Annotated in this window: 51 protein-coding genes and 1 pseudogene (1 of these 52 running past the window's edge); 26 read left to right on the top strand and 26 right to left on the bottom strand. The window is 70.5% G+C overall.

What is annotated here, in order from left to right; all coding sequences use genetic code 11:
• The 3 genes from EJK15_RS72650 to EJK15_RS07885 form a co-directional block, all read right to left on the bottom strand.
• Positions 1-212: hypothetical protein (locus EJK15_RS72650; protein WP_206060714.1), on the bottom strand; the 212-nt coding region annotated here is incomplete at its 3' end.
• A gap of 169 nt (positions 213-381) precedes the next feature.
• A complete protein-coding gene (locus EJK15_RS07880; protein ID WP_138709716.1) occupies positions 382-1,890 on the bottom strand; it encodes a hypothetical protein in 1,509 nt (502 codons plus the stop codon).
• A 183-nt stretch (positions 1,891-2,073) separates the two neighbouring features.
• The gene (locus tag EJK15_RS07885; RefSeq protein WP_138709717.1) at positions 2,074-2,634 is read right to left on the bottom strand and encodes a YbhB/YbcL family Raf kinase inhibitor-like protein; all 561 of its coding nucleotides are present in this window, start codon (positions 2,632-2,634) and stop codon (positions 2,074-2,076) included.
• A 658-nt stretch (positions 2,635-3,292) separates the two neighbouring features.
• Here EJK15_RS07885 and EJK15_RS07890 point away from each other — a divergent pair.
• Positions 3,293-3,814, top strand: a complete 522-nt coding sequence (locus tag EJK15_RS07890; RefSeq protein ID WP_138709718.1) for a PH domain-containing protein — start codon at positions 3,293-3,295, stop codon at positions 3,812-3,814.
• Complete coding sequence (locus tag EJK15_RS07895) at positions 3,811-5,436, top strand: PH domain-containing protein (protein WP_240776823.1); 1,626 nt, start codon at positions 3,811-3,813, stop codon at positions 5,434-5,436. The genes EJK15_RS07890 and EJK15_RS07895 overlap by 4 nt, the downstream gene beginning before the upstream one ends.
• 234 nt (positions 5,437-5,670) lie before the next feature.
• On the opposite strand, the gene sepH is transcribed toward EJK15_RS07895, so the two are convergent.
• Complete coding sequence (gene sepH / locus EJK15_RS74265; protein WP_240776824.1) at positions 5,671-8,178, bottom strand: septation protein SepH; 2,508 nt, start codon at positions 8,176-8,178, stop codon at positions 5,671-5,673.
• Positions 8,179-8,338: 160 nt separating this feature from the next.
• The gene (locus EJK15_RS07905; RefSeq protein ID WP_138709719.1) at positions 8,339-9,286 is read right to left on the bottom strand and encodes a S8 family serine peptidase; all 948 of its coding nucleotides are present in this window, start codon (positions 9,284-9,286) and stop codon (positions 8,339-8,341) included.
• A 112-nt stretch (positions 9,287-9,398) separates the two neighbouring features.
• On the opposite strand from EJK15_RS07905, the gene EJK15_RS70305 reads away from it, so the two are divergent.
• On the top strand, positions 9,399-10,181 hold the full coding sequence (locus EJK15_RS70305; RefSeq protein ID WP_171074171.1) for a hypothetical protein: 783 nt from the start codon (positions 9,399-9,401) through the stop codon (positions 10,179-10,181).
• On the opposite strand, the gene EJK15_RS07915 is transcribed toward EJK15_RS70305, so the two are convergent.
• Genes EJK15_RS07915 through EJK15_RS07925 form a run of 3 tightly spaced genes read right to left on the bottom strand, consistent with a single transcriptional unit; the run spans position 10,178 to position 13,478 of the window.
• Entirely contained in the window at positions 10,178-11,455 is a 1,278-nt protein-coding gene (locus EJK15_RS07915; RefSeq protein WP_138709720.1) for a D-arabinono-1,4-lactone oxidase, read from the bottom strand. The two genes, EJK15_RS70305 and EJK15_RS07915, sit on opposite strands and share 4 nt — an antisense overlap.
• 43 nt (positions 11,456-11,498) lie before the next feature.
• A complete protein-coding gene (locus tag EJK15_RS07920) occupies positions 11,499-12,221 on the bottom strand; it encodes a polysaccharide deacetylase family protein (RefSeq protein ID WP_138709721.1) in 723 nt (240 codons plus the stop codon).
• Positions 12,222-12,275: 54 nt separating this feature from the next.
• The gene (locus tag EJK15_RS07925; RefSeq protein WP_138709722.1) at positions 12,276-13,478 is read right to left on the bottom strand and encodes an MFS transporter; all 1,203 of its coding nucleotides are present in this window, start codon (positions 13,476-13,478) and stop codon (positions 12,276-12,278) included.
• 95 nt (positions 13,479-13,573) lie between these two features.
• Here EJK15_RS07925 and EJK15_RS07930 point away from each other — a divergent pair, with 95 nt between their 5' ends.
• The gene (locus EJK15_RS07930) at positions 13,574-14,776 is read left to right on the top strand and encodes a lytic transglycosylase domain-containing protein (RefSeq protein ID WP_138709723.1); all 1,203 of its coding nucleotides are present in this window, start codon (positions 13,574-13,576) and stop codon (positions 14,774-14,776) included.
• Here the strand turns inward: EJK15_RS07930 and EJK15_RS07935 are convergent.
• Entirely contained in the window at positions 14,767-15,717 is a 951-nt protein-coding gene (locus tag EJK15_RS07935) for a ferrochelatase (protein WP_138709724.1), read from the bottom strand. The two genes, EJK15_RS07930 and EJK15_RS07935, sit on opposite strands and share 10 nt — an antisense overlap.
• Before the next feature lie 213 nt (positions 15,718-15,930).
• On the opposite strand from EJK15_RS07935, the gene EJK15_RS07940 reads away from it, so the two are divergent.
• Positions 15,931-17,907, top strand: a complete 1,977-nt coding sequence (locus EJK15_RS07940) for a S9 family peptidase (protein WP_240776825.1) — start codon at positions 15,931-15,933, stop codon at positions 17,905-17,907.
• On the top strand, positions 17,907-18,695 hold the full coding sequence (locus EJK15_RS07945) for an inositol monophosphatase family protein (protein WP_138709725.1): 789 nt from the start codon (positions 17,907-17,909) through the stop codon (positions 18,693-18,695). Before EJK15_RS07940 ends, EJK15_RS07945 begins: the two co-directional genes overlap by 1 nt.
• Before the next feature lie 47 nt (positions 18,696-18,742).
• Here EJK15_RS07945 and EJK15_RS70310 read toward each other — a convergent pair whose 3' ends face one another.
• On the bottom strand, positions 18,743-18,907 hold the full coding sequence (locus EJK15_RS70310; protein WP_171074172.1) for a hypothetical protein: 165 nt from the start codon (positions 18,905-18,907) through the stop codon (positions 18,743-18,745).
• Positions 18,908-19,142: 235 nt separating this feature from the next.
• On the opposite strand from EJK15_RS70310, the gene EJK15_RS07950 reads away from it, so the two are divergent.
• The 4 genes from EJK15_RS07950 to EJK15_RS07965 all read left to right on the top strand — a co-directional run bounded on the left by EJK15_RS07950 (position 19,143) and on the right by EJK15_RS07965 (position 22,574).
• Positions 19,143-19,796, top strand: a complete 654-nt coding sequence (locus EJK15_RS07950) for a response regulator transcription factor (protein ID WP_138709726.1) — start codon at positions 19,143-19,145, stop codon at positions 19,794-19,796.
• A 38-nt stretch (positions 19,797-19,834) separates the two neighbouring features.
• Positions 19,835-21,085 carry a sensor histidine kinase gene (locus EJK15_RS07955; RefSeq protein WP_138709727.1) on the top strand — a complete coding sequence of 417 codons (1,251 nt, stop codon included), beginning with the start codon at positions 19,835-19,837 and terminating at the stop codon, positions 21,083-21,085.
• Positions 21,086-21,395: 310 nt separating this feature from the next.
• Positions 21,396-21,695 carry a DUF4193 domain-containing protein gene (locus EJK15_RS07960; RefSeq protein WP_138709728.1) on the top strand — a complete coding sequence of 100 codons (300 nt, stop codon included), beginning with the start codon at positions 21,396-21,398 and terminating at the stop codon, positions 21,693-21,695.
• Between the two features lie 81 nt (positions 21,696-21,776).
• Complete coding sequence (locus tag EJK15_RS07965) at positions 21,777-22,574, top strand: hypothetical protein (protein WP_240776826.1); 798 nt, start codon at positions 21,777-21,779, stop codon at positions 22,572-22,574.
• Here the strand turns inward: EJK15_RS07965 and EJK15_RS07970 are convergent.
• The 3 genes from EJK15_RS07970 to paaI are packed head-to-tail and all read right to left on the bottom strand — an operon-like array spanning position 22,563 to position 24,840.
• Positions 22,563-23,153, bottom strand: coding sequence for a TetR/AcrR family transcriptional regulator (locus EJK15_RS07970; RefSeq protein WP_138709729.1), 591 nt, complete (start codon positions 23,151-23,153; stop codon positions 22,563-22,565). The two genes, EJK15_RS07965 and EJK15_RS07970, sit on opposite strands and share 12 nt — an antisense overlap.
• 26 nt (positions 23,154-23,179) lie before the next feature.
• The gene (paaK, locus tag EJK15_RS07975; RefSeq protein WP_138709730.1) at positions 23,180-24,475 is read right to left on the bottom strand and encodes a phenylacetate--CoA ligase PaaK; all 1,296 of its coding nucleotides are present in this window, start codon (positions 24,473-24,475) and stop codon (positions 23,180-23,182) included.
• Positions 24,472-24,840 carry a hydroxyphenylacetyl-CoA thioesterase PaaI gene (gene paaI, locus EJK15_RS07980; RefSeq protein ID WP_138709804.1) on the bottom strand — a complete coding sequence of 123 codons (369 nt, stop codon included), beginning with the start codon at positions 24,838-24,840 and terminating at the stop codon, positions 24,472-24,474. The genes paaK and paaI overlap by 4 nt, the downstream gene beginning before the upstream one ends.
• 99 nt (positions 24,841-24,939) lie before the next feature.
• Between paaI and paaN the strand changes: the two genes are divergently transcribed.
• From paaN to EJK15_RS08000, 4 genes are all read left to right on the top strand, one after another.
• On the top strand, positions 24,940-26,598 hold the full coding sequence (gene paaN, locus EJK15_RS07985) for a phenylacetic acid degradation protein PaaN (protein WP_138709731.1): 1,659 nt from the start codon (positions 24,940-24,942) through the stop codon (positions 26,596-26,598).
• A gap of 122 nt (positions 26,599-26,720) precedes the next feature.
• Positions 26,721-27,668, top strand: a complete 948-nt coding sequence (locus tag EJK15_RS07990; RefSeq protein ID WP_138709732.1) for an MBL fold metallo-hydrolase — start codon at positions 26,721-26,723, stop codon at positions 27,666-27,668.
• Positions 27,665-29,203: an FAD-dependent monooxygenase gene (locus tag EJK15_RS07995; protein WP_138709733.1), complete on the top strand. Its 1,539-nt coding sequence runs from the start codon at positions 27,665-27,667 to the stop codon at positions 29,201-29,203. The genes EJK15_RS07990 and EJK15_RS07995 overlap by 4 nt, the downstream gene beginning before the upstream one ends.
• Before the next feature lie 22 nt (positions 29,204-29,225).
• Positions 29,226-30,659, top strand: a complete 1,434-nt coding sequence (locus tag EJK15_RS08000) for an alpha,alpha-trehalose-phosphate synthase (UDP-forming) (protein ID WP_138709734.1) — start codon at positions 29,226-29,228, stop codon at positions 30,657-30,659.
• Here the strand turns inward: EJK15_RS08000 and EJK15_RS08005 are convergent.
• Positions 30,592-30,876, bottom strand: coding sequence for a DUF4235 domain-containing protein (locus EJK15_RS08005; RefSeq protein ID WP_138709735.1), 285 nt, complete (start codon positions 30,874-30,876; stop codon positions 30,592-30,594). The genes EJK15_RS08000 and EJK15_RS08005 overlap by 68 nt on opposite strands.
• A gap of 109 nt (positions 30,877-30,985) precedes the next feature.
• On the opposite strand from EJK15_RS08005, the gene valS reads away from it, so the two are divergent.
• On the top strand, positions 30,986-33,490 hold the full coding sequence (gene valS / locus EJK15_RS08010) for a valine--tRNA ligase (RefSeq protein ID WP_138709805.1): 2,505 nt from the start codon (positions 30,986-30,988) through the stop codon (positions 33,488-33,490).
• A gap of 78 nt (positions 33,491-33,568) precedes the next feature.
• On the opposite strand, the gene EJK15_RS08015 is transcribed toward valS, so the two are convergent.
• The gene (locus EJK15_RS08015) at positions 33,569-34,087 is read right to left on the bottom strand and encodes an ArsR/SmtB family transcription factor (RefSeq protein ID WP_138709736.1); all 519 of its coding nucleotides are present in this window, start codon (positions 34,085-34,087) and stop codon (positions 33,569-33,571) included.
• Positions 34,088-34,143: 56 nt separating this feature from the next.
• Between EJK15_RS08015 and EJK15_RS08020 the strand changes: the two genes are divergently transcribed.
• Positions 34,144-35,367, top strand: coding sequence for an MFS transporter (locus tag EJK15_RS08020; RefSeq protein WP_240776827.1), 1,224 nt, complete (start codon positions 34,144-34,146; stop codon positions 35,365-35,367).
• Here EJK15_RS08020 and EJK15_RS08025 read toward each other — a convergent pair.
• Positions 35,364-35,723, bottom strand: coding sequence for a nuclear transport factor 2 family protein (locus EJK15_RS08025; protein ID WP_138709738.1), 360 nt, complete (start codon positions 35,721-35,723; stop codon positions 35,364-35,366). The genes EJK15_RS08020 and EJK15_RS08025 overlap by 4 nt on opposite strands.
• Before the next feature lie 73 nt (positions 35,724-35,796).
• Positions 35,797-37,926, bottom strand: coding sequence for a DUF6351 family protein (locus EJK15_RS08030; protein WP_138709739.1), 2,130 nt, complete (start codon positions 37,924-37,926; stop codon positions 35,797-35,799).
• 114 nt (positions 37,927-38,040) lie between these two features.
• Here EJK15_RS08030 and EJK15_RS08035 point away from each other — a divergent pair, with 114 nt between their 5' ends.
• The 7 genes from EJK15_RS08035 to EJK15_RS08065 all read left to right on the top strand — a co-directional run bounded on the left by EJK15_RS08035 (position 38,041) and on the right by EJK15_RS08065 (position 42,688).
• Entirely contained in the window at positions 38,041-39,258 is a 1,218-nt protein-coding gene (locus EJK15_RS08035) for an AI-2E family transporter (protein WP_138709740.1), read from the top strand.
• 11 nt (positions 39,259-39,269) lie between these two features.
• Positions 39,270-39,824, top strand: coding sequence for a PaaI family thioesterase (locus EJK15_RS08040; protein WP_138709741.1), 555 nt, complete (start codon positions 39,270-39,272; stop codon positions 39,822-39,824).
• Positions 39,821-40,261 (top strand): dUTP diphosphatase, encoded by a 441-nt coding sequence (dut, locus tag EJK15_RS08045; protein ID WP_138709742.1) that lies wholly within the window; start codon positions 39,821-39,823, stop codon positions 40,259-40,261. Before EJK15_RS08040 ends, dut begins: the two co-directional genes overlap by 4 nt.
• A gap of 81 nt (positions 40,262-40,342) precedes the next feature.
• Positions 40,343-40,990, top strand: coding sequence for a DUF3710 domain-containing protein (locus tag EJK15_RS08050; RefSeq protein WP_240776828.1), 648 nt, complete (start codon positions 40,343-40,345; stop codon positions 40,988-40,990).
• A 208-nt stretch (positions 40,991-41,198) separates the two neighbouring features.
• The gene (locus EJK15_RS78435; RefSeq protein WP_225289212.1) at positions 41,199-41,405 is read left to right on the top strand and encodes an OB-fold nucleic acid binding domain-containing protein; all 207 of its coding nucleotides are present in this window, start codon (positions 41,199-41,201) and stop codon (positions 41,403-41,405) included.
• A gap of 4 nt (positions 41,406-41,409) precedes the next feature.
• The gene (locus EJK15_RS08060; RefSeq protein ID WP_240776829.1) at positions 41,410-42,081 is read left to right on the top strand and encodes a DUF3159 domain-containing protein; all 672 of its coding nucleotides are present in this window, start codon (positions 41,410-41,412) and stop codon (positions 42,079-42,081) included.
• A 403-nt stretch (positions 42,082-42,484) separates the two neighbouring features.
• A complete protein-coding gene (locus EJK15_RS08065) occupies positions 42,485-42,688 on the top strand; it encodes a cold-shock protein (RefSeq protein WP_138709743.1) in 204 nt (67 codons plus the stop codon).
• Positions 42,689-42,953: 265 nt separating this feature from the next.
• Here the strand turns inward: EJK15_RS08065 and EJK15_RS08070 are convergent, their stop codons facing one another.
• The gene (locus EJK15_RS08070) at positions 42,954-43,613 is read right to left on the bottom strand and encodes a potassium channel family protein (protein WP_138709744.1); all 660 of its coding nucleotides are present in this window, start codon (positions 43,611-43,613) and stop codon (positions 42,954-42,956) included.
• Positions 43,613-44,278, bottom strand: a complete 666-nt coding sequence (locus EJK15_RS08075) for a potassium channel family protein (protein WP_138709745.1) — start codon at positions 44,276-44,278, stop codon at positions 43,613-43,615. The genes EJK15_RS08070 and EJK15_RS08075 overlap by 1 nt, the downstream gene beginning before the upstream one ends.
• Before the next feature lie 101 nt (positions 44,279-44,379).
• Between EJK15_RS08075 and EJK15_RS08080 the strand changes: the two genes are divergently transcribed.
• Positions 44,380-46,422 (top strand): APC family permease, encoded by a 2,043-nt coding sequence (locus EJK15_RS08080; protein ID WP_138709746.1) that lies wholly within the window; start codon positions 44,380-44,382, stop codon positions 46,420-46,422.
• Here EJK15_RS08080 and EJK15_RS08085 read toward each other — a convergent pair.
• Positions 46,406-48,052 carry an alpha/beta hydrolase gene (locus EJK15_RS08085; RefSeq protein ID WP_138709747.1) on the bottom strand — a complete coding sequence of 549 codons (1,647 nt, stop codon included), beginning with the start codon at positions 48,050-48,052 and terminating at the stop codon, positions 46,406-46,408. The genes EJK15_RS08080 and EJK15_RS08085 overlap by 17 nt on opposite strands.
• A 58-nt stretch (positions 48,053-48,110) precedes the next feature.
• Between EJK15_RS08085 and EJK15_RS08090 the strand changes: the two genes are divergently transcribed.
• The gene (locus EJK15_RS08090) at positions 48,111-49,361 is read left to right on the top strand and encodes a TRAM domain-containing protein (protein ID WP_171074173.1); all 1,251 of its coding nucleotides are present in this window, start codon (positions 48,111-48,113) and stop codon (positions 49,359-49,361) included.
• 269 nt (positions 49,362-49,630) lie between these two features.
• On the opposite strand, the gene EJK15_RS08100 is transcribed toward EJK15_RS08090, so the two are convergent.
• Positions 49,631-50,350, bottom strand: coding sequence for an SDR family NAD(P)-dependent oxidoreductase (locus EJK15_RS08100; RefSeq protein ID WP_206060718.1), 720 nt, complete (start codon positions 50,348-50,350; stop codon positions 49,631-49,633).
• Between the two features lie 452 nt (positions 50,351-50,802).
• Between EJK15_RS08100 and EJK15_RS08105 the strand changes: the two are divergent.
• A pseudogene (locus EJK15_RS08105) lies at positions 50,803-50,991 on the top strand (cytochrome bc1 complex cytochrome b subunit); the annotation flags it as partial.
• 221 nt (positions 50,992-51,212) lie between these two features.
• Here EJK15_RS08105 and EJK15_RS08110 read toward each other — a convergent pair.
• The 5 genes from EJK15_RS08110 to EJK15_RS08130 form a co-directional block, all read right to left on the bottom strand.
• Positions 51,213-51,449: a DUF6289 family protein gene (locus EJK15_RS08110; protein WP_138709749.1), complete on the bottom strand. Its 237-nt coding sequence runs from the start codon at positions 51,447-51,449 to the stop codon at positions 51,213-51,215.
• Positions 51,450-51,660: 211 nt separating this feature from the next.
• Positions 51,661-52,386 (bottom strand): dienelactone hydrolase family protein, encoded by a 726-nt coding sequence (locus EJK15_RS08115; protein ID WP_240776830.1) that lies wholly within the window; start codon positions 52,384-52,386, stop codon positions 51,661-51,663.
• A 248-nt stretch (positions 52,387-52,634) separates the two neighbouring features.
• Positions 52,635-55,697, bottom strand: a complete 3,063-nt coding sequence (locus EJK15_RS08120) for a BTAD domain-containing putative transcriptional regulator (protein WP_171074174.1) — start codon at positions 55,695-55,697, stop codon at positions 52,635-52,637.
• Between the two features lie 372 nt (positions 55,698-56,069).
• Positions 56,070-56,669, bottom strand: coding sequence for a response regulator transcription factor (locus EJK15_RS08125; RefSeq protein WP_138709752.1), 600 nt, complete (start codon positions 56,667-56,669; stop codon positions 56,070-56,072).
• Between the two features lie 16 nt (positions 56,670-56,685).
• Positions 56,686-57,032, bottom strand: the final stretch of a protein-coding gene (locus EJK15_RS08130; RefSeq protein WP_138709753.1) for a sensor histidine kinase. 772 nt of this gene lie beyond the right edge of the window; 347 of the gene's 1,119 nt are visible here — the last part of the coding sequence; its start codon lies beyond the right edge, outside the window; its stop codon occupies positions 56,686-56,688.

Consider the following 57,032-nt stretch of genomic DNA (forward strand, 5'->3'; position numbering starts at 1 on the left):
TACCGGTCATGCACCCGAGCCGACGGTGTCCCACAGCCGCGGCAGGCCACCCCCTCCGAGCCCGTACGGGCCGCGATCCTCAGGCGGTCACCCAGATCCTCCACCTGGTCAAGGACCAGGCCCCTCAGGTGCGGGAACAGCATGTACAGCAGACCGACTTCCCTGCCGATGAGCTCGTGCAGCACAATGGCACCCCTACGGCCGTTCTTCATGATCAGATCTTGGCGATCCAGATCGTGGCAGAACGGCCGTTCTCACGCGCAACGCGTTACGCGATCGCTACCACCCTCCATGCAGCCCCGGCCTCACTCGCGCCTGGAAGTCGCACTCCGTGACCGCTCCCCGGCAAATGCACCAGACCCACATAAATGGCGGCTGGTATCAGCGGTAGTAGTCGTGCGGGAAATCCTGCTCCGACGAACGCCGGTGGCCGCCGCGGTTGTCATTGCCGCCCTGGGGCGGCTGCGGCTGGTCGCTGAACATGTCACCGCCGTAGCCCGGCCAGGTCGCTTGCGTGCCGTTCGCGGGCGGCGGCACGGGCCATGCGGCGGCGGGGCTGGTGGTGATGTCGCCCGTCTCGTACGCGAACGTGGTTGACGGCATCGGCGGCGTCGGTGTCGACAGCACGTCGTCGTAGGCCGCCGCCGAGACCGCCCTGCTGGGCGTCGTCGGGATGCCGGTGGCGGGGGAGGGGCCGGTGAGCGGGTCGGAGTCGTCGGCCACGGCCCAGCCGGCGCGCACCTCGTACGAGGCGGGATAGGACGAGCGCCCGGCGGGCTGCTCGAACGCCGGCCACGAGCCCGCCGTTTCGAAGGAGGCGGCCGGGGCGGAGTCGTCCAGTATGTCGGGCGAGGCCATGGCCGGCCAGGAGCCGGAGGCGGTGGGCACGGGCGGGCTGTTCCACGTGGTGTCGAGCGGGTCGGCCCCGCCGTTGTAGGCGGGGAACGGGTCGCTCGTCGGGGCGCCGTGGATGGGGGCGGGGTGTGCGACTGGGAACGAGCCGCTGGACGTGGGGCCCGTGGCGGGGAACGAGCCGCTGCCGCCGGCGGGAGAGGCAGGGAAGGAGCCGCTGCCGTTCGCGGGGTACGAGCCGCTGGACGCGGGGTACGAGCCGTTGCCGTTCGAGGACGGCTGCGGGCGGGGGGACGGCACCGGCTCGGGCCGCGTGGGGGGCGCAGGCTGGGTGCCCATGCCGAGAATGCTCATCACGTCGCCCGTCGGGGCCGCGAACGTCATGGTGCGCTGGTCCGCCAGCTCGCTCTGCGAGGGGGCGGGACGCTTGGCGGGCTCGACCAGATCGGCGAGGTTGGCCGTCGCGGCGGCCGCGGGAACCTGGCGCTGCGGAAGCGGGGCCTGGACGGTGGCCGCGTTGGGGTCGGCGGCCACGGGCTGGGGTTTGGCCTTGCGCTCGCTCCGCCGCTCGGCGGGACGCTCCGGCCGGCTCGGGCCTTCGGCGGCGCGCTGCGGCTGCCGCTCGCGGTCGTCCGGGCGGGCGGCGGCCTTCCTGGCCGCCACGGTGCCGCCGGCGCCGAAGCCGCCCTGCTCCGCGTCGCTGCGGATGTTCGCCCAGAACTCCTCGTCCTCGTCGTCCGAGGACGGGTTGCCCCACTCATCGACGCCACGCCTGCCACGCTGGCCGGTACGCACCGGCTTCGGCTGCTTCACCTCGTCAATGGGGCTGAAGTCGGGACTGAAATTGTTCATCCGCGGTTCGTGCGCCGCGAACTCGTCCGTGGAACGAGCGTGGGTCATCTCCTCCTTCTCGGCCATCGCCTTCAGCCGTTCCGGAGGGAGCGAACTCTCCCGGCGACTCATCGAACGCATGCCCAGTGCCACGACGACGAGCACGAGGAGCACGACAGCGACCAAGCTCACTACAACCGCGGTCATTGCACCACCCTCAAAGCCATGGCCTCCCTCTGGCGCCGGTGAGATCGCGCGGCCATCGACGCGACCTGCCCCTTTTGATCACCAGTGCCTAACGATTGGATCTGATTGTGTCGGACCACTATGAGCGTTGTCACACCCTAAGTGCAGAATTGGTAACCACTACTACCTGCCGTGTCCGGGCTCTCACTCGATGTCAACCGCAGTGAGGCGGCCGCGGGCTATGGTCTGGTCCGCGATCTCCTTGAGGATCATGGGAAGGGAGTCATCCTTCTTGACCTTGCCGTTCAGCGTGTAGACGGTGAAGCGGTAGCTGCCCGGGTCGCACGGAGGCTCGTAGCCCACTTTTCCGCTGGTCACCTTCGCCTGCCCGGACCCTTCCGGAGGGTCGGCGGCGGCGTTCGGCCCCAGCTCGGTCGTGGTGGCGGGGATGTTGTAGAGCACCCACTGCACGGCCGAATCGGATGGAGTATGTGAATCGACCACGATCGCGATCGACTTCGCCTCGGACAGCGGCTGGCTCGACCAGCGTAGCGGCGGGCTTTCCTGCCCGGCCTTGCAGGAGTATTCGCGCGGCAGCGGCTGGCCGTCGCGCAGCTCCGGGCTCGAGACGTTGATCTCCGCGATGTCCTTGGCTTGGGATTTACCGATCAGGCTGCCGCAACCCGACAGCGCGAACGCCGCAATCACCACCGTCACACTGACAGTGATGCGTCGCACGCGTGATGCCGTGTTACACAGCCCCATGCCGGACGATGCTACGCGGGTATCGGCGATGCGCAGACCGTTTCCCGATGGTCGGTCGTCGGTAAAGGATCCGAAATGGGTTGGAATGGAGGCATTCGGGCAGTGAAGTTGGCCACATCCGTCACTTCAGCCCCCGCCTGAGGGGTCGAATCGGGTCGTATCGGGGGCCCTTGCCGACCTGCTGGGGCCCCGCGACGGGTCGCGGGGCTGGATCCGTACGGTGGCACGACAATACGGCCATTGGTTTCGGTCGCCGCCCACCGGCAAAAATCAGGTGCGGCGGATCGCCGCGAGCTGTATCGGGTGGGATCCGGGCGGGCAAATGCGCCCGGGGCGGCTGAAGTCGCTGCGGAGCGGCTGCCATGAGCAGGGGGCCGGCGTGTGCCGGCGGACGGCGGCTGCCACGTTGCGTGAGGCGCTCGCGCTGTGGTGCGGTCTCGCGCTGGCCCGGCCTGGATTGGCACGAACGTGGCGCCGCCGAAGTGGCCAAGCTCGACAGCCTGCGGCCGGCCGCCATTGAGCATGGCACCGGGGCCGGGGCCGGGCGGGCAGACACGCCGCGGCCATGTGGATCTTTACCACCCCGCCGGCGGGCATGTGGATCTTTACCGCCCCCGCCGGCAGATCGCCCGCCGGGTTCGCGCCCTAAGCTGGCCTTGTGACCACAACAGGCCCGCTACGCGATCCGGCGAACCGCGTCTCGCCCAAGGCCGTACGCCTGTGGCTGCTCGAGGCGCTGGTCGCGTTCGTGTTCTTCCTGGGCGGCTCGATCCTGGTGTCGCGGTGGGTCGGCGGAAGCGGGTGGCCGTGGGTGCCGGACTGGTTCGCCGGCAACTCCTGGCTGCTGCCTGTGGCGGTCGTCGTGCTGCTCCTCCCGTTCCTGGCGGCCGAGCCGTTCGTACGGTACGCCGTGCATCGCTGGGAGCTCTCAGGTGACGTCGTCTACGCCAGGTCGGGGTTCCTGACCAGGGAGTGGGTGTTCGTGCCCGTGAGCCGCATCCAGACGGTCGACAAGGGGCAAGGGTGGTTCGAGCGGATGCTCGGACTGGCCACTCTGGAGATCCGCACCGCGTCCCATGCGGGCTCGTCCACGATCAAGGGTCTCGACTACCGCGTGGCGGCGGGGCTCGCCGAGCAGCTCGCGCACCGGGCCGAAGAGCTCAGGGACGACGCGACATGACCGACCCCCTGCCGCCCGGGGACGGCTCCTCACCCGAGCAGCCGCCCTCGCCGGAGCAGCCGCCAGGGCCTGCGCCGCTCCCCGCCCGGGCGCCGCTGCGGCTGAGCCCGAAGGTGCTGCTCATCGATCCGGTACGCATGCTGCCCTCGCTGCTCCTGCCCCTCCTCGGCGTGCTGTTCGTGGGCGGTTTCTCGGCCAGGTCGTACGGCTGGGCGACGCTCGGCGTCGTCGGCACCGTGGTGTTCGCGATCGTTCGGTGGGCCACCTTCACGTACGAGATCGTCGGTGACCGCCTGGAGACGAAACGGTCGCTGATCAGCCGTTCCGTCCGTACCATCCCGCTGGAGCGGATCCGCGGCGTCGACGTGTCCACCCCGCCCATGCACCGGCTGCTCCGCCTGTCCGTACTCAAGATCGACACGGGTGCGAGCGGCGGCGGCAACGAGGAGGCCGAGCTCGACGGGGTCACGCTGGCGGAGGCCGAACGGCTCAAGGCGCTCCTCCTGCGGCGCGCGGCCCGCCCGGAGGACCACGTCCCGCACGCCGCGGCGGCCGGGCCCGCCGAGCGGCCGATCATCAGCGTGCCGCGCAGGTGGCTGCTGTACGGGCCGCTGTCCGGCGCGTACCTGCTCACCCCCTTCGCGCTCGCCGGCGGCGCCGTGGGGCTGGCGTTCCAGTGGGGGGACGAGCTGGGGTTCGGGCGGGATGCCGCCTGGTCCGCGGGGCAATGGCTCTGGGACCGCCCCTACCTGCTGCTCGTCGTGGCCGTGCTGCTCGTCATCGCGATGCCCATCCTCGGCGGGCTCATGTACGCGGTCTTCAACTGGGACTTCAAGCTCAAGCGGCGCGACGGCTACCTGGTGGCGGAGCGCGGGCTGATCAACCGGCGCAGCGTGTCGCTGGAGTCGGAGCGGGTGCGCGGCTACGAGATCGTGGACGGACTCGCCGAGCGGTGGGCGGGGGTCGTCCGCGTGTGGGCCATCGTGACGGGGCTCGGCGACTCGCAGACGCGGGGGCAACTGCTGCCCGATGTGCCGCGCCCGGTCGCCATCGAGGTGGCCGCGAACGCGATCGGCCCCTATACGGCCGCCCTGCGCCGCCACCCACCCGTGGCCCGCAACCGCCGCCTGTTCCGCGCCATCTTCCCGTGGGCCCTGATCGTGCTGGTCAGCGCCGTGGCGATCGGGGCGACGGGCATGATGCTGTGGTGGATCCTCCTGGCGCTGGCGCTGCTGCTGGCCGGTGCGGGGATCCCCTTGGGGCTCGACAGGTACGCGTCGCTGGGGCACGGCTACGACGGGATGCGGGTGGCCGTACGGTCGGGCTCGCTGCGCCGCTCCCAGGCTGTCGTCGAACGGCGGGCGGTGGTGGGCTGGCGGCTGCGGCAGACGTGGTTCCAGCGGCGCGCCGGGGTGCTCACGCTGATCGCCGGCGTTGGGGCGGGCAAGGGCGGATACGAGGCGCTCGACGTCTCGGAGGCTCAGGGGGCGGCATTTCCCGCCGAGGTGACACCGGAGTGGCTCGCACCCTTCATGAGACCGCCCGCCACGGAGTCGCACGTCGTGAAGCCACCCGCTGCGGAGCCGCCGGCTGCGGAGCCTCGGACGCCGCCCGCGGAGTGAATTGCGGGCCGTCGATGCCGCGCCGCATTGTGTCGTTGAATCCTCCGACGGCGCACTCTTCCAGCAGGCGCTCGCGGATGCCTCAGGACGAGGGCGGTGCCGGTGTGAGGGCGCTGTGTTGGCCGGGACGTTGCGGCGGGATGCCGGCGACGGCGCGATGGACAGGTGCTGGGTGTGGCAGCACGCCGGAGATCCCGGTCTGGATGTACGCCGAGGCTGGTCCGTGGTGGTGGGTCAGTCCTGGCGGCGGGCGCCGAACATGATCTCGTCCCAGGTCGGGACCGAAGCGCGGCGGCCCCTCGAGCCCTTGCGCGCCGGGCGGGCAACCGGAGCGGGGGGCGGGGACGGCACCGGTACGGCGTCCTCCTCCTTGGCCTCGTCCTTGCCTGCCCGCGCCGCCGGCACCTTGGGCTCGGCGGGGGCGGGCTTCGGCTTGGGCGTCGGAGCCTTGGTCCCCTTCACCGCCTGCTTGGGCTCGCTCGGCTCAGCCTCAAGCTTCGCACTCTTGGGCTCAGCCTCTGGTGCGTCCTGCGCTGCCTCGGCATCCGCCACCTTCGGCTTCTCGGCCTCCACGACCTTGGCCGCCGTCTTGGTCTCCGCGACCTTGGCGGTCTCGGTCTCCGCGACCTTGGCCGTCTCGGCTTCTGCGACCTTGGCCGCTGTGGACTCTGCCACCTTGGGAGTCTCGGGCTCTGCGGCCTTGGAGGTCGTAGGCGCTGCAGCCTCGGGCGCCTGAGCCTGCGCGACTGCCTGCGTCTCCGTGACCTGGGCTTCCGTCGCCTGGGGCTGGGTCGGGGCGGCTGCCGCCGTGGGCGCCGTCGCGTCCGCCGGTTGGCTGGGGGTCTCGGCCGTGGCGCTCGTCGCAGGGGCAGAGGCGTCCGCCGACGTAGCCGCGTCCGCACCGGGAGACGTGGCGGCGGAAGACGTGGTGGCGGAAGACGTGGTGGGAGAAGCGGCGGTGCCGGCCTCAGCGGTCGCGGCCGTCGAGGCGGCCGACTCGGTGGCGGCCGCAACCTCGGAGGGCGCCGCCGCGACCGGCTGGGCAGCCGCGACCGGCTGGGCCGCGGAGGCAGTCTCCGTGGCGAGGGCCGGCTCGGCAACGGAGGTCGGCTCGGCGACGGAGGCTGGCTCGGCAACGGAGGTCGGCTCGGTGACGGAGGCTGGCTCGGCGACGGCGGTCGACTGAGCGGCTGGCGTCGGCTGCGTGGCCGCTTCCGGCGTGGAGAGCGGCTCGGCTGTGGGCGTCGCCTGGGTGACCGCCCCAGGTTGTGCGGCCGTTTCCGGAGTGGCGGTCTGCGCAGCGGCGGTTTGCGTACCAAGCTGAGCGGTGGCGACCGGCTGCACCTGGGCGGCCTCAGGCTGCTGCGGCGCTGTTCGCTCCTGCGGCCTGCTCTGCTGCTGCGGCCCTTGCTCCTGCGGCGCGGCTTGCTCCTGAGGGGCCGCTTGCTCCTGCGTGGGACGCTGCGGCGGAGCCTGGGCGTCCGTGGGGCTCTGTGCCTGCGGCAGGACCCGTTCCTGTGACTGACGGCTCTGCTCCTGCGCCGAGTGGTGCTGGCGCCCGGACGCCTGCTCGCCGGCCGATGTGTGCTCCTGGGCGGTGCGCGGTTCCTCGGCGGTGGGCTGAGAGGACGTGCGGGAGTCCGAAGGGGCGGCGGGGGCGTAGATGGACTCGCTGTCGCGCTCGGTCGAACGGCCGGAGCCGAAGTCGGGCAGCCACGGCGAAGACCCGCCGCGACGGGCGGAGGTCTCGCCGGGACGGGCGTAGCCGGGCTCGCGGGCGGGCGGCTCGGGCCGGGAAGGCTCGCGGGACGGTGGGTCCTGGCGGAGGGCGGACTCACGGGACGGTGGGTCCTGGCGGGTGCCGGGGTCTGCCTGGGGCGGCGTGCCGAAGGAGGCATCCCGGCCCGTGTCGGGGGCCGGGTCGCGCGGGGGAGCGGCGCGGTCGAACGGGGCCTCGCGCGACGGTACGTCCGGGCCGCGCGTGTAGCCGCTCTCCGCCGACCGGGGCGGCGGGTTGTAGCCGACCGCAGGCTCCTCGGGCTCACGCCGCACCGACGCGGGGAACGGCAGCGCGTCGGAGGCCAGCGGCGGCACCGGCTGCAGCTTGGCCACCCGCGGCGCGAACGGCGTCACCGTCGTGTCCTCCACGACGGGCGGCGCGGGGTCGAAGTCGGCCGCGGACAGGTGCAGGGCCTCGTCGTCGTGGGGCGTCACGTGGCGCTTGCGCGGGTCGAAGAGCCATTCGGCGTGCCGCGTGTGACCGTTCCACACGTAGCCGAGCTTGACCCGCCACAGGCCGTCGTCGCGCTTGGCCGAGTCCCAGTCGATCTCGTCGGTGGGCACACCACGCCTGGTCAGCCGCTCCGCGACGAGATCGCCGAGGGTCGGTCCGGGGGCCGACTCGCCCGGCATGCGGACGGCCACCCGCTGTGCCTGCTGTGCGACGTACTCCCGCTCCTGCAGCACCGGCCCCTCGAACCAGCGCACACGCTCGACTGGAATGCCGGCGGTCGCGGCGATCTCCTCCGCGGTCTCTCCGGCGCGAATGCGGGCCTGGATCTCCTTGGGGCGCAACGGACTCTCCACTTCGATCTCGTACTGGCCGAGACGGGAGAAGTTGCCGCGGACGGCAGCACGGAGCCGGTCGTCCACGGGAAGCGTGAAGCGCGTACCTCGTCCGGCTGTAGCCAGCACGAGGTAGGTGCCGTCCTCACTCACCGCGACGAGTCGGAGCTCCTGCATGCGAGTCCCTTCGTCAGCGTCGCCATTCTTCCCCCGGACCCTTGAGTCTCTCGCGTGTGCCGGTTGCCTGCCAGCACCGTACCCGGCATGTCCGAACATCGCCTTCCTGGGATAGCCCCGGGGCGATGTGACGCCGGTCACATTTGTCTGATCCATCCCTCTAGAGCCCGCCGTTGTGCATGAGGAGGTTAGAGGCCCTCGACGGGTTCTGGCGAATCACGCCGCTGGTCGTGGTGCAGTTGAGCAGAGACGTCAGGATGGTCGGATTCGCGCCGGGATGGCGCTCCAGATGGCCGGCGGCGGCCCCCGCGACGTGCGGGGTGAGAGCGGTGTAGGCCGCCCCGCCCGGCATGCTCCGGCAGACGCCGGAGTCGGCCGCCCCGACCACGAACACGCCCGACCGCACCAGGGCGCGGACGGCGGTGTCGAGCGCGGAGGAGCCGGCGCCGTCGATGGAGAGGCTGGCGACGGACGGGCCGCGTGCGTGCCTGCGGATCCAGTCGAGGCCCGCCAGCACGTCGGCCAGCGCGCCGGGGCCGTCGCAGCCGAGCACGCGTACCGAGGCGATCCCGGCCTTGGGTGCCGCGGCGTGGACGCGGCCGGCGACCTGCGTGCCGTGGCCGGTGCAGTCACGCCCGGCGCCGCCGGTGGCGTCGAAGGCGCGCCAGGCCTGGTCCCCGAATTCGGCCCGGCCGGCGTCGACGCCGCTGTCCACGACGTACACGGTGGTGCCGGCGCCGGTGGCCGGGCCGGTGAGCGGGCGGGCGGGTCTCCTGACGGGCATGGGGTGGATCTGCCGGTCGGGCTCGATCGTGCGGACGCGGGGGTCGGTGCGGAGCTCGGCCAGTTCGGCGGCGGTGAGGAAGGTGGCGAATCCGGGCAGCGCCGCGGTGTAGAAGCGGCGCACCCGCCACCTCACCTCGCCGACGAGATTGCGGGCGGCCGCCGGGCCGTGGGCGATGACGATGTAGGGACGAGTAGGTTCGGTGGCTGCGGGGCGCAGGGCGAGTCCTGAGGCGGGCGTCATGGCCAGCGGGACGGCCGTCGTGGCTGCTGTCGCCACGGCCGCGGCGAGATACACGGAGGCCAGGCCGAGTCGTCGGGGCACGAGTTACAAGGGTGCCTGTCGCGCATCTCACAGGAACAACGGGACACGCCTTCACGTCTATTCACGGGACAGTTCTTTACCGAACGCATGACAAGAGGGGACGATCCGGGGGATGGGCGCTGAACAGCGGAGGTTCGAGCTGAGCGTGCCGCAGATCGTGGGCAGCGCCCTGGCCGCGGTGACCGCCGCCGTCGCGGCCTCCTATCTGGGCGTGGCCGGCACGGTGATCGGCGCGGCCGTTTTCAGCGTCGCGAGCACGATCGGCTCCGCCGTCTACACGCACTATCTCAAGCGCACGGGAGAGCGGGTCAAGCAGCATACGCTGGTCGGGCGGCGCGACGATTCCGGCGAGGCGCCCGCAGGCAGCGAACCCGCGGAGCCCACGGGGAGTGAGTCCGGCGAGGGCGGGCCGACGCTGGTCATGCCCGCAGTCGAAGAGCCTCGCAGGCGGTTGCCGTGGGTCAAGGTGGGCGCGGCCGCGGCGCTGGTGTTCGCGATGAGCATGGGCGGCATCCTCGTCTATCAGGCCGTCGCCCAGCAGACGGTGCACGAGCAGATCACCGGCAAGACCCCCAAGAAGGCGGACACGGAGGACAAGGCGCCGGCGGAGCGGACCGTGGTGGAGAGCGATCGGCCCGCGTACACGCCCCAGACGGCCACCCAGGCGCCCGAGACCCCGACGCCCACCCCGACCCCTACGGCGACCAGGAAGCCGACCCCCACGCCGACGCCCACGGAGACGGACACGGTCGCGCCCTCGCCTGCGCCCACCACCACCGCGCCTCCGCAGGAGGGGGAGCGGCCCGATGTGGTCGACGAGGCCCCGCCGAGCGAGCAGGCGGACCGGCCTGACCAGGCGGATCAAGCCGAGCCGACCGCCACGCCCGCGCCCTAGCCGAGCACGAGGTCCAGGTAGTCGTTGGTGAACAGGCGGCGCGGGTCGAGCCGGTCGCGCAGCGCGACGAAGTCGCCGAAGCGGGGATAGACCTTGCTCAGGTACGCGGCGTCCTTGGTGTGCAGCTTGCCCCAGTGCGGCCGCCCGTCCAGCCGCGCCATGATCTCCTCCACGCCCTCGAAGTAGGCGGGGTCGGGCGTCGGCCGGTAGACGTGGCAGGCGATGTACGCCGAGTCCCGCCCGTACGCGGTGGACAGCCAGGCGTCGCTGGGCGGCGTGACCCGTACCTCGACCGGAAAGGTGATCTTCCAGTCCATCCGGTCGATCAGGTCCCGGGTCTCGCGCAGCGCCTGGGCGAGCCGCTCGCGCGGGACGGCGTACTCCATCTCGAGGAAGCGCACGTCCCGCCGCGCCGTGAAGATCTTGTACGAGGTGTCGGCCGACTCCGACTCCCCGAGCGCCGCCGCGCTCACCTCGTTGATCCGCGGGATCAGCTCAGGGAACCGGGCGCCGACCGCGCAGGCCGCGCCGAACACGGTGTTCTCCAGGAACACGTTGTCCAGCCAGCGCTTGACCGCGCTCGGCGGCCGCGCCGGTCCGGGGTGCCGGTTGTTGGTCTTGACCAGGCAGGCGTCGGTGTGCGGCAGCCAGAAGAAGTCGAGGTGCTCGTTCGCGGAGGTGAGCGTGTCGAGCGAGGCGAGGATCTCGCCGAGCGCCAGTTTGCGCCGCCTGTTGTGCAGCAGGAACGCGGGCTCCACCCGGAACGTCACGGCGGTCAGCACCCCGAGCGCGCCCAGGCCCACCCTGGCCGCGTCGAACAGGTCGTCGCCGGGGGAGGCGGTCGCGACGGAGCCGTCGGCGAGCACCAACTCCAGCTCGGCCACCTGATCCGCGAGCCCGCCGCTGTCGCGGCCGGTGCCGTGCGTGCCGGTCTGGATCGCGCCCGCGACGGTCTGCTCGGTGATGTCGCCCATGTTGGCCAGCGCGAGGCCGCGCTCGTCGAGCAGCTCGTTCAGCACCCGGAGCGGGGTGCCCGCCAGCACGGTGACGCGGTCGTCCGCGGACGACCTGATGCCGGTCAGCGCGTGCGGGCGCAGCATGATGCCGTCGGTGAGGGCCACCCCCGTGAAGGAGTGGCCCGTGCCGATCATGCGGACCCGCCGCCCAGCGGCGGCGGCGTCCCGTACGGCGCGTACGACGTCCGCGACGGACGCCGGAGCGCGCACCTCGGCGGGGCTGCCCGACTGGTTCTTCGCCCAGTTCGTGAAGACCATGAGCGCCCCTTCAGAGCGTCGTTCCGTTAAACGTGAACGATAGTCAGTTCTCCCAGCCCGCGGGAACCGGGAAGATGTCGCCGGGCTCGAGCTCCTCCCGCTTGACGATGTCGGACACCGTCACGAGGGTGTAGCCCTTCTTCTGCAGCGACTTGACGATCGACGGCATCGCGTCGACGGACTGCTTCACCCAGTCGTGCATGAGGATGATGCCGTCGCGCTTGGCCACCTCGAGGGTCTTCTTCTTGATGGCCGCGACGTTCTTGCTCTTCCAGTCCTCGGAGCCGCCGGTCCAGAGGATCATCGGCATGCCGAACTCGGCGGCGATGTCGGAGACCTGCAGGTCGGCCATCCCGTACGGCGGCCGCAGCAGCTTGGGCTCGACGCCCGACGCCTTCTTGACGGCGTCCTGGGTCTTCTTGATCTCGCTCCTGATGTCCCAGGTCTCGATCTTCGTGAAGTCAGGATGCTTGTAACTGTGGTTGCCGACCTCGTGGCCCTCGGCGACCATGCGCTTGACGTACGTGGGACGGCTCGTCACGTACTGGCCTTCGAGGAAGAACGTCGCCTTGGCGTCGTACTTCTTCAGCGTGTCGAGCAGCGTGCCCGCGTACTTGCCGGGCCCGTCGTCGAAGGTCAGCGCGATGCACTTGACCTGCTCACAGTCGACCGGGGCTTTCTTGGGGGCTTGAGCGAACGCGGGCGCCGGGGCGAGGGTGACGCAAACAGCCGCGATAGCAAGGAGTGAACTGATTTGTCGGGACATAAATAGAGCTTCCATTGTGATGGGTGTTGCGAGGGATGTCCCGACGGTAGCGGATCAGGTCTTCGCGGGTGAAGGTGCCTCGGGAAGTCTCAGCAAATTCGAACCTGCGATCCCGACGACCACGGCCAGGATCGCCGCGCCCGAGGAGAAGACGTACGCGTTCGACGCGCCGAACAACTCGGTGAGCCGGCCGCCCGCCCACGCGCCGATCGCCACGCCGAAGCCGAGCGCCGTGGAGATCCACGCCATGCCCTCGGTGAGCAGGGACGGAGGCACCAGCCGCTCGGTGAGCGAGAAGCCCGTGATGAGCGTCGGCGAGATGGCGAACCCGGCCAGGAACAGCGCCGCGGCCATGATCCGGACGTCGCCGATGAACAAGATCGGCAGCAGCCCCACCGCGAACAGGAACAGCGCCCGCACGAACCGGCCCCGCAGCGACATCTGCCAGTGCCTCGACCCGAACCAGAGCCCCGACACCATCGAGCCGCCCGCGAACGAGGCCAGCAGGAACCCCGCGGCCGGCTTCACCCCATGCTCGTCGGCGAACGCCACCGTGATCAGGTCGACGGACCCGAACACCGCCCCCATCGCCAGGAAGACGCACGACAGCAGGGCGATGCCGGGGATCAGGATGGGGGTGCCGCCCGCGGACCTGACCTCCTGGACGGGCGGCTGCGTGCGCCGCTGCGCCGCCAGCGCGAGACTTCCGACGATCATGAACGCCAGTGCCACGGCCAGTCCCGCGTACGGGCTCAGCAGGGTGGCCAGCACCGTGACCAGGGCGGGACCGGTGACGAAGATCACCTCGTCGACCACGGACTCGAAGGCGAAGGCGGTGTGCAGCTTGCCCGACCCGCCGTGGATGGCCGACCAGCGGGCCCGCACCATCGAGCCGAGCGACAGGGAGGTGGCGCCGACGACCAGGCCCGAGGCGTACAGCGTCCAGTCGGGCAGCCGGAGGCCGGTGCTGAGCATGAGGGAGGCCAGCGCGAGCGCGTTGACGACGGCGAACGGGGGGATCACCCGGCTCTGCCCGAACCGGTCCACGAGTCGCCCGGTCAGCGGGGCGGCGACGGCGAAGGCCACGCTCGTGGTCCCGGCGACCGCACCCGCGGTGGCGTAGGAGCCGGTGAGTGCCGAGATCAGGAACACGATCCCGATGCCGAGCATGGACATCGGCATCCGCCCGACGAATCCGGCGAGCACGAACGCCTTGACGCCAGGCCCGTCGAACAATCCCCGGTAAGGCCCGACCACCCCGTTTCCTCCTTACTACAACGCGAGCTAACCATTGCGCACCGGCTGTCCGGATCGCAAGTTGTTTATCGGCGGGCTGGGCTAACCTGTCCCGAGTGTCCGGTCTTCCCTCCTTCCGCGCGGTCATGCTCATGGTCATCGCTGTGGTCGTGGTGACCGCCGCGGCCGGCGGAATCGCCGTGATCCTCGGAGACGACCTGGTCGGAACCGCACAAGAGCCCGTACGCAAGCCGCAACGCCAGCCGCAGCGCCAGCCCTCGGCCGCGCCCCGCCTCGACCAGCTCGTGCCCACGGCCGAGCCGGTCAAGGACTTCGGCGAGGGCGGCCCGGGGGTCACGCCGACCCCGCCCCGCGTGCTCGCGATCGCCCGGTCCACCTTGCCCAAGCAGACCCGGTTCAAGCTCGGCGCGCTGAAGCACGTGCAGAAGGTGGTGACCGTGGACGCGGGCGCGGTCAAGGTGTCGGGCACCGCGCTGAACCTGCTGGCCGTCGACCCGGCGGACTTCCGCTCGTGGACGCCGCAGCCCGTCGCCGACCAGCCGGCCGTGTGGAGCGCGCTGGTCAGGGGCGAGCTGGTGGCCGACGCGAGCGCGACGCGCAAGTTCGGGATGATCCTGGGGGCGATGTACCAGGTGGACGGCGGCCCCAGGCTGCGCGTCGCGGCCTCGGCCCCGCTCGGGCTCAAGGGCGTGGACGGGCTGGTGGGGGCCGACCTGGGCAAGTCGCTGGGGTTCGCGCCGGGGGTCGCGGTGCTGCTGCACGGCAAGCCTGGCAAGATCAGTGAGTCGGGGGTGCGCAAGCTGCTCGGCAAGGGCGCCCAGGTCGTCATGCTGGACGCCGCCGCGCGCGCCCCGAAGCAGGCCCAGCCGAATCAGACGCAGCCCAACCAGCCGGACCAGCAGACCGTCAACGTCGGCCGGCCCGGCAGCTACCTAGAGCTCTACAAGGCCTCCGCCACCCGCTGCCCCGGCCTGTCGTGGACGGTGCTGGCCGCGATCGGGCAGGTGGAGAGCGGACACGGCCGGAACAACGGCCCGTCGAGCGCCGGCGCGCTGGGTCCCATGCAGTTCATGCCCGCCACCTGGAAGCACTACGGCGTCGACGGCGACGGCGACGGCAAGTCCGACATCTGGAGCCCGTACGACGCGGTGCCGGGCGCGGCCAACTACTTGTGCGCCAACGGCGCCGGCAAGGGCGGCCAGAAGCTGCGCAAGGCGATCTGGTTCTACAACCACTCGTGGGAGTACGTGAACAAGGTCATGGGCATCGCCGAGGCGTACGCCCGGACCTACGCCTGAGGACGCCTTTGTGGCGGCGGACAGCAGGTGAGCGCGCACGGGACGGGCTCGGGCTCGTCCATCAGCTCGCGCACCATCCGGACGAAACGCGGGTGCGTGCCCGTGGTCGCCGCCCGCTCCATGGGCAGGCCGATCTCGGCGGCCACCTGCCTGGCCTCGGTGTCGAGGTCGTAGACGACCTCCATGTGGTCGGAGACGAACCCGATCGGGACCAGCACGACCGCGGGGGCGTCGATCTTGTGCAGGAAGTCGCAGACGTCCGGCTCCAGCCACGGCACCTGCGGCGGGCCGCTGCGCGACTGCCACACCATGTCCCACGGCTGCGTCCGGCCGAGTGCCTGGTTGACCAGCTCGGCGCTCCTGCGGAGCTGCGCCTCGTAGAGCCCGCCCGACGGGCCGGCGCTCTCGGCCATCGCCACCGGGATGCTGTGCGCGGTGAATACGAGCCTGGCGTCGTCGCGGCCGAGCCGCTCCAGCGCCGCGCGTGTGTGGTCGGCCATGGCGGCGACGAACCCGGGGTGATCGCCGAAGTGGCGCATCTTGATCAGCTCGGGGCCGCCCTCGACGGAGATCCTGCGGATGTCCTCGTAGTACTGGCGGCAGCTGGAGTAGCCGGCGAACGCCGACGTGGCGAAGACGGCCGCCCGGCGGACGCCGTCGGCCTTCATCTGGCGCACGGTGTCCTCGCCGAACGGGTGCCAGTTGCGGTTGCCCCAGTAGACCGGCACGTCCACGACCGGGCGCAGCGCCTCGATCAGGTCGCGGTTCTGCTGGTTGATCGGGCTGACGCCGCCGAAGCCCTGGTAGTGCTCGGCCACCTCCAGCAGGCGCTCGCGCGGCACGCCGCGGCCCCGCACCACGTTTTCCAGGAACGGCAGCACGTCATCAGGGCCCTCGGGACCGCCGAACGACAGGACCAGCAGAGCGTCGTAAGTACCCACGTGACAACCCTATGCCGCGAGGGAGTGCCGTCGCCTGGAGGAGCGGCGGGAGCGGAGCGACCAGAGCGGGGGAAGGCGGCGGCGTATGGCGACCGAGCCGCCGAACGGAGTGAGGCCATGAGCAGGCGGCGGCGTATGGCGACCGAGCCGCCGAACGGAGTGAGGCCATGAGCAGAGTGTCGATGGTCCCTGCTGCGCGGTAGGTTCGATCGAGTGAGCGCATTCAACGACATACGTGACTATGTGGCCATTCCCCGGGTTCTCTCGCTGCGGCTCTCCCCTGACGGCTCCAGGCTGGTCTCGACCGTGCAGTCGCTCAACCCCGACGGCAAGTCGTTCGGCACCGCGCTCTGGGCGATCCCGTTCGACGGCGAGCCGTACCGGCTGACGCGCTCCGCCAAGGGCGAGACGGCCGCGGTCTTCACCGAGGCGGGCGACGTGCTGTTCACCTCCGCCCGCCCCGACCCCACCACCAAGGACTCCACTGACGAGGTGCCGGCGCTCTGGCTGCTGCCCCGCGCGGGCGGTGAGTCCCGCCAGGTGGCCACCCGGCCGGGCGGGATCGGGGCGGTCCGTACGGCGGCCGACGTGGTCGTGTTCTCCTCCGACGTGCTGGACGGCGAGGAGGCGGCCGAGGAGGAGAAGCGCAAGGCCCGCAAGGACGCCGGGATCAGCGCGATCCTGCACGAGAGCTCTCCCATCCGCTACTGGGACCACGACCTCGGCCCCGGCAGGACCAGGCTGTTCGCCGCCCGGCTCGGCGACGACCGGCTGGAGGACGTGCGCGACCTGACCCCCGACGCGGGCGACGCGCTGCGCGAGGCGGCGTTCGAGCTGACGCCCGACGGCGACACCGTGATCACGACGTGGCGGACGTACCTGCCGAAGGGTGAGTCGCGTACCGACCTGGTGGCCATCGACGTGGCCACGGGCGAGCGGCGCGTCCTGCTCAGCGAGGACGGCTACGACTTCGGGTCGCCCATGGCGGTCTCTCCCGACGGCGTCCGGGTGGCGTGTGCGCGCGAGCGGTTCACCGGGCTGGAGGTCTCGGCTCGCAGCGAGCTGTGGATCGCCGACCTGGCCACCGGCGAGGGCCGGGCGTACGCGCCCGACCTGTTCCCCGCCGACGTCGAGTGGGCGCCGGACTCCTCGGCCGTCTACATCGTCGCCGACCACCAGGGGCGCCGGCCGGCCTTCCGGGTTCCCCTTGACGGCGAGCCCGTCAGGCTGACCGAGGACGACGCCGCGTATCAAGGGCTGAACGCCTCCGCCGACGGCCGCTTCGTGTACGCAATGCGCAGCGCGATCGATCTCGCGCCCGCCCCGGCCAGGATCGACGTCGCCACCGGCGAGACCACCGACCTGCCCTCGCCCGCGCCGCGCCCCGAGGTGCCCGGCACGCTCACCGAGATCTCCGCCACCGCCGACGACGGCGCCACGATCCGCGGCTGGCTCGTGCTGCCCGAGGGAGCCTCCGCCGACGACCCCGCGCCGTTCCTGCTGTGGATCCACGGCGGCCCCGTCGCCTCCTGGAACGACTGGCAGTGGCGCTGGCAGTCGTGGATCATGGCCGAGCACGGATACGCCGTGTTGATGCCGGACCCGTGCCTGTCCACGGGTTACGGTCAGGACATGATCGATCGCGGCTGGGGCAACTGGGGCCCGCGCACCCAGGCCGACCTCGATGCGATCGTGGACGTGGCCCTGGCCAGGGACGACATCGACGCCGAGCGCATCGGCGCGATGGGCGGCTCGTTCGGCGGCTACATGGCCAACTGGCTCGCCGGCCACACCGACCGCTACAAGGCCATCGTCACCCACGCCTCGCTGTGGAGCCTCGACCAGTTCGCCGGCACCACCGACGTCCCGATGTACTGGCAGCGCGAGTTCGGCGCGCCCGGCTCCGAGCGGTACGAGCTGCTGTCCCCGCACCTCTCCCTCGACAAGATCACCACGCCGATGCTGGTCATCCACGGCGACAAGGACTACCGCGTGCCGATCGGCGAGGCCCTGCGCCTGTGGTGGGACCTGCGGCGCAGCGAGGTCGAGTCGAAGTTCCTGTACTTCCCCGACGAGAACCACTGGATACTCAAGCCGGGCAACGCCGTCGCCTGGTACGAGGTTGTGCTCGCGTTCCTCGCCCAGCACGTGCTCGGCCAGGAGTGGAAGCGCCCGGACTCGGCGGCGTGATGAGCGACTTCCTGAGACTGGCCGAGGACATCGCCCGCGAGGCGGGGGACATGCTGCTGGCCAAGCGCCCCATGATGTCCAAGGAGATCGAGACCAAGTCCAGCCCCACCGACGTGGTCACCGCCCTCGACACGGCGTCGGAGGAGCTGATCCGCGAGCGCATCCTGGCCGCCAGGCCCGGCGACCGGATCCTCGGCGAGGAGGGCGGCGAAGGGCCGGGCGAGTCCGACGTCCGCTGGATCGTCGACCCCATCGACGGGACCGTCAACTTCCTGTACGGCCTGCCGGAGTGGGCGGTGTCGATAGCCGTCGAGGTCGGCGGCCGGGTCGTGGCCGGCGTGGTCAACGTCCCGGCGCGCGGCGAGGTCTACACGGCCGCGCTCGGCGAGGGCGCCTGGCTCGGCGGCGAGCGGCTGCACTGCAACACGGGGGTGCCGCTGCCGCAGGCGCTGGTCGCGACCGGGTTCGGTTACTCGGTGGCCAGGCGGGCGGTCCAGGGCCAGGTGGTCGCGGCGGTGCTGACACGGGTGCGCGACATCAGGCGCGGCGGCTCGTGCGCCATCGACATGTGCTCGCTGGCGGCCGGGCGCGTGGACGCGTACTACGAGCGGGGCATCAACCCGTGGGACTACGCCGCAGCCGGTCTGGTCGCGACCGAGTCCGGGGCCCGGCTCGGCGGGCTGCACGGCCGGCCGGTCAGTCCGGAGTTCGCGATCTGCGCCGCTCCCGGGCTGTTCGAGGAGCTGCACGACCTGCTGGTGACGCTGGACCCCGAGCGCGACGCGTGAGGTGAGTAGGGAAACGGCCGGAGCGGAGCTCCGGCCGTTTCGCTTGGCTAGCGGGGCAACGGGACGCCGTGATCGTCGGCCAACCGGCGCAGATCCTCGATCTCGGCGGTGAGTGTGTCGGCGAGGTAGTCGTCGCCGACGCTGCGGGCCTCGCGAAGGCCCTTATAAGCCTGGTCGAGGCGGTGTTCGATCGTAGTCGTGAACTCGCCCATCTCACCTACTCTCTAGGGGTTCGTACCGTGCGGGCGGCGAAGTGCACCCATTGCCGGTCGATGTCCGGGCGATGGGTGTCCCGCAGGCATACCCCGGCTTGTCGCCCCCCGAAACATGAATTTCTCCGTGGGCTGCCTCACCTGTTGGTCACCAACGCCTGAACATGCCTTACCGTGCGCTTATCGAGCCTGTGGGCAGAATGAGTGACCAGAATCGGAGAGAGGTGTTCCAGGCGTGCGAGTGCTGGTTGTAGAGGATGAGCGGGTGCTCGCCGACGCGATCGCGACCGGGCTGCGGCGCGAGGCCATGGCGGTGGACGTGGCCTACGACGGCGGCGGCGCGCTCGAGCGGACGTCCTACATCGACTACGACGTGATCGTGCTGGACCGCGACCTGCCGGTGGTGCACGGCGACGAGGTGTGCCGCCGACTGGTCGAGCAGCGGACCGCCTCGCGGATCCTGATGCTGACCGCGTCGGGCGACGTGGACGACAAGGTGGAGGGGCTCGGTCTGGGGGCCGACGACTACCTCGCCAAGCCGTTCGTGTTCATCGAGCTGGTCGCCAGGGTCCGCGCGCTCGGCCGCCGCTCGGCGCCCGCCCTGCCGCCCGTGCTGGAGCGGGCCGGGATCCGGCTTGACCCGGGCAAGCGGCTGGTGGAGCGCGACGGCAGGGAGATCGTGCTGACCAAGAAGGAGTTCGCGGTCCTGGAGGAGCTGATGCGCGCCGAGGGCGCCGTGGTCAGCCAGGAGGACCTGCTGGACAAGGCATGGGACGAGAACATCGACCCGTTCACGAACGTGGTCCGCGTGACCATGATGACGCTGCGGAAGAAGCTGGGCGAGCCTCAGGTGATCGAGACTGTGCCCGGGGTTGGGTACAAGTTGTGAGTGAAGGGCCAGAGCGCCAGGCCGGGCCGACACACCCGATGATCAGCCCGCATTCGGCGCGGAAGACGACGCCTGTGCAGGAAGCGCCGCCTCCCAGCGGCCCGCCCGCCTGGGACGGCCCGCCCCCGCCGACGTACGCGCCGGTCCAGCGCACGACGATGGAGCGGATGAAGGCGCTCCCCGAGAAGGTCAGCATCCGCTGGCGGCTGACGCTCACCTACGGCGCCCTCGTCTTCGCGGCGTCCGCGGTGCTGCTCTTCTCTGTCTATTCGATCGTCGGCCAGGCCATCGTGAACGCATGGCCGGCGCTCGACCTGCCGACCGCACGGGATCAGCTCCTCTGGGACAAGCTTCAGGACCAGGCCGTGGCGGCCGCGCAGGACGGCTTGCTGCGCAGCTCCTTGATGGCGCTGGTCGGGGTGGGAATCCTGTCGCTCATCATCGGCTACTTCGTGGCCGACCGCGCGCTGCGGCCGGTGGCGAAGATGACGGCCACCGCGCGCAAGCTCTCCGAGAGCACCCTGGCGCACCAGCGCATCGCCCTGGAGGGCCCCAACGACGAGCTGAAGGAGCTGGCCGACACCTTCGACGCCATGCTCACCCGGCTCAACATCGCCTTCGACACCCAGCGCAGATTCGTGGCCAACGCGTCCCACGAATTGCGCACCCCGCTCACCATTAACCGGACGGTCCTGGAGATCGCCCTGTCGGATCCTGAGGCGTCAGAGGATCTCAAAGCGCTTGGCCGTACCCTCCTCGAAGTCAACGCGCGTAACGAGAAGCTCATCGAGGGACTGCTGTTGCTCGCGAGGAGCGAGCGCGAACTCGGCGTGCGCAAACCGCTCGACGTTCAGGAAGTCGCGCAGACGGCCGTGGAACAGGTCATGCCCTTCGCCGAGGAACACGGGGTTACCGTAACGACCGAACTGGTCAGCGCGCCTACCATCGGCGATCCCGTGCTCTTGGAGCGCTCCGTCAGCAACCTGCTCGAGAACGCCGTGAAGTACAACATTTCCGAAAATGGAAAAGTTTGGATCCGGACGGGAATGGTGGACGGTGCGTTGGTTGTTCAGGTGGCCAACACGGGACAGCACGTCCCGGCGTACGAGGTGAACAGCCTGTTCGAGCCGTTCAGGAGGCTCCACGCCGACCGCGTGGAATCCGCCAAGGGAGCGGGTCTGGGGCTGTCCATCGTCCGTGCGGTTGTGCAGGCTCACGGCGGAAATGTTGCAGCCGTGCCACGCGATGGCGGAGGACTTGTGGTGACCATTAGGCTCCCGAGGCGCTGACCCCGGTGTTGCTCCGGGACGTTCGTCCGCGTGTTGATGCACGGGGGGCGTCTCGTTCTCGCCGCACATGTGGTTGGATGTGCCGTCGAACACGGTGGTGCATGACGCCAAGGCTGTGGGTTTCGCCATATTTGGCTAACCATTGCCGACGGCAGCAGGCCCTGACGTGTTGGGAGGTTCGTTGCTCGTTCCCGCGGGGTACCGATGGGAAAATCTCCCCGGCGGAACGGGCACAAGACGGGCCTCCTGGACGTTAGAAGACGCGCGACGAGCGCGAAGACATATGGATGAGGGGGATGGAGTAAGCACAATGGCTACCGACTACGACAGCCCGCGCAAGACAGACGACGACCTGGGGGAGGACAGCCTCCAGGAACTCCAGGCGAGGCGCACCGACAAGGCGTCTGGCAGCATCGACATCGACGAGACCGACCTGGCCGAGTCGCTCGAACTGCCCGGTGCGGACCTGTCGAACGAAGAGCTCTCCCTGCGGGTGATTCCCCGCCAGGCCGACGAGTTCACCTGCTCGCGCTGCTTCCTGGTGCACCACCGCAGCCAGCTGGCCTCCGAGAAGAACGGCCAGCAGGTCTGCCGGGAATGCGCCGCCTGATCGCCGTGGCTCAGGGTACGACAGCCGGAGACCGAGCCGACGAACCCTGAGCGGTTGCGACCATGAGGACGGAGGCATCGCGTGGCCGTACCAGAGGAAGACCGTCAACGAGGCAAAGAGATCGCCGACCCCGACAAAGAGGTCGGCGAGCTCGTAGGCAGGCTCACCACACCCGGTGAGCTCGAGCCGGCCGAGCGGCGCAAGCTGCTCGGCCGTCTAGCCCAAGCCCTGTCCGCCGGGGCGAAGAAGGCACGCGCGTCCGGCGCGGGCCGGGGCCGCTGGCTGGCCGACGTCTTTCTCAACATCGCGCCGCGCATTCCGATCCGAGATCTGCACACCCTCTCCGAGCATCATCACGGCCTGACCGGCGAACAGCTCGCCGACGATCTGGTACGGACCGCCCAGAAGGCCACGATGACGGTCGGCGCCATCGGCGGAGCGCTCGCGGCGGCCGAGTTCGCCGCACCGCCCCTCCTGCTCTCCGCTCCCGCGCAACTCGTCGCCGAGACCATGGTCGTCGCCGCCATCGAGGTCAAGCTGCTGGCCGAGCTGCACGAGGTCTATGGCGTACGCGTTCAGGGCACCGGCGCCCAGCGCGCGGTCGCGTTCACGGCCGCCTGGGCCAGGCAACGCGGCATCGACCCCCTCGCGCCCGCCTCCGTCACGCTCGCGCTCGGCGCGGCCACCAAGACCGCTCTGCGCAACCGCCTCATGCGGACGCTCGGACGCCACCTGACCACGCTCGGCCCCTTCCTCACCGGAGCTGTCGCCGGCGGCGCGCTCAACCGGATGGCGACCAAGAAGCTCGGCGAGGCCATCCGCAATGACCTGCGCGGTAAGCTGCCTCCTGCGCCGCGGCGCGACGAGCTATCCCCTTAGCCCGCCGAAGGCCATCTTGACCAGCGCGTCGGCCAGATCGTCCGGCGAGGCCCCGCGCGCGGGGCGGTACCACTCGGCGATCGAGTTGACCGTGCCGAACAGCAGCCGCGTCACCAGCGCCGGATCCAGGTCCGGCCGGATGCTCCCCTCCGCCGCCGCCTCCTTGACCAGGTGGCTGACGAACCCGTCGAACTCCCTGCGCCGCTCCAGCGCGGCCTGCTCGGTCAGGCTGTTGCCGCGCACCCTGAGCAGCAGCGTCACGTACGGCAGCCGGTCGACGAGGAGCCGCACGCTCTCGCGTACGACCCACTCCAGGCGGTCGATCGCCGGGCCCGCCGCCGCCCGCTCGTCGGCGACCAGCTCGAACAGCCCGTCCAGCGCCCGGTCGAGCGCCCGCGCGAGCAGCTGCTCCTTGCCCGGCACGTGGTAGTAGATCGCCGACTTGGTGACGCCGAGCGCCCTGGCCAAGTCCTCCATGCTGGTCCCGTCGTAGCCGCGCTCGTTGAAGACGTCCACGGCGATCGACAGCACGGACTCGGGGTCGTGCCTGCGCTGACGGATGGGGGAAGGGGTGGCCATATGCCTAATTATCCTTATATGCCAAATTATCGTTGACGCATGTCGATGACCCGTTTCAGCTTGCCCACCGACCGCTCCAGCGTCTCCGGGTCCACCACCTCGACCTCCACGCGTACGCCGACGGTGTCCTTGACCGCCTTGCGCAGCGCCGCGGCCGCCTCCGACCGGCCCTCGAAGCCCGGCCGCGCCTCCACTTCGACGGTCATCACGTCGAGCCGCTCCGGGCGGGTCAGGCGGAGCTGGAAGTGCGGCGACAGGCCCGGCGTGCGCAGCACCAGCTCCTCGATCTGGGTCGGGAACACGTTCACGCCCCGAAGGATGATCAGGTCGTCGGTGCGGCCCGTCACCTTCTCCATACGCCGGAACGCCGGCCTGGCGGTGCCGGGCAGCAGCCTCGTCAGGTCGCGCGTACGGTAGCGGATCACCGGCATGCCCTCCTTGGTGAGGCTCGTCAGGACCAGCTCGCCCGCGTCCGCCGGCATGCCGGTGAAGGGGTCGACCGTCTCCGGGTAGAAGTGGTCCTCCCACACGTGCAGGCCGTCCTTGCTCTCCACGCACTCGTTGGCCACGCCCGGCCCGATCACCTCGGACAGGCCGTAGATGTCGACGGCGTGCAGGTCGAAGCGGTCCTCGATCTCCTCGCGCATCCGCTCGGTCCAGGGCTCGGCGCCGCAGATCCCGATCCGCAACGACGACGCGCGCGGGTCCAGCCCCTGCGCCTCGAACTCGTCCAGCATGGCCAGCAGGTAGGACGGGGTCACCATGACGATGTCCGGCCGGAAATCCGTGATCAGCCGCACCTGCCGGGGCGTCATGCCACCGGAGACCGGCACCACCGTGCAGCCCAGCCGCTCGGCGCCGTAGTGCGCGCCCAGGCCGCCGGTGAACAGGCCGTAGCCGTACGCCACGTGCACGATGTCGCCGGGCCGGCCGCCCGAGGCGCGGATCGAGCGGGCCATGACGTCCGCCCAGACGTCGATGTCCCGCCTGGTGTAGCCCACCACGGTCGGCTGCCCCGTGGTGCCGCTGGAAGCGTGGATCCTGACCACTCGCTCGCGCGGGACGGCGAACATGCCGAACGGGTAGTGGTCGCGCAGGTCCTGCTTGGTGGTGAAGGGGAGCTTGGCCAGGTCGCCGAGGTCCTTGCAGTCGCTCGGACGCACGCCCGCACTGTCAAATTTATGCCTGTAGAACGGAACATTTTCGTATGCGTGGCTGAGCGTCCACCGCAGGCGCTCAAGCTGGAGCGCCATCAGCTCGTCACGCGACACCCGCTCGATCGGGTCGAGCTCCTCCGGCCGCGGGGGATCCGCGCGTCTCATCTCACCTCCCGGCTCCGGCCGCGGAACTCCGCGACCACCTCTCCGTCCGGCCTGCGTACCGTGATGTCGTAGATGCCGCTGCGGCCGTAGCGGGTGCGCTCGGCGGCCTCGGCCACCAGCACGTCGCCGGCGCGGGCGGGGGAGACGAACGTGATCTCGGCGCCCGCCGCCACCGTGACCGGGCCGTGCGTGTTGCACGCGCAGGCGAAGGCCGTGTCGGCGAGCAGGAAGACGTAGCCGCCGTGGCACAGGTCGTGCCCGTTGATCATCTGGTCGGTCACGGTCATCCGGCACACCGCCCGGCCCGCGGCCAGCTCCGTCAGCTCGATGCCCAGGGCCGCGGAGGCGGTGTCCGCGTCCATCATGCGACGCGCCGTGTCCAACGCAAGTCTCCCTTGTCAACTGACCGAATGTTCGGTAAACACTTCACCGTCTGACCGATCCCTGTCAAGAGGGTGAGAACCATGTTCGAACAGCACCGCGAGACTCTGGAGAAAGCCGTTTCCGCGATCGCTGATCGGGGATACTGGAGCGCCTATCCCGAGTCGCCGAGCCCGCGCGTGTACGGCGAGGGGGTGGCCGAGCGGGGCAAAGAGGCGTTCGAGTCCTACCTCGGCAAGCCGTTCCCTCTCGAGCAGCCGGGCACCGGGTCGTGGATCGGTGCCGAGCGCTCGCCGTACGGGATGGATCTCGGTGTCACCTACCCCGAGCCGGTCGTCGACGACCTGATCGGCGCCGCGAAGGCGGCGCTGCCGGCCTGGCGTGACGCCGGCCCCGAGACCCGCGCACTGACCTGCGTCGAGATCGTCGATCGGATCAACAGGCACAGCTTCGAGCTGGCCAACGCGGTGCAGCACACGACCGGGCAGGCGTTCGTGATGGCGTTCCAGGCCGGGGGGCCGCACGCGCAGGACCGCGCCCTGGAGGCCGTCGCGTACGGCTACGCCGCCATGACCTCCTCCGCCTCGGCCGCCCGCTGGGAGAAGCCGGCCAAGGGCGACCCGCTGGTCATGGACAAGCGCTTCACGGTCGTGCCCAGGGGCGTGGCGGTGGTGATCGGCTGCAACACGTTCCCGACGTGGAACGCGTACCCGGGGCTGTTCGCCTCGCTCGTCACCGGCAACCCCGTGATCGTCAAGCCGCATCCCCACGCGATCCTGCCGCTCGCGATCACCGTGCGAATCGCCCGCGAGGTCCTGGCCGAGGCCGGCTTCGACCCGGCGCTCGTGTCGCTGGCCGCCGAGGAGGGCCAGGGCCTGGCCAAGACGCTCGCCACGCACCCCGGCGTCCGCATCGTCGACTTCACCGGCTCGACCGAGTTCGGCGAATGGCTGGAGCAGAACGCCCGCCAGGCCCTCGTGCACACCGAGAAGGCCGGGGTCAACACGATCGTCGTCGACTCCACCGACTCGTGGCGCGGCATGCTGAGCAATGTGGCGTTCTCGCTGTCGCTCTACAGCGGCCAGATGTGCACCGCGCCGCAGAACATCCTCGTCCCCGCCGGCGGCATCGAGACCGATGAGGGGCACAAGAGCTTCGACGAGGTCGCCTCGGGGCTGGCCGCGGCGATCGGCAGGTTGCTCGGCGACGACGCCCGCGCGGTCGAGCTGACCGGCGCCATCGTCAACCCCGGCGTGCTGGCGCGGGTGGAGGCCGCGCCGTCGCTCGGCGACGTGGTGCTGCCGTCGCGGGCTCTCAAGCACCCGTCCTTCCCCGGCGCGGTGATCAGGACACCGGTGATCGTACGCGTGGACGCGGCCGCGTCCGACGTCTACGGGCGCGAGCACTTCGGGCCCATCTCGTTCGTCATCCCGACGGCCTCCACGGAGGAGAGCCTCGATGTGCTGCGCCGCACGATCAAGGCCCGCGGCGCGCTGACCGCCGCCGCCTACTCGACCTCCCCGGAGGTGCTCGACCAGGCCGAGCGCGCCGCTCTGGACGCGGGCGTGAACCTGTCGTGCAACCTGACCGGCGGCGTCTTCGTCAACCAGTCGGCCGCGTTCAGCGACTATCACGGCACCGGCGCCAACCCGGCCGCCACGGCCTCGCTCACCGACCCCGGCTATGTGGCAGGCCGCTTCCACGTCGTCCAGTCCCAGCGGCGGTCTCAGAAGTCGGCATGAGATCGCCATGAGATCGCAACCGCCTGGGGCCGTCCGCATGGTGAAGGTCGCTGCCCGGGAGCCGGGTCGCAGGAGAGGGAAGGGATGCTAGGAGTGGTGACAGCGGCGCGGTAGGAGGAGCCATGGCCAAGCCGTTCGCCTCGTCGGCGGATCTCGGCGAGAAGAGGCAGTCCCTGGAGGTGCTGGCGGACGGCGTGTACGCGCTCACCGCCGAGGGCGACCCGAACGTGGGCGCCGTCGAGGGCGAGGACTTCCTCGTCTGCTTCGAGGCCCTCGCGACCCCCGTGGCCGCCCGCGAGTGGCTGACCAGGCTGCGCGAGCACACCGACAAGCCGATCAGGTACCTGGTGCTGTCGCACTATCACGCGGTCCGGGTGCTGGGCGCGTCGGCGTTCGGCGCGGACGTGATCGTGGCGCACGACAAGACTCGCGCGCTGATCGCCGAGCGGGGCGAGCAGGACTGGGCGAGCGAGTACGCCAGGATGCCCCGCCTGTTCAAGCAGCCCGAGTCGATCCCGGGCCTGACGTGGCCGACGGCGACGTTCAGCGACCGGTTCACCATCGACCTGGGCGGCGACCGGGGCGACCTGGTGCTGGCCTACTGCGGCCGCGGCCACACCGAGGGCGACCTGGTGGCGTGGCTGCCGCGGCAGCGGATCATGTTCGCCGGCGACCTGGTCGAGTCGCAGGCCGCCCTCTACACCGGCGACGCCTTCCATCGCGAGTGGTCGGCGGGGACTCTCGACCGGGTGGCGTCGTTCGGGGCGGAGACGCTGGTCGGCGGCAGGGGAGCGGTGGCGCGCGGCAAGGCGGGGGTGGACGCGGCCATCGCGCAGACCCGCGACTTCCTCACCGTGATGCTGCGCGAGGCCGGCGCGGCGAGCACGCTGAAGGAGGCCTTCGACCGGACCCACCGGGCGCTGGAGCCTGAATACGGCGCCTGGCCGATCTTCGAGCACTGCCTGCCGTTCAACGTCTCCCGGCTGTGGGACGAGTTGCACGGTGTGGAGCGGCCGCGCATCTGGACCGCCGAGCGCGACCGCGAGGTCTGGGAAGAGCTGCAGTCGTGAACACCGAACCGCAGGTCATCGTGATCGGCGCGGGCCCGGTAGGGCAGAGTGCCGCGCTGCTGCTGGCCCGCTGGGGCATCCAGGTGCTGGTGCTCGACCGGCGGCCGGGCCGGGACCCGGGCGGGTCGAGGTCCATCTGCCAGCAGCGCGACGTGCTCGACATCTGGGCCGCCGCGGGCGCGGGCAAGGTGGCCGAGGAGGGCCTGGCCTGGACGACCGCCCGCACCTACTACCGCGACCGCGAGCTGTTCTCCTGGTCGTTCGAGCGGGAGGGGCCGCTGCCGCCGTGCGTGAACATCTCGCAGGCCCGCACCGAGCAGATCCTCGACGAGGCCATCGCCGGGCAGCCGCTCATCGAGGTCCGCTGGAATCACGAGGTCACCAGGCTCACGCAGGACGCCTCCGGCGTCACGGTGCACTGCGGGCAGCGGCTGCTGCGCGCGCCCTACGTGCTGGCCTGCGCGGGCGCCCGGGCCCAGCCGGTACGCCAGGCGCTCGGCGTCACGTTCGACGGGGAGACGTTCGACGACCAGTTCCTCATCTGCGACATCAAGGCGGATCTGCCCGGCTGGGAGAACGAGCGGCGCTTCTACTTCGATCCCATCTGGAACCCCGGCCGGCAGGTGCTGATCCATCCCTGCCCGGGAGGCACGTTCAGGGTCGACTGGCAGATCGCGCCTGACTACATCCCGACAAAAGCTGATATTTCGCGAAAGATTCGCCAGATCATTGGTGACCGGCCGTACGAGCTGCTCTGGCACAGCACGTACCGCTTCCACTCGCGGATCGTCTCTCGCATGCGCGTCGGCCGGGTCCTGCTGGCGGGCGACTGCGCCCACCTGGTGGCGCCGTTCGGCGCACGGGGCCTCAACTCCGGCGTGCCCGACGCCGAGAACGCGGCCTGGAAGCTGGCCTTCGTGCTCAACGGCTGGGCCGGGGACGGACTGCTGGAGTCGTACCACGCCGAGCGGCACGCGGCCGCGCTGGAGAACCTCGAGGTCGTCGCCGCCACCATGCGCTTCCTCGCGCCCCGGAGCGTGGAGGAGCGGATGCATCGGCGGGCCGTGCTTGAGGGCGGGCTGGTCGCCGAGGTCGATTCGGGACGGTTCGCGGAGCCGTACTGGTACGTCGACTCGCCGCTGACCACCCGAGAGCCGACGCGGCCCTTCAAGGGCAGGCCGCCCAAGGGCGCCCTGTGCCCGCCCGCGCCCGGCGTGATCCTGCCTGACATGGGGATTGCGGACGGGCGGTTGCGCGAGTTCTGCCGCGATGGATTTCTCCTTCTGTTGGGCGATATGTGCGATTCGAGTTTGTTTGTGCAGGTCCTGGGCAAGGTCATTACGGCGCCGCTCGCCGTACGCGGGCTCGCGGAGATGGATGGGACTGGCTCGCTCGCTGAGAGGCTCGGCGCCAGGCCCGATGAGGCATGGCTCATCAGGCCCGATGCCCACATCGCTGCGATCATCCCCCATGCGGGGCCGGAGTCGGTGGCGGGCGCCGTGAGCCGTGCTCTCGGCGGCTCACCCGCCACTTGACCCCCTGAATGAGGAGGACTGCGTGACTGGCCGGAGCTCGTTTCTGATCGTCGCGAACCGCTTGCCGGTGGACAGGATGATCGGGCCTGACGGAGCGGCCTCGTGGCGCAGGAGTCCCGGCGGGCTCGTCACCGCGATCGCGCCGGTGATGCAGCGCCGCCACGGAGCCTGGGCCGGCTGGCACGGGGCGCCCGACGAGAAGCTGGAGCCGTTCGAGCAGGGCGGCATGAACCTCATTCCCGTCCCCCTGTCAGCGCGCGAGGTGGAGCTCTACTACGAGGGCTTCTCCAACGCCACCCTGTGGCCGCTCTACCACGACGTCGTCGCGCCACCGGTGTACCACCGGACGATGTGGGACGCCTATCGCGAGGTCAACGAGCGCTTCGCCAACGCCGCCGCCGAGGCCGCCGAGGAGGGCGCGGTCGTCTGGGTGCAGGACTACCAGCTGCAGCTGGTGCCCGCCATGCTGCGCCGGCTCCGGCCGGACCTGCGGATCGGGTTCTTCCTGCACATCCCGTTCCCGCCGGTCGAGCTGTTCTGGCGGCTGCCGTGGCGCAAGGACCTGGTGGAGGGGCTGCTCGGGGCCGACCTGGTGGGCTTCCAGCTGCCCGGCGGCGCCTCGAACTTCCGCAGGCTGTGCCGGCGGCTGCTGGGGCTGCCGTACAAGGGGAACGAGATCTTCCTCGACGACCGGATCGTGACCACGCAGGCGTTCCCGATCTCCGTGGATTTCGGGCAGCTCGACTCGCTGGTACGCGAGCCGCACGTCGTGGCGCGCGCCAAGGAGATCAGGGTGGAGCTCGGCGACCCCGAGCACATGCTCCTCGGCGTCGACAGGCTCGACTACACCAAGGGGATCGGGCAGCGGCTGGAGGCGTTCGGCGAGCTGCTCAAGGACGGGCGGCTGAAGACGGGCGAGGCGGTGTTCGTGCAGATCGCCACGCCGAGCAGGGAGCGGGTGGACGAATACCGGCGGCTGCGCGACGACATCGAGCTGCAGGTCGGGCGGATCAACGGCGAGCACGCGCAGCTCGGCTACCAGCCGATCCAGTATTTCCACCAGTCCTACGACCAAGAGGAGCTGGCCGCCCTCTACCTCGCCGCCGACGTCATGGTCGTCACCCCGCTGCGCGACGGGATGAACCTGGTGGCCAAGGAGTACATCTCCTGCCACCACGACCTGCACGGCGCGCTGGTGCTCAGCGAGTTCGCGGGGGCCGCCGACGAGCTGCGGCAGGCCTATCTCGTCAATCCGTACGACGTCGAGGACGTCAAGCGGCAGATGCTGGCCGCGATGCGGGCCACGCCGCACGAGCTGGCCCGGCGGATGCGTACGATGCGCCGCCGGGTGGCCACGTACGACGTGGACCGCTGGGCGAGCGAGTTCCTCACTGCCCTGGAGTCACCTGCTTCAGAGCCTTCCATGCGTCGTAACGCTTCTTGGCGGTCCGGTTGACCACGATCTGCGCCACGGACATGCCGACGCCCATGAGCACCGCGTAACCGATGGCCTCACCCAGGCTGACCTCGGGTGAGTCTGTGTCGATGGGCGGCTCCTTGCCGGTCGCCTTCACCCAGACGAACCCGAGGATCTTCCTCGCCGCCCACGCCGTCACCAGCCCCACCAAGCCCCCGATGATGCGCCAGGCCACGTCGGGCTTGTCGTCCGCCATTCCGATCTCCCTTCCCCATTTGTAACGAACACTAGTCTCTACCGCTTGTGGAGCCCGCGAAGCCGTACCATAAGGAGGCATGACTCAACAGCGACTAGGCCATGCCACCATGCCGGAAAAGCCGACCCTTGATGGCTTGGAGCAGGTATGGGTAGCTCGCTGGGACGCTGACGGCACCTACCTCTTCGACAGGTCCAAGCCGCGCGAGCAGGTCTACTCCATCGACACGCCGCCGCCCACCGTGTCCGGGTCGCTGCACGTCGGTCACGTCTTCTCCTACACCCAATCCGACATCATGGCCCGCTACCAGCGGATGATCGGCAAGGCGGTCTTCTACCCGATCGGCTGGGACGACAACGGCCTGCCCACGGAGCGGCGGGTGCAGAACGTCTACGGCGTGCGCTGCGACCCGTCCCTGCCCTACGACCCGGACTTCGTTCCACCGGAGAAGCCCGGCAAACGCGAGATCTCCATCTCGCGGCGCAACTTCGTGGAGCTGTGCCACAAGCTGACCGCCATCGACGAGCAGGCGTTCGAGGAGGTGTGGCGGCGGGTCGGCCTGTCGGTGGACTGGTCGCTGCTCTACACCACGATCAGCGACGAGGCGCGGGCGGTCTCGCAGCGTGCGTTCCTGCGCAACCTGCTGCGCGGCGAGGCCTACCTGGCCGAGGCGCCGACGCTGTGGGACGTCAACTTCCGCACCGCCGTCGCGCAGGCCGAGCTGGAGGACCGTGAGTGGCCCGGCGCCTTCCACCGCATCTCGTTCTACGGCGAGAAGGGGCCGGTCTGGATCGAGACGACCAGGCCCGAGCTGATCCCGGCGTGCGTGGCGCTGGTCGCGCACCCCGACGACGAGCGCTACCAGCCGCTGTTCGGCACGTCGGTGCTGACGCCGCTGTTCGGGGTCGAGGTGCCGGTGCTGGCCCACCGCCTGGCCGAGCCGGACAAGGGCTCCGGGATCGCGATGATCTGTACGTTCGGCGACATCACCGACGTCACCTGGTGGCGGGAGCTGCGCCTGCCGACCCGGCCGGTCATCGGCTGGGACGGGCGGCTGCTGCCCGAGCCGCCCGAGGGCGTGGACGCGGAGCCGTACAAAGAGCTGGCCGGCAAGACCGTGCACAGCGCGCGCGAGCGGATCGTGGAGCTGCTGCGCGAGTCCGGCGACCTCGACGGCGAGCCGCGGCCCGTCACACGGACGGTGAAGTTCTACGAGAAGGGCGACAAGCCGCTGGAGATCGTCACCACCCGCCAGTGGTACATCCGCAACGGCGGCCGGGACGAGGAGCTGCGCCAACGGCTGCTGGAGCGGGCCCGCGAGCTGGTGTGGCATCCGCCGCACATGCGGGTCCGCTATGACAACTGGGTCGAGGGGCTCACCGGCGACTGGCTGATCTCCCGCCAGCGGTTCTTCGGCGTGCCGTTCCCGGTGTGGTATCCGGTCGACGAGTCCGGGCAGCGCGTCCACGACGCGCCGATCGTGCCGCCGGAGGACATGCTGCCGGTCGACCCGTCCTCCGACGTGCCGCCCGGCTACACCGAGGACCAGCGCGGCGTGCCCGGCGGGTTCATGGCCGACCCGGACATCATGGACACCTGGGCCACCTCGTCGCTGACGCCGCAGATCGCCGGCCGGTGGGAGACCGACGACGACCTGTTCCAGCGGGTCTTCCCGGCCGACCTGCGGCCGCAGGCGCACGAGATCATCCGTACCTGGCTGTTCTCGACCGTGGTGAGGTCGCATTACGAGTTCGGCGGGACGCCGTGGAGCGACGTCGCGATCTCCGGGTGGATCCTCGACCCGGACCGCAAGAAGATGTCCAAGTCCAAGGGGAACGTGGTCACCCCGCTCGACCTGCTGGAGCAGCATGGCTCCGACGCCGTGCGCTACTGGGCGGCCAACGGGCGCTACGGCGTGGACACCGCCTTCGACGCCGGGCAGCTCAAGATCGGGCGGCGGCTCGCCATCAAGATCCTCAACGCGTCCAAGTTCGTGCTCGGCCTGGCCGAGAGCGAGGGCGAGATCACCGAGCCGCTCGACCTGTCGATGCTCGCGGCGCTGTCGGACGTGGTGCGCGAGGCCGGCGAGGCGTTCGACGCCTACGACCACACGCGGGCGCTGGAGGCCGTGGAGCGCTTCTTCTGGGCGTTCTGCGACGACTACCTGGAGCTGGTCAAGGCCCGCGCGTACGCCGCCGGCGCGGCTGCGCCGTACGAGTCCGGCCCCGGCGCGGCCTCGGCGCACGCGGCGCTGCGGCAGGCCCTCGACGTGCTGCTGCGGCTGTTCGCGCCGTTCCTGCCCTTCGTGACCGAGGAGGTGTGGTCCTGGTGGCGCGAGGGTTCGGTGCACCGCGCTTCGTGGCCCTCGGGGATGGAGCGCGGGGCGGGGAACCCTGCGGTGCTGTCCGTGGCCTCGGAGGTGCTCGGGCGGGTGCGCAAGGCCAAGTCCGAGGCCAAGCTGTCGATGCGGGCCGAGGTGTCCCGGCTGACGGTCACCGGGCCCGAGGTCGGGCTCGTGCGGCAGGCGCAGGACGATCTGTGCGCGGCGGGCAACGTCGAGGAATTCGTCTTGGAGCACGGTGACGAGCTCACCGTTGAGGTCCACCTGGGCTGACGTCCGGATGGCAGGACGCCGGGCCCCCTCGATCGGGCGGCCCGGCGTCCGTGCGTTCGAACCCGGGCGCTCGCGCTTTCACGCGTCGCGAGCTATGTCGCGGTGCAGGGAGACGAACAGCGAGTACGCCTCCCCATCCGGCGCCGGGGGCCGCTCGCGGAAGTCTTCGAACACCTTCCGCAGCCGCCGCAGCAGCTCGGCGTGTCCCTCCGCGGTGAGCCTGAGCCCCAGCCTGGTGAAGTTGCCCTCCTCGATGTCGATGAGCTTGATCTCCTCCAGGAACGCGTCCAGGATCGCGGCGTTGCTACCGGTCACGCCGCTCTCGCGGACGTCCATGTCCCATGACTTGCCGGTGGCCCGGTAGGGGATCTCAGTAGAGCCGCGTGGCCCCGGCCGGCTCGGCTGGGCGGCCAGGAAGCCCGTGCCGACCAGCTTGCGCACGTGGTGGAGCGTCGTGGCGGGATTGGCGCCGAGCCGGCCCGCGATCTCCTTGTTGGTCAGAGCCTGGTCGAGGCAGAGCCGCAAGATGCGCAGGCGCACGGAGGAGGCCAGGGCGCGGGCCTCCGCCTCGGTGGCGGGGCGGCGTTTGATGCCCATGGCAGGCCACCTTACAACTGGTTGACATTCCTCAATCGGTCATGGATCCTCTACCCGTGAACCTGTTGCGCGATCATGACTTCCGCGGGCTCTTCCTGGCCGACAGCGCCAGCCAGGTGGGCACCCAGATCCTCGTGCTCGCCCTGCCCCTGGTGGCGGTGTCGGCGCTGCGGGTCTCGGCGTTCGAGGTGGGCGCGCTGGCCGCCTGCCAGACGCTGGCGTTCGTGGTGATCGGGCTGCCGGCGGGCGCGGTGGTGGATCGGTTGCGCAAGCGCGTCGTGATGGTGGTCAGCGACTGGGCCCGGGCCGCGGCGCTCGTGTCGGTGCCGGTGGCGTGGTGGCTGGACGCTCTGACGATCTACCAGCTCTACGCGGTGGCGCTCGTGCTGGGCGTGTTCACCGTGTTGTTCGACGTGGCGTACCAGAGCTACCTGCCGCACCTGGTCGAGCGGGAGCGGCTGGTCGAGGGCAACTCGGCGCTGGAGGTCGTGCGCACGGTCGCCCAGCTCGGCGGTCCGAGCGCCGGCGGGTACCTGATCCAGCTTCTCAGCGCGCCCTTCGCGCTGATCGCCACGGTGGCCGGGTTCGCCTGGTCGGCGCTGTGCCTGGCGACGATCCGCAGTCGGGAAGCGCGCCAGGAGGCGCGTCGCGCCCCCCTGGCGAAGGAGATCGGTGAAGGCGTCAGGTTCGTGCTGGGGCACCGGCTGCTGCGCCGCATCGTCGGCTGCACCGCCACGGCGAACCTGTTCGCGTCCATGGCCCAGCCGATGATCCTGCTGTTGCTGGCCAGGGAGCTCGGCCTGGGCGCGGGCGCGATCGGGCTGCTCATGGCCGCCGGCGGGCTCGGCGGCCTCATCGGCGCGCTGGTCACCGCCAGGCTGGGCCGCCTGCTCGGGCAGGGGCCGGCGATGTGGCTGGCCATCGCCGTGCCCGCCCCGCTGATGTTCGTGCTGCCGTGGCTGGAGGTGGACTGGCGGCTGGCACTTTTCGCGCTGCAGGAGCTCGCCGTCGGGGCGGGGGCGGTGGTCTACAACGTCACCCAGCTCAGCTTCCGCCAGGCCATCACGCCGGAGCCGCTGCTCGGCAGGATGAACGCCACCGTGCGGTTCGTCGTCTGGGGCACGATCCCGCTGGGCGGGCTGCTCGGGGGCGTGCTGGGCGAGACGATCGGGATCAGGAACACGTTGCTGGTCGCCGCGTGCGGCTCCTGCCTGGCGTTCCTGTGGGTGATCATCTCGCCCATGCGGACCATGCGCGAGCTGCCTGTACCGACCGCTTAGATGGGCGTCTGATGCAGGAGGACGACGCGCCAGCCGTCGGCGGTCTGGCGATAGACCGTCGACGCGTACCACGAGGACGTTTCGTCACCGGTAGTACTCGTCAGTTTGTAGGCGACCACGGCTCCCGCGGGGCCGAGCGGCTTGACCACGACATCGTGTGCCTGGTTGCGCCGGTCCGGGTTCGCGGTCCCGCCGGCGTACATGTCGAGAACCTGCTGCCTGGACACGATGCCGTAACTTCCCATGGCCATGAAGTCCTCGGCGCAGTGCTCCTCGAAGAACTTCGCGTCGTAGGCCGCGTCGGCGTCCAGCATCCGCTGCTCGATCTCTGCCAGAGTCTGTTCGATCTCGCTCATGCTGCAAACTCCTTGGGTTATGTGTGACCCACGCTGCCAGCCGTACCTGACATCTCCCGACAGGTACGGCGGGTCAGTAGTCGCACACCCCCGTCGGGAAGATCTGCTCCAGCCTCGACCGCTCGTCCGCTGTCGGCCGCCACGAGCCGTACAGGCCCTTTGCGATGGCCCGCGCGACCGGCTGGAGCCGGCACCTGTGGACGCCGCCCTCCAGCGGGCCGCCCGCGACGATGCGGGAGGTCGAGTAGAGCGGGAAGCGCTGCGTGCAGGCGCCGGGGGAGCGGCGGTCGAGGATGCCGTCCCAGACGTGGGGGCCTGCCGCGATCTGCGTGCCGTCGGTGGCGAAGCAGCGGTCCACGGCCTGGGGCGGCCGGTTGCCGGCCACGCCGCGCGCCGGATATTTCCGGATATTGGCCATCCAGGCGTCGATCACCCGCAGCGCCTCGGGCGTCTGGTCGGACCTCGGCCCGTCAGGGCGCGCGTCCGTGAACCAGATGACCTGGTTGCCCGCCCGGCCGTCGTGGTTCAGCATCCGCTGCCTGACGGCGAACGACTGGTGGGAGTTGTGCATGTCGAGCCGGTCCTCCAGATAGTGGCGCCAGTCGATGATCGGCAGGTCGATGTCGCCCCTGAACACCAGGCCGCTGCGCTGCACGTTCCTGATCGCGATCGGATCTCCCGCACGCCTGGGAGCCGGGTCGCCGAGGCGGGCGTTGCGGGCGCTCCACGGGTCGAAGTCCGCCGGGCAGGCCGGCTGCACGAACGGGCAGCCCTCCCGTACCATGTCGGCGGCCTCCTTCCACGAGCCCGCCTTCGCGTTGACGTCGAGGAATTCGGCCGGTGTGATCACGCCGTCGGCCAGCGCCTTCAGTCCATACTGGACGCCGACGTTGTCCCAGGTCGATCGGGCGTACCCGCGCTCGTCCACGCCGTACACCTTGCGCAGGTCGTCCCAGTGCGTCCACTGCACGGTGTCCTTGACGCCCGGCGGGTCCATGCGCTCCCACTCGGGGTCGTTGTTCGAGGTCCACAGCGGGTTCATGGCCAGCGGGGTCAGGCCGCGCCAGCCCTCGACGCACTCGTCGGAGCCGGGCCGGCCGGTGTACGGGTTCGCGACCGTGTCACTGGCGTTCATGCCGATCAGGGCCGTGCGGTCGTCCCACCTGGCCCAGCGGGGGTTGTGGTCCATGTAGCGTTCGAGTAACTCGCAGTCGCCGACGTGGATGGTCTGGGTGACCATGTCCGGATAGGAGTACTGCGGGATCGCGGCGTCGATCACCCGGTCGCCCAGATTCTGGCCGTAGACGTACTGCTGGATCGCGCCGCCCGAACCGCCGACGCCCACGGTGTAGAGCGGGCGGCCGTACTGTTCGATGAAGCGCTCCTTGACCATGAGGGCCGTCTCGCCGCCCAGGATCAGGTTGTAGTGGGTCGAGGTGCGGGTGCCCGAGGAATGCAGGATCGCGTAGCCCTTGCCGAGGCCGTACGGGTCCAGCGCGCTCCCGCCGAGCGTGCCCTGGTCGTGCCCGATCGCCACGCCGCCGTCGAAGCGGTAGATCGCCCTGCCGTTCCAGCCGTTCTCGATCATGGCGATGGAGTAGAGGAAGCGGTTGATCACGCCGCGCTCCCTGCGTACCACGAAGTCGACCGTGCGGCCGTCGAGCAGCGTGGTCGTGGCCAGGTCCGCGGGCCGCTCGTCCGGCATGGGCTTGTACGTGCCGTCCGTCGATCTGTAGAGCCGGTCGGTGACCGTCGGCGCGAAGCAGTCCCTGCTCCAGCCGCCCGCGACCCGCATGCCCTGGCCGTCCTGGTTGTCCAGGGCGGGCGGGCCGAGGCCGCTGCGCTCGGTCTTGCACAGGAACGGGTACTGGTGCGCCCCCGAGAAGATCGGGCCCTCGATGGGGTGGTTGCGGACCTTCAGCGTCCGCCGGTGCGGCCCGGCCGCGGCGATGATCGTGTTGTCCCCGACGGCCAGACCCGTCACCAGGCCCGTGAGCCCGTCCGGGGTCTCCCTGAAGGCCGAGGTGACGTCCTCGCCGTTGCGCGTGACGGTGAGCCGCGCACCCTTGTGGTGGCGGACCCTGACGAGGGCATCACCTCCGGACACCTGCTCGGGGCGGCTGGACAGCACATCCAGCGCCAGGGCGGCGCCGGGGGCGGGGGCGAGGGACGCGAGCACGATGAGGACCACCAGAGCCTTCATGACGATGACGGTGACACGACGCCCACCCCTTGCACAGGCCCGATCTCCGCGTTGTGCGGGCGCGCGAGCGTTTATCGGCGCGCATCCTCGGCCAGGACATGCCAGTCTTGAACCGTGCTGCCCGACCGCCCAACCAAGCTCGTCCCGCCCGTGCTGGCCAAGATGGCCGCGTGGTGCGTGTGCCTGATCCTCGTCGGCGTGGTCGTCTACTTCTTCGCCCTGGTCATCGCCCGGCTCTCGTTCGTGGCGCTGCCGGTGGCGATCGCGCTGCTGCTGACCGCGCTGCTGTTCCCGCTGACCAACAGACTGCGCCGGGCGGGCATGCGGCCGATCTACGCCACCTGGATCACCATGCTGGTGGCCCTGACCGTGCTCTTCGGCACCGGCTGGCTGGTCGGGGCGCGGGCCGGCGAGGAGTTCCCCAACCTGGTCAACCAGGTGCAGGCGACCGCTCGCCAAGTGCAGAACTGGCTGATCACCGGGCCGCTGCACCTCCAGCAGGCACAGATCACCGGCTACGTCGACGAGATCGCCGACCTGCTCAACGCGCAACGCACGGCCATCACCAGCACCGTCCTGAGCGCCGGCGCCGTGGCCGTCGAGGTGCTCGCGTCCATCGTGCTGCTGCTGTTCGTGACGTTCTTCCTGCTCAAGGACGGCGACCGGATCTGGGCGTGGTTCCTGAAGGCGTTCGGCGGGTTCGCGCCGCGCGTGGACCGCGCGGGACGGGCCGCCTGGACCACGCTCTCCCACTACGTGCAGGGGACCGTGGCCGTGGCCGCGGTGCACGGACTGATCATGGGAATCGTGCTCGCGGGGATGGGCGTGCCGCTGTGGGCGCCGCTGGCGGTGCTGATCTTCTTGGCCAGCTTCATCCCCATCGTCGGCATCTTCTTCGCCGGCACGGTCGCCACGCTCGTCACGCTCGGCGCCAAGGGGATCGTGCTCGCGCTGGTCTTCCTGGGGATCCTCATCGTGGAGCAGCAGCTGGAGAACCACGTGCTGCAGCCGCTGATCGTGGGGCGGGTGCTCAACTTCCATCCGCTGGCGATCATCCTGGTGCTGTCCATCGGGGGCATCCTGGCGGGCATCGCGGGGGCCGCCGTGGCGGTGCCGGTGGCGGCGGTGATCTACCGGGCGCTGCCGGAGCTCAGGCACAAGCCGCCCGCCCTGCCGCCGCCGCACCATGAGGGGAGGCCGGATGAGGGGGAGCCGCCGCGGCCGCCCAAGCCCGGTAAGGACGTGCCTCCCCCGAAGGGCGGGCCTTCTACGACCAGGACTGAGGGCGGCCGGGCGCGGACTGAGGGCGGCGGGGGCGCGGACACGGAGTAACCTCGTCACACGTGACCCGTTCCTCCCTCACCACCCCGCCGCCGGACGCCGTCCTGCCCGCGGCACACCCCGGTGCGCCGTCGCCGGGCGCCGCCCTGGGCTCCCACTACAGCCGCTGCTTCGGTTGCGGCACGGACCACCCGACCGGCCTGCACCTCACGGCCAGGACGCCTGACGGCGCCACCGTCGAGGCCGAGTTCACGGTGGGGGAGGCGCACCAGGGCGCGCCCATGCTGGCGCACGGCGGCGTGCTGGCCGCCGCCATGGACGAGGTCATCGGGATGTCCGTCTACCTCTTCCACAAGCCATATGTGACGGGACGGCTGGAGACCGACTACCTTCTCCCCGTTCCCGTGGGCACGACACTCCACCTGCGCGCCTGGTGCAACGGCATCGTGGGCAGGAAGGCGTACCTTGAGGCTGAGGGGCGCATCGGCGCCCCCGGCGGACCGGTCGCCGTCCGCGCGGCGGCGCTGTTCATCGAGGTGAGCATGGAGCACTTCGCCGAGCACGGCGACCTGGCCGCCATCGCCGCCGAACACCAGGACTACGAGGTGAACCCTTGAGCAACGTGGAGATCCTCATCCACCGGCTCGACGCCGAGCTGCCGATGCCGTCCTACGCCCATCCGGGCGACGCGGGCGCCGACCTCTACGCGGCCGAGGACGTCGAGCTGCTGCCCGGCGAGCGGGCCATCGTCGGAACGGGCGTCGCGATCGCCCTTCCCGACGGCTACGCGGCGTTCGTCCATCCGCGTTCGGGGCTGGCGGCCAGGCACGGGGTCACGATGGTCAACGCGCCCGGCACGGTCGACGCCGGCTACCGGGGCGAGATCAAGGTGACGCTGATCAACACGGACGCCAAGGAGCCGTTCCGGCTCCAGCGCGGCGACCGCGTGGCGCAGCTCGTGATCCAGCGCGTCGAGCGCGCGGCCTTCTACGAGGTCGAGCGGCTGCCGGGTTCCGTACGCGGCGCCAACGGCTTCGGATCGACAGGACGTTGACCGGGTGCACGAGATTTGGGCGGACCGCGCCGCGGTCCGTGGAAGGCAGCGGGCCGTTCAGCGGCCCGGCGAGCAGGGAGAGTGAGCACAGTGTTCCGACGTCGTCGTCGTGAGCAGCCGGAGCAGGCGGCCGAGCGGGATTCCGCCGCCCCCACGCGGGAGTCCGGCCCGTGGGACGCCGACGAGCCCCATCCGGACACCGACCGGATCGACCTCGGCGGCCTGAGGCTGCCCCACAACCCCGACTTCGACATAAGGCTGGCCTCGGTCGGGGACCAGCATGTCGGCGTCGTCGTCATCTACGAGGAGAGCACGCTGCAGCTGCAGGCCCTGGCCGCGCCGCGGAGTTCGGGCCTGTGGGACGAGGTCAAGACCAAGATCATGACCCAGGCGAAGGACCTGGAGGAGCAGGAGGGCCCGTTCGGCAGCGAGCTGAGCGGCGAGATCAAGGCCGACGGCAGCCCCAGGCCGGCCCGCTATCTCGGCATCGACGGCCCGCGCTGGTTCCTGCTCGCGGTGATCTCCGGGAAGGGCGCCCACGACGAGGCGGTCTCCGGGGCGTTCGTCGACTTCATCAAGGACGTCGTCGTCGTCCGCGGCGACGAGCCGATGGCCCGCGAGGAGCCGATCCCGCTGCGCCGGCCCAACGAGCAGGCGGGCGAGACGGGAGAGGACGGGCCCGGTCTCAACCCGTTCAAACGAGGACCTGAAATCAGCGAGATTCGCTGAGAGCTGACATCGCATAGGCTGATTCATCATGAGTACGGCAGAGCCTCCGAAACGCGGAGGATTGCGCGGGTTCTTCAGTCGGCTGGCATCCCCCCAGTCCGAGATCGAGGCCCAGGAGCTGCGAGAGGACGCCGATGAGGTCGGCGCGACACCGATCGCCTCGTGCGGTGGGCGCCGGCGCTTCTGCGTAGCAGGTACGCTACGTACGGTGACGTTGCGTCCGAGAGGCGGCGCCCCCGCTCTCGAGGCCGAGCTCTACGACGGGTCGGACGTGATCGACCTGGTCTGGCTCGGCCGCCGCAAGATCGCGGGAATCGAGCCCGGCCGCACGGTCAAGGCCGAGGGGCTCGTCAGCATGCAGGACGGGCGCAAAGTGATGTTCAATCCGCGTTACGAGCTGCGGCCAGGGAGCTGATCAGGTGAGTGCTGAGGCGGAAGAGGTTGCCCACGACACCGTTGAGGCGGCGGTGCGAGCCCAGCTCGCCAAGGCCTTCGGCGGGGTGCGGGGCATCATCGAGGCGGCGATCCCGACGATCGCGTTCACGCTGAGCTGGATCACCACCGAGGATCTGAAGCTGTCGCTCATCGTCAGCATCTCGCTGGCGGTTCTGCTGCTGCTGGCCAGGATCGTGCAGCGGTCCACACCGCAGTTCGTGATCAACAGCTTGATCGGCATCGCGATCGGCGCGTTCTTCGCCAGCCGCACGGGTGACGCGAAGGACTACTTCCTGCCCGGCATCCTGTGGAACGGCGCCTACATGGTGGGCATGCTGTTGTCGATCGTCACGCGGTGGCCGGTCGTCGGCTTCCTGATCGGCTCGGTCACGGGCGATCCGACCGCCTGGCACAAGGATCCCGGCATCGTGAGGCTCTGCACGCGCCTGACCTGGCTGCTCATGCTGCCGTGCGCGGTCAGGGTGGCCGTGCAGGGTCCCGTCTACCTGCTCGGGGGCGGGGACCAGGCCGTCGCCGCGCTCGGGCTCGCCAAGATCGTGATGGGCTGGCCGCTCCAGGTGGCCGCGCTCGGCGCGATGCTCTGGGTGCTCGGCCGCGGCCGCACTCCCATCAAGCCCCCGGTCGCCCCGGCCTGAGCCGAGCCTCTCCGGGCGCTCGTGGGTGTGGCGGTTCTGTCCCGTGGCGGCGCGTCGAGCGTGGACTTTCCGGACCCGCCTTCAGCGTGACCTGCGGCGGGTTCGTCGACCTTTGGTGGCGAACTCGCACGGCCGGAGAACCGGCTCCCCGCCAGAGCGCCACCGACGTCAGGTCTGTGCACGCGTCCGGCCTGTGATCCGGTGCTGGGGGAATGAAAGGAGGGGAGGGGTGGTTGTGCATATCAGCCGGGAAGTTTCCGTGTATGTGGTTTGCCCCGCACGTTCCCCGAGGGATGTGTGGCTGTTTCTTGCTGAGAGATGGTGCGGTAACGCAGCTGTGACAACCCCGGCCGGTCTTCCGCGAACCTGCGGTTCACCCCATCTCTGACAAGGAGAGATCAAAATGGCACAGGGAACTGTGAAGTGGTTCAACGCCGACAAGGGTTTCGGCTTCATCTCCGTCGATGACGGTGGCTCGGACGTATTCGTTCACTTCTCCGAGATCCAGTCTGGCGGCTTCCGCAGCCTCGAAGAGAACCAGCGCGTCGAGTTCGACATCGCCCAGGGCCCCAAGGGTCCGCAGGCCGTCGCCGTCAAGGTGCTGTAGACACCTTCGGCTGAGCGCACGCGCGAGTCGTCGTGCGTATGGCTTTCCGCAGTCCCCTGCCTGTAACGGGCGGGGGCTGTTGTCGTTTGCCCTCGGCGTGCGTCACCCCTCCAGTCCACAGAACGGCGCTCCAGGGGCCAGGAGGCCCCGGACGAAGGGGTGTGGGGGCTTGGCCCCACATGACACAGCCCGAGCTCTTGCCGCCCGCAGCGCGCCCATCTGCGAGGACCTCGCCTTTGGCCCGGGGAGCCGGGTGGCGTACCGCTCAGTGCAGGGAGAGCAGGTGAGCCAGTTCTTGCTCGACCGCCTGGTTCGCCACGAACAGCAGCTCGTCCCCGGCCTCCAGCGGATCGTCCGCCGTCGGCACCAGGACCCGGCCCTCCCGCAGGATCGCCACCAGTGCCGCGTCCACCGGCCACGGCACCGAGCCCGCCCGTTGCCCCACCACCGGCGCGTCCTCGGCCAGCGTCAGCTCCACCAGGTTCGCCTGGCCCTGGCGGAAGGTCATCAGGCGGACGAGGTCGCCGACGCTCACCGCCTCCTCAACCAGGGCGCTCAGCAGGCGCGGGGTCGAGACGGCCACATCCACGCCCCATGACTCGTTGAACAGCCACTCGTTGTTGGGGTGGTTGATGCGGGCCACCACGCGCGGCACGCCGTATTCGGTCTTGGCCAGCAGCGACACCACCAGGTTGACCTTGTCGTCGCCCGAGGAGGCGATCATGACGTGGCAGTTGTTGAGGCCGGCCTCGTCGAGGGAGGCGATCTCGCAGGCGTCGGCCAGCAGCCACTCGGCGCGCGGCACGCTGTCGATCTTGATGGCGGCGGGGTCGATGTCGATGAGCAGGACCTCGTGGCCGTTCTCCAGGAGCTCGGCCGCGATGGAACGGCCGACGGCCCCCGCTCCGGCGATGGCGACGCGCATCAATGGTCCTGTTCCGGTGCCACGGCGAGCACCTTGTTGATCCGGTCCATGTCGTTCTCGGCGGCGATGACGTGCAGCACGTCGCCTTCCTGCACCACGGTGTCCGCCGTGATGGTCACCGCCTCGCCCATGCGGTTGATGAAGGCGGCGCGCGTCCTGGCGCGGGACTCGAGGTCGACGACGCGGGTGCCGATCCAGGACGGGTTGGCCGTGACCTCGGCCAGGACGACGGTGCCCGTGGGGTCGCGCCAGAGCGGCTCGGCCCCCTCGGGGAGGATGCGGCGCAGGATCTGGTCGGCGGTCCAGCGTACGGTCGCCACCGTCGGGATGCCCAGCCGCTGGTAGACCTCGGCCCGGCGGGGGTCGTAGATACGGGCCACCACGTTGTCGACGCCGAACGTCTCGCGTGCCACACGGGCAGAGATGATGTTGGAGTTGTCGCCGCTGGAGACCGCGACGAACGCCGTGGCGGACTCGACCCCGGCCTCGGTGAGCACACCGCGATCGAAGCCCACGCCCGTCACCCGCCGCCCCCGGAACCCGGCGCGCAGCCGCCGGAACGCCTGCGGATCGCGGTCGATGATGGCGACGGAATGACCGCTGTCTTCGAGGATGTGCGCGAGGGTCGAACCCACCCGGCCACATCCCATGATCACAATATGCATATCCCCCGCACCTTCGCGGTCGGCCGGTTGCTCGACACCAGTATGGCGTGCGGGGGGAGCGCTTCGTTTAAGGGCTGCGCATGGGACTAGCATCTCGTTACGTGGCGAAGGTAACAGATCTTGTCAAACGCTTGCTCGTGGGGCGCGCCCTGCGAAGCGGGCAGCTCCACGAGCAACTCCTCCCGAAACGGATCGCACTACCCGTCTTCGCGAGCGACCCGCTCTCCTCGGTAGCCTATGCGCCGCTGGAGATCCTGGTCGCTCTTTCTGTTGCCGGGGTGGCCGCGTACACGTTCGCCCCGTGGGTCGCCGTCGCCATCGTGGTGCTGATGTTCACCGTCGTGGCGTCGTACCGGCAGACCGTGCACGCCTATCCGAGCGGCGGCGGCGACTACGAGGTCGCCATGACCAACCTCGGGCCCAACGCCGGGCTGACCGTGGCCAGCGCGCTGATGGTCGACTACGTCCTGACGGTCGCCGTCTCGGTCTCGTCGGGCGTCGACAACATCGGCTCGGCGATCCCGTTCGTCGCCGAGCACAAGGTCGGCGTGGCGATTCTCATCGTCGTCGTCCTGACCGTCATGAACCTGCGCGGCATCCGCGAGTCGGGCGGGATCTTCGCCGTTCCCACCTACGCCTTCGTCATCGGCGTGCTCGGCATGATCGCGTGGGGGCTCTTCCGGCTGGGCGTGCGGGGAGAGGAGCTGACCGCGCCGAGCGCGGGCTTCGAGTTGCACGCCGAACAGAACGGCTCCACGCTCGCCGGCCTGGCTCTGGCCTTCATGCTCCTGCGCGCCTTCTCCAACGGCTGCGCCGCGCTGACCGGCGTCGAGGCGATCAGCAACGGCGTCCCGGCCTTCCGCAAGCCCAAGAGCAAGAACGCGGCCACGACGCTGGCCATGATGGGCCTGATCGCGGTGGCGATGTTCGTGGGCGTCATCGCGCTCGCGCTCGCCTCCGGCGTCAAGGCGGCGGAGACTCCCGAGCAGCTCGTCATCGACGGGCGGCCGGCGCCTCCCGGCTACACCAACGAGGCGATCCTGCCGCAGGTGGCCTCGGCGGTGTTCGGCCACGACTCGGCCGGCTTCATCTTCATCAGCGCGATCACGGCGCTGATCCTTTTCCTGGCCGCGAACACCGCGTTCAACGGCTTCCCCGTGCTCGGATCGATCCTCGCCCAGGACCGCTTCCTGCCCCGCCAGCTGCACACCAGGGGCGACCGGCTGGCGTTCTCCAACGGCATCGTCCTGCTCGCCGCGTTCGCCTGCCTGCTGATCTTCGTGTTCGACGCCAACCCCAGCACGCTGGTCCACCTGTACATCGTCGGTGTGTTCGTGTCGTTCACGCTGAGCCAGACCGGCATGGTGATCCACTGGACGCGGCTGCTGAAGACCGAGACCGACCGGCAGGCCCGGCGCCACATGATCCGCTCGCGCGCCATCAACGGGTTCGGCGCGGTGTTCACCGGGCTGGTGCTGATCGTGGTCCTGGTGACGAAGTTCCTGCTCGGCGCGTGGATCGTGGTGCTGGCCATGCCGGTGCTGTTCGTGCTGATGAAGGGCATCCGCGGGCACTACGACCACGTCTCCGCCGAGCTGGAGATCACCGAGGACTACGAGCCGACGATGCTGCCCGCGCGCAACCACGCCATCGTGCTCGTCTCCAAGATCCACAAGCCGACCATGCGGGCCCTCGCGTACGCCCGCGCCACCAGGCCGTCCTCCCTCGAGGCCATCACCGTGGGCGTCGAGGGCGAGGAGGCGCGCCAGCTCCAGGAGGAGTGGGAGCGGCGGGGCATACCGGTGCCGCTGAAGATGCTCGACTCGCCGTACCGCGAGATCACGCAGCCGATCCTCGACTACGTCAAGCATCTGCGCCGGCGCTCGCCGCGCGACGTGGTGACCGTGTTCATCCCCGAGTACGTGGTCGGCCATTGGTGGGAGCACCTCCTGCACAACCAGAGCGCGCTCAGGCTGAAGGCGCGGCTGCTGTTCAAGCCGGGGGTCATGGTGACGAGCGTGCCCTGGCAGCTGCACTCCTCGGACCGGCTCAAGGGCCGGCCGGAGCCGTTCGCGCCCGGATCGGTGCGCCGTCCCTGGGAGAGGACGGCCGAGGACGAGGAGCAGCTCAAGACGAGGGGCTGATCAGGCCGCGCAGCCGGCCGGTGTCGGCGGCGTCCCAGCCCGGCGGCGGGACGACCGCCGCCCAGCCGTCGACGATGTTGGGACCGTAGCGGTGCCCGTGCCCGGACGGGACCGACAGCGCCGCCGTCATGTCCACCAGCACCTGCCAGAACGTCACCAGCGGGAACCAGTTCATCTCCGGGTTCACGCCCGGCCCGCGCTCGCCCTCCAGCCAGGCCGGCCGTCGGTAGATCAGCTCCGGCGACCACCACACGACCGGGTCCGAGGCGTTCTGCAGGTAGACCACGCGCGGGCGCGGCCAGGGCGTGGCCGGCCGGTCCAGGTCGGCGGGGGCCTGGACGAACCTCGCCGTCTTCCCCGACCCGTAGATCGGCCGCCATACGGGGCTGCCGCGCTCGCGGCCTGCCGTGACGCGGTCCCAGATGGGGCTGGCGTTCGGCGGGCCGACGAACAGCGCTCCGTCCGCCCGGGCCGCCAGGTCGTCCAGGTCCCGGAAGGCCCCCTCCAGCTCGTACGATCCCAGGCTCTCGCCCGAGAGCACCAGCCGCGGACGCTCGCCCGCGGGCTGCCGGGCCCACCTGGCGCGTACCGCCTCGAACAGGGCCCGCCCAGAGGCCGCCGCCCGGTCCCTGTCGACCAGGAACGACACCCCGCTCGGCATGTAGGAGTACTGCAGGGCGACCATGGCGGAGCGGCCGTTGTACATGTACTCCAGCGTGTCCGGGATGCGCGGGTCCACCCAGCCGGTGCCGGTGGTGCCGAGCACGGCGAGCACGGGGCGGTCGAACGCGCCGGTGCGCTCCAGTTCGCGGACCGCCAGCGCGGCCTGGGCCCGGGGCGAGGTGGTGGTGTCGAGGCCGACGTACACCCTGATCGGCTCGGCGCCCGGGCGGCCCGAGAAGGCGGCGAGCCTGGCGGTGGTGACGGCGGTGCCGGTGAAGCGGCGGCCCTCCCTGCCCAATGACTCCCAGGACACCAGGGAGCCCGGCCCGCCCGACACCTTGCTCGACGCGGGTTTGCGGACACCCGGGTACGTGCCCTGGTTGGCGACCGAGGAGACGTCGCTCACCCGGGCGACGAACCCCGAGAACAGCACGTCGTTGGCGAAGACCGCGACCAGGAAGGCGATGAGGAGCACGCCGAGGGCATGGCCCACGTAGAAGGAGACGTACCGGCCGAGCCAGGCGATCAGCTTGCGGCCGCCCAGGCGTACCAGTCTGGATATCAGGAGAATCAGCGTGAAGAGGACGACGGCCACGGCGAGGATCAACGTCGGGAACCACGTGATCTTCGTGTCCATGCCCATGAGCGCCCGCAGGTCGCGCTGCCAGCCGAAGCTGTACCAGAGCGTCACCGCCGTCAGCGCCACGCAGCCGCCGATCATGACCTGCCACGCGATCCGGCGTCCCCGCTCGGGCAGCCGGTAGGAGATCGCCGCCCGGCCCAGCGCCCCTGCCCCCGCGCCCACGGCGTACCCGAGAACGCCGGTGACCGCGCACATCACTCCCTGGTACAACCACGTGCGGGGCAGCAGCGACGGCGTCAGAGACGCGCAGGCGAACAGCGTGGCCAGCAGCGTCCCTCCGAAACCGAGCCGCCGCCGCACCACCCGGGCCGTTTCCACGATCACCTACGGTCGTTGATCAAGTCGGAGGGTAGTCATCCAGGTCAGGGCATAAGGTATCGGTGTGGAACAGGCATCTCTCGAGCTTACGGTAGGTCCGGTCGCCCATGGCGGCTGGTGTGTCGCACGTCACGAAGGGCGCGTGGTGTTCGTGCGGCATGCGTTGCCCGGCGAGCGGGTGATCGCCGAGGTGACCGAGGAGACGACCCGGTTCCTGCGGGCCGACGCCGTGGAGATCCTCGAGGCGTCGCCCGACCGCGTGGTCCCGCCCTGCCCGTACGCGGGTCCCGGCCGCTGCGGTGGCTGCGACTGGCAGCACGCCACGCTGGAGGCCCAGCGGCGGCTCAAGGCGCAGGTGGTGGCCGAGCAGCTGCGCCGGCTGGCGGGCATCGAGCGCGAGATCGTGGTGGAGGAGGTGCCGGGCGCCAAGGACGGGCTCGGCTGGCGCACGCGGGTGCAGTTCGCCGCCCGGCCGACCGGCGAGCTGGGCTTCCGCCGGCACCGCTCGCACGAGATCGAGGTGGTGGACGCCTGCCTGATCGCCCATCCCGAGGTGGAGGCGGTCGGGGCGGAGGAATACGAGTGGCCGGGTGCGGCCGGCGTCGAGGTCATCGCCTCCTCCGGCGGCGACCGGGCCGTGGTGGTCACGCCCCGGCCCCGGCGCAGCGTCACCGTACCCGAGCTCGACGCGCCCGCCTCGATCCTGCTCGACCAGGGCAAGGGGCGCACGGTGCCGCGGCGCGGGTCCGGGCTGCTGCACGAGCAGGTGGGCGATCGCGAGTTCCGGGTGGCGGGCAGCGGCTTCTGGCAGGTTCATCCGGGGGCCGCGGAGACACTGCTGGACGCGGTGCTGGCGTACGCGGCGCCGGAGCCGGGTGAATGGGCGCTGGACCTCTACTGCGGCGTCGGCCTGTTCGCCGCGGGGCTGGCCGAGGCCGTGGGGCCGGAGGGGGCGGTGTTCGGGCTGGAGTCCGAGGCGTCCGCCGTCCGCGACGCCCGCGCCAACCTGCGCGACCTGCCGCAGGCCCGGGTGGAGCGGGGGCGGGTCGAGGAGGCGCTCGACCGGTTCGAGATCGAGCGCGCCGACATCGTTGTGGTCGACCCGCCGCGGTCCGGGCTCGGGCGCGAGGTGGTGGAGCGGATCACCGGGCTGGACGCGCGCGGGATCGTGTACGTGTCCTGCGATCCGGCGACGTTCGCCCGGGATCTGAAGTGGCTGGGGGAGCGCGGGTACGCGCTCGCCGACCTGCGGGCCTTCGACGCCTTTCCGATGACTCACCATGTGGAGTGCGTGGGGCTGCTGGTCAGGGCGTGATCCCTCCTGCGGCGGGGAGGTCGCGGACATCCCGTACGAAGAGCGCGCACGCCGTGGCCAAGCACCGCGTCGCCATGGGCGGCGACCAGCTCGTCAAGGCTTCCGGTGTTCCGGGCGGTCGCGGCCACCTTGTCGCCGCGCGATAGGGCGGCCTCGACGAAGTTGCGGCCGAGGCCGCGGCGGTGCCGGCCGCCGTACTGGACGAGAGTGCTGGGCTCACGCTGGAGTACGGCTTCCTAGGCCGGAATCACACCGAGGTCGCGCGGCGGTCACCACGCAACGGGGCCAAGGCGATCGATGAAGATCCCGGTCGGCCCGTCGGCGTCGATCATCGCGAGTCTCAGGATCGAGTCGGTGCCCTCGGTGACCGTCAGCTCGCCGGTGTGATGGTTCATGTCGGTGGCGGCGAATTTGCGATTTGCGACCTCTCCGGGAGTGGCGATGTTGAATTTGATCTCCGGGAGCGCCTGGGCGTACCGGACGGTGATCATGTTCAGCGCCGCTTTCGACGAGCTGTAGGCGAGCTCGTGCATTTTCGAGACCGGTTGCTCTGGATCGGTCACGACCGCGAAGGAACCGCCACCGCTGGACACCATCACCACCCGCGGATGGTCCGCCGCCTGCAGCAAGGGAAGGAACGCGTGCGTGACCCTGATCGGTCCGTACACGTTGGTGTCGTAGACGGAATGAATGTCGTCAACCGTCGCGTCCGCAGGCGCAATGACCTTTCCTGGCGCGCCGGCGTTGTTGATCAACACGTCCAGCCGGTCGGTGTGCTCCCGGACGAGCCGTACAGCGTCGGTCACCGACTCGTCCGAGGTCACGTCCAGCGGGACCATGACCACGTTCGCGCCACCGTCGGTCAGCTTGTCGGCAGCCGCCCGTCCTCGACCTTCATCACGCGAGCCGAGAAAGATCGTCCAGCCCTGTTCCCCGAGCCGCCGGGCCGCCTCATAACCGAGTCCCTTGTTGCCTCCGGTGATCAACACCGAGGTCTGTTCCGAGTTTGTCATGCCCTCTAAGACGATGTGCCCCGCTCGGCTGTGACACGGTGTGAGCGGCCTCACAACCGGGAGCCCGTTGCGGGCTGGTGGCTGTGCTTGCCGCGCGCTTCACATCCCCGCCATCGACGAGTAGCTGTGATCGCTCACTTGGCGGTGAGCTCAGGGCACCTGGTCCCGGCTCGAGCCAGGGGACCCGTCCGTCGGGCGGATCTCGCTGAACAGCCTGAGCGTCACGGGCCGCGGCCGAAGCCACGCCAAGGCGGGCAGGCGCAAGTCTCTTGAGGAGAACACCGTCTCCAGGACGATCCGCCATGAGCCGGGGCCGATATGTGAGGACGTCGCCATGGATCACCTCGCCGTGTTCAAACGTGCGCCCGTCACTCCTAAGACCCAAGGCTCCCCGCGAATGTGACATCCCACCGCTGTGGAGGGCCTTCTGGTTCAAGCCGAGCATGGGCCACGTGGTCTACGACGGCGTCTCTGCGCCGTTGAAGGGCGTGGAGATGTCGCAGGCGTACGCCTCCACGCTGGAGATCAGCTTCGAGGTGCGCGGCGGGCTGCTCATCAGGCAGATCCACCACTGGTCGGCGCTGCTGTTCATCCGCGGCATGATGATCCACGCGCTGTGCCCTCCGGCGTGATCAAGCGCCTGCCCAGCGGCGCGTTCACCGAAACGCACACACCGCTGATCGAGGACATCGAGGCACACCTGCGCGCCAAGGAAGCCGTGCCGGTGCTTACCGCTCACAACGGCTCCGGCGTCCCGCCTGCACGCATGCGCAGCCGTCTCGGCAGACTACGGGCCCGGATGTCCGCTGCATCCACCTGCCCTGCCGGATGCCTTCGATCAGGTGCAGGCGCTCGCGGACCAATTGATGTAGCCGGTGACCCTGCCCCAGGTCGAGACCTCACCATTGCAGAATTCCGTCTTGACCCCGACCAAGTTGGTGCGCGCGGAGTCGGAGAAGTACTGGGTGTTGCACATGTAGCCGGCCCGGCAGGCAGGGGCGGCCTGCGCGCCGGCCGGTACGGTGGCGAGCGCGGCGGTGGCCAAGGCCGCGACGGCCAGTACGCGACGGATCATGAATCGTCCTTCCTGAGCATGAAACGACACCAAGGTCCCGCGATTTCATGGGCGGCCCAACCGATGATCGAAATGATCCGTCCTAGAGGAAGAAAACGCAAGGCAGGTCCGAGCGGCACCTGCACCCGCTCGGCCATGCCGAACAGTGGCTCGAACGCGCTGGCCGGGAACGGACCCCGGCCAGCGCGTCGCGAGCTACAAGGCAGCGGCCTTATCCACAGTGCCGGGCGAAGAACCGCAGCGCATCGTCGGTTTCGTACGCGGGGATTTCCCCGTGGTCGCCGGGGTTCGCATGCAGCGTCTTGTCGCTCGAGCCCAGGGCATCGAACAGCGCCAAGGCCTGGTCCCGGGGCACCCGCGTATCATCCCATTGGAGCAGGAACTGCACCGGCACGGTGACCCGGGCGGCGGTCCCGGCCAGCCCGTGCACACCGAGCAGGCCCAGCACCGCGGCGCGGACCCGGGGTTCGGCGGCGAGTAGCGGCACACCGAGCCCGCAGCCCATCGACACTCCCCAATAGCCGACGGGGCCGGCGCCCACGTGGTCGAGCTCCTGGACCGCGGTCACCACGGCCTGCCAGTCGGCGACGGCCTGCCCGGCCAGCAGATCGTGCATGGCCGCGACCAGCTCGGTCGGATCCTCTCCGGCGGCCATGCGGGCCCGCATGTCGCCCGCGAACTGGATGAACTGTTCGTCTTTCGGCCGGTCGCCGTGGTTAGGGGCATCGATCGCGACGACGGCGAAACCCCCCTCGGTGGCGAACCGGCGAGCGCCGGTCAGGACGCCAGGGGCCTTCTTGTGCTGGCCGCCGCCGTGTCCCATGAGGATCAGCGGGCGGGGGCCGGTGGCGCCTCGCGGCGTGAACAGCACGCCGGGGATCTCGCCGAGGGCGAAGGACTGTTCGGTGACGCCGTCGGTCGACGTCTGAGAGGTCAAGCTGAAGCGCATAGCGTTTCAAAGCCTTTCGGGGTGCCTTGGCGGGCGCTCCCTAGACCATGCACGGGAGGGAGCCCCGACCTGTCGTCACAGCGTTGATCGGTCCCACCTCCTCCAGTCGTAGTGCTGCACAGCGCCGCTGAACCTATCACACAGACCTCGCCTTCCTCGATCTGCGCGGGCTGGATGCTGTCGAGATTCACGCCGGGCAGGTGAAGTCGCTCGCTGATGGCGGCATCGAGTTGGGGTCAGGGACGGCCGTCGCGTCCGATCGCCTCGGCGAACGGGTCGGGGGCGGTCGCGCCCTCGGCGAACGCGGCCGCGTACGGCTCCGGGCCGAGCGACAGGCACAACTCCCGCGCGACGTCGAGGTGCGCCTGGCGGAACGGCCCCACCAGGATGACCCCGAACTCCTGCCGCAGCCGATCGGCCGCCCCCAGCAGGCGGACCGCAGGGCGATGCTCTCCCGAGGCGGCGACCGCCCAGGCCAGCACCTCGACGCCCCACGTCGGCGACCAGCGGTCGCCGAGCGCGCGCTGGCGTCCGACGGAGTCGCGCAAAACCTCCATCGCCCGGTACGGATCCCCGTGCCGCAGCTCCGCCAGCCCCACTCCCCACAGCCCCCAGGACATCGCCCACGCACCCTGATGGGCCTTGGCCTCGGCGAGGTATTCGCTCCCGGCGGCCAGCGCCGTCTCCCTGTCGCCGAGGAACACCGACGCCATGGCCCACACCAGCGTGGCCAGATGCGTGTCGCCCACCCTCCCGCCGCGCCGGAACTCGTCCCTGGCCCGCGCCAGCAGCGCGATCGCCGCCGGATCGGCGTGCCTGATCAGCGCGTGGGCGCCCTCGGCGAACGTGACGGTCGCGTCGCCTGGCGGCCCGGCCTGCTCCCTGCAGCCGGCCAGCAGGACGCCGGCCGCCTCCAGGTCGCCCTGGCACAACGCGATCCACACGGCGAACGCGGTCGCGGTCACCCGCAGCGGCGTGGCCGGCACCGACCGCTGGGCGAGCGCCGCCTCCAGCCAGTGGCGGCCCTCGGCGGGGGTGCCGTTGAAGAACCAGGTCTGCGCGCTGGTGAGGTGCACGGCCAGCCGCATCCCGGCCTCGGCCTCGCCCGGCCAGGTGAGGCAGAACTCCATGGCGGTACGCAGGTTGGGCAGCTCGCGCCGTAGCCGCGACAGCCACTCTGCCTCCCGCGGGCTGCACCACCCCGCCGCCGCCTCGGCCGCCGTCCGCAGGTAGTGGTCGCGGTGCCGGAGCCGCAGCTCGACCTCCTGGCCCAGCTCGCGCAGGCGGTGCAGGCCGTACTGGCGGATGGTCTCGAGCATGCGGTATGTGGTGCGGCAGTCGGCGGTGTACGCGTTCACGATCGACTTGCGTACGAGGCCGGCGAGCAGGTCCATCACGTCGCGGCGGGCGATCTTCTCGTCCGCGCAGACCGACTCGGCGGCGGTCAGGTCGAAGTCGCCGGCGAACACCGCCAGCCTCGCCCACAGCACCTGCTCCCGCTCGGTGCACAGCCCGTGACTCCAGTCGATCACGCCCTGGAGCGTCCGCTGGTATCGCGGGGCCGGGGTGGTGTCGGACGGGTCGCCGGTCAGTAGGCGGAAGCGGTCGTCGAGTCGTTCGAGGATCTCGTCGAGGGACAGGGCGCTCAGGCGTACCGCGGCCAGCTCGATGGCGAGCGGCATGCCGTCCAGCCTGCGGCACAGCTGAGCGGCGGCGGCGCGATTACGGTCGTTGACCTCGAACCCGGGAGCCGCGGCCGCCCCCCGCTCGGCCAGCAACCGCACCGCCTCGTCCCCGCGGCCATCGCCGCACGCGGTGACGCCGCGGTGCGCGGCGCCGTCTTCAGGCGCGAGGCCGTCGTCGTGAGCGGGCACGGTGAGCGGCGGCACCGGCAGCACGTGCTCGCCGGGCAGACCGAGCGGCTGCCTGCTGGTGGCCAGCACCCGTAGCCCGGGAGCGGCGCGCAGCAACACGTCGAGCAGCGCGGCGACGGCCTGCGCCACGTGCTCGCAGTTGTCCAGCACGAGCAGCAGCCGCTTGTCGCGCAGGTGGCGGAGGAGGACGTCGCGGGCGGGGCGGGCCGACTGGTCGCGGATGCCCAACGCCTCGGCCACGGCCGCGTCGATCCGTCCCGGCTCGGTCACCGGGCCGAAGTCGGCCAGCCACACACCACCGGGAAACGCCTGCGACGAGGGGCCCTCCGCCGCCGGTGGCAGTGCCGCCTCCTGGGAATGCGACGGCAGCGCCGCTCGGACGGCCGACGGGTGCGCCGCCTGGAACGCCGGCGGCTGCTCTGCCCAAGGGGCCGACGGGTGCGCCCCGTGGAACGCCGGCGGTTGCGATGCCGGGACGTCCGACGACCCGGCTATCTGGGCGGCCACCCGCAAGGCCAGCCTGGTCTTGCCGACGCCGCCCACGCCCGTGAGGGTGACGAGCCTGGCCGTGTCCAGGAGCCGCCTGACCTGGCCGATCAGCCGCTCTCTCCCGACGAACGACGTCAGCTCGGCCGGCAACTCCCCGGCCACGGCCAGACCCTCGGGGCGAGAGGCGGTGAGCGCGGGATCGGCGGCCAGGATGCGCCGGTGGAGCTCCCGCAGCTCCGTACCCGGATCGACGCCCAGTTCCTCGGCCAGGACCTCCCGAACCTCCGCGTAGCACCGCAGGGCCTCGCCCTGCCGCCCCGCCCGGTACAGGGCCAGCATCCGCTGCCCCCAGAACCGCTCCTGCATCGGGTGCGCCCCGATCAGCTCGTGCAGCTCGGCCAGCACCTCGCCGTGGCGGCCCAGCTCCAGATCCGCCTCGATCCTCGCCTCGATCGCGCCCAGCCGCCGCTCGGCCAGCGCCGGGACCACCTCCTGCCGCAGCAGATCCGAGTCGACGTCCAACAGCGGCAGGCCCCGCCACAGCGCCAGAGCCTCCCGGAGCAGCTCGGACACGCGCACGGAATCGCCGGCGGCCGCCCTGGCCAGCCCGCACAGCGCGTCGAACCGGTGCAGGTCGAGCGCGCCGTCGGCCACCTGGAGCAGGTAGCCGAGCGGGCGGGACAGCACCGGCGCGGGCGCTCCGTACGCGCCCAGCAGCCGCCGCACCCGCAGCACGTGATTCTGCAACGTGTTGCGTACGCCCGCCGGCGGGCGTACGCCCCACAGCCGGGCCACCAGCGTCTCGACCGGAACGACCCGGTTGGCGTCGACCAGCAGCGCCGCCACCAGAGCCCGCTGCTTGGCCGATTTGAGCACGATGGGCACGCCGTCGAAGGACACCTCCAACGGCCCCAGAACCCCGAACGCGAACCCCATCCGCCCCTGCCCAGGAAGACCTGCCGCGCATGACCCACCAGTGATATCACGCATGGTGACCGCTGAGTGACCGAACGGTGACCACCGGATCAGCGGCGCACGGCAGCCTCGTAGTGCGCCCGGCCCGGCCGAGCGGGCGAGACGAGGAGAAGAGACGGATGGAATGTCACGGGAAAGGATCCGCGTGCGGGCGAAGGCGGCGGCCGGGACGATCGGGCTGCGTACTGTCGCGAGCGGGCCCGCCCTCGCCGTGGCCGGTAGCCGCTAGGTGACCGCCCTCCGGTCAGCGCCCCGCCGCTTACCCCTTGAAGCGGCGGGGCGCTCGCGGGCGTGGCCCCACGCACTCCACACAAGCCCTGACCCGCGCCCGGCTCAGAGCCAGCCCATGCGCTGCGCGGTGCGGATGGCCTCCAGGCGGTTCTGAGCGTTGAGCTTGGTCATCGCACTCGACAGGTAGTTGCGTACGGTGCCCTCGGTCAGGTGCAGCTCGCCCGCGATCCGCGAGATCGTGGCCCCGTCGCCGGCCAGCCGCAGCGCGTCGCGCTCGCGCTCGGTCAGAGGGCTGTCGCCCGCCGCCATCGCCGCCGCGGCCAGCTCCGCGTCGAGGTAGCGGCCGCCGCCCTGGACCTTGCGGATCGCCATGGCCAGCTCCTCGGCCGAGGCGTCCTTGCCGAGGAACCCGCCCACGCCCGCCGCCATGGCCCTGCGCAGGTAGCCGGGGCGGCCCAGACTGGTCAGGATGACGATCTTGCATTGGGAGCTGATCTGCTCGGCCGCGCTCAGGCCGTCCATCCCGGGCATCTCGATGTCGAGCACGGCCACGTCGGGGCGGTGCTCGGTCACGGCGCCGAGGACCTCGTCGCCCCTGCCGACCTGGGCGACGACCTCGATGCCGTCCTCGAGGTCCAGCAGGGCAGCGATGGCGCCGCGGATGAGGTGCTCGTCGTCGGCGAGCAGTACGCGGATGGTCATGAGAGCTCCCAGAGAATCATGCGGGCACCGCCGCGCGCAGCAGGTAGCGGCCCTCACGCGTCGGCTCCGCCTCCAGGGTGCCGCCCGCCGAGCGCACGCGCTCGGCCAGCCCCGCCAGCCCGTTGGGCGCGTGCTCGCCCACGGGCCCGCTCACGCCGTCGTTGGACATCTCCAGCACCCCATCCTCGATCGTGATCGTGCAGCGTTCGGCCCGGCTGTGCTTGAGCACGTTGGTGGCGCCCTCGCGCACGACCGTGGCGAGCAGGGTGCGGGTCTCCGGCGTCAGGGCGGCCGTGTCGGCGCGCACGGTGCAGCGCACGTCCGCCGCCTCCAGCACCGCCCGCACGCTGGCCAGCATCTCGT

Origin of the sequence: Nonomuraea basaltis, from assembly GCF_005893125.1 — a bacterium.
GTDB lineage: Bacteria > Actinomycetota > Actinomycetes > Streptosporangiales > Streptosporangiaceae > Nonomuraea > Nonomuraea basaltis.

Excerpts from the sequence above, each read along its gene's own strand:
- EJK15_RS07955 (WP_138709727.1), top strand. The coding sequence starts at position 19,835 with ATGATCAGCCCGCATTCGGCGCGGAAGACGACGCCTGTGCAGGAAGCG.
- paaK (WP_138709730.1), bottom strand. The coding sequence starts at position 24,475 with ATGAGACGCGCGGATCCCCCGCGGCCGGAGGAGCTCGACCCGATCGAG.
- EJK15_RS07885 (WP_138709717.1), bottom strand. The coding sequence starts at position 2,634 with ATGGGGCTGTGTAACACGGCATCACGCGTGCGACGCATCACTGTCAGT.
- EJK15_RS07945 (WP_138709725.1), top strand. The coding sequence starts at position 17,907 with ATGAGCGACTTCCTGAGACTGGCCGAGGACATCGCCCGCGAGGCGGGG.
- EJK15_RS70310 (WP_171074172.1), bottom strand. The coding sequence starts at position 18,907 with ATGGGCGAGTTCACGACTACGATCGAACACCGCCTCGACCAGGCTTAT.
- EJK15_RS07960 (WP_138709728.1), top strand. The coding sequence starts at position 21,396 with ATGGCTACCGACTACGACAGCCCGCGCAAGACAGACGACGACCTGGGG.
- EJK15_RS08075 (WP_138709745.1), bottom strand. The coding sequence starts at position 44,278 with ATGCATATTGTGATCATGGGATGTGGCCGGGTGGGTTCGACCCTCGCG.
- EJK15_RS07970 (WP_138709729.1), bottom strand. The coding sequence starts at position 23,153 with ATGGCCACCCCTTCCCCCATCCGTCAGCGCAGGCACGACCCCGAGTCC.
- EJK15_RS08070 (WP_138709744.1), bottom strand. The coding sequence starts at position 43,613 with ATGCGCGTCGCCATCGCCGGAGCGGGGGCCGTCGGCCGTTCCATCGCG.
- EJK15_RS08125 (WP_138709752.1), bottom strand. The coding sequence starts at position 56,669 with ATGACCATCCGCGTACTGCTCGCCGACGACGAGCACCTCATCCGCGGC.
- paaI (WP_138709804.1), bottom strand. The coding sequence starts at position 24,840 with ATGATGGACGCGGACACCGCCTCCGCGGCCCTGGGCATCGAGCTGACG.
- EJK15_RS07880 (WP_138709716.1), bottom strand. The coding sequence starts at position 1,890 with ATGACCGCGGTTGTAGTGAGCTTGGTCGCTGTCGTGCTCCTCGTGCTC.
- valS (WP_138709805.1), top strand. The coding sequence starts at position 30,986 with ATGCCGGAAAAGCCGACCCTTGATGGCTTGGAGCAGGTATGGGTAGCT.
- EJK15_RS70305 (WP_171074171.1), top strand. The coding sequence starts at position 9,399 with ATGGGCGCTGAACAGCGGAGGTTCGAGCTGAGCGTGCCGCAGATCGTG.
- EJK15_RS07990 (WP_138709732.1), top strand. The coding sequence starts at position 26,721 with ATGGCCAAGCCGTTCGCCTCGTCGGCGGATCTCGGCGAGAAGAGGCAG.
- EJK15_RS08120 (WP_171074174.1), bottom strand. The coding sequence starts at position 55,697 with ATGGGGTTCGCGTTCGGGGTTCTGGGGCCGTTGGAGGTGTCCTTCGAC.
- sepH (WP_240776824.1), bottom strand. The coding sequence starts at position 8,178 with ATGCAGGAGCTCCGACTCGTCGCGGTGAGTGAGGACGGCACCTACCTC.
- EJK15_RS08065 (WP_138709743.1), top strand. The coding sequence starts at position 42,485 with ATGGCACAGGGAACTGTGAAGTGGTTCAACGCCGACAAGGGTTTCGGC.
- paaN (WP_138709731.1), top strand. The coding sequence starts at position 24,940 with ATGTTCGAACAGCACCGCGAGACTCTGGAGAAAGCCGTTTCCGCGATC.
- EJK15_RS08110 (WP_138709749.1), bottom strand. The coding sequence starts at position 51,449 with ATGATCCGTCGCGTACTGGCCGTCGCGGCCTTGGCCACCGCCGCGCTC.
- EJK15_RS07915 (WP_138709720.1), bottom strand. The coding sequence starts at position 11,455 with ATGGTCTTCACGAACTGGGCGAAGAACCAGTCGGGCAGCCCCGCCGAG.
- EJK15_RS08025 (WP_138709738.1), bottom strand. The coding sequence starts at position 35,723 with ATGAGCGAGATCGAACAGACTCTGGCAGAGATCGAGCAGCGGATGCTG.
- EJK15_RS08005 (WP_138709735.1), bottom strand. The coding sequence starts at position 30,876 with ATGGCGGACGACAAGCCCGACGTGGCCTGGCGCATCATCGGGGGCTTG.
- EJK15_RS07920 (WP_138709721.1), bottom strand. The coding sequence starts at position 12,221 with ATGTCCCGACAAATCAGTTCACTCCTTGCTATCGCGGCTGTTTGCGTC.
- EJK15_RS07895 (WP_240776823.1), top strand. The coding sequence starts at position 3,811 with ATGACCGACCCCCTGCCGCCCGGGGACGGCTCCTCACCCGAGCAGCCG.
- EJK15_RS08030 (WP_138709739.1), bottom strand. The coding sequence starts at position 37,926 with ATGAAGGCTCTGGTGGTCCTCATCGTGCTCGCGTCCCTCGCCCCCGCC.
- EJK15_RS08015 (WP_138709736.1), bottom strand. The coding sequence starts at position 34,087 with ATGGGCATCAAACGCCGCCCCGCCACCGAGGCGGAGGCCCGCGCCCTG.